The following is a 57,671-nucleotide window of genomic DNA, read 5'->3' on the forward strand; positions in this document are numbered from 1 at the left end:
AGGCTGTCAAAGCGATGATGATGGTATTACGACCCAAAATCCGAATATAGAAGGCGATTGGAATTTGGTCGAGGTGAGTGGTGGACTTCTCGGTACGGAGGACACTTTCGATACAGGTCTCATCCTATGGAACTTTGCCGATAGAAAATTGGAAGTCACCAATAGGAATACCGATCCCGAAGCCATAGATCTTTACGAAACAGGAATGTATAATTTTGGCTTCGATATGACTTCCATCCCGCTTACCCTTACCATTGGGGATGCCACGTACACCATTGATACATTTACCGATAATGAGCTTACATTAGATGATCGAGTCGCGGATGGCTATTTCATTCGATTAATTAGGTGATTCTGTAGTCCTATCCGGAAAGCATCCGAAAGGGTGCTTTTTTTATGCTTGGACTTCTCGATACTACTTTCTAACGAAAATCACTTGATCACCTTTACATATCACTTTCTCGTAACCATTATTCCCGTATTTTTACAAAAAATCAAACTACATGAAACCATCTCTCTATTTTATTTTTTGTCTGTTATTTACTTTTGCGTCTTGCGGTCAAAAGGAAGAAGTCGATTTCATCATTACCCAAGCCAAAATCTATACGGTAGATAATGACTTTAGTATGGCTGAGGCTATGGCAGTGAAGGACGGAAACATCGTTGAAGTAGGGAATAGCGAAGCTATTTTGAAGAAATATGCTGGGGAAGAAAGAAATTTGGAAGGAAAGACTGTACTCCCGGGTTTGATAGATGCTCATGCCCATTTGTATAATTTAGGGGTTACCCTTCAACAGGTAGATTTGGTCGGTACCGAGACCAAGAAAGAAACCTTAGAGAGGATTGTAGCCTTTCAAAAGGAAAAGAACAGTACCTATCTCTTAGGAAGAGGATGGGATCAAAACGATTGGGATGTAAAAGAATTCCCGTCCAAGGAAGATTTAGATTCACTATTTCCTGATATTCCCGTGGCACTAACCCGCGTAGATGGTCATGCGTATTGGGTAAATAGTAAGGTATTGGCAATGGCTGGGATCACTTCCGAAACGAAAATGGACGGAGGTGAAGTCGTATTCGGCGAAGATGGAGAACCTACAGGAATCTTGATCGATAGTCCTATGGCATTGGTTCGCAATACGATTCCGCCTGTGAATAAGGAATATAATGCCGCTGCTTTAATGGATGCCGAACAAATCTGTTTTGAATTGGGCCTTACGACCATAAATGATGCAGGCTTGAGCCGTGAGGTGATCGAATTGATCGATGAGCTTCAGCAAAAGGAGGAAATGAAAATGCGGGTATACGCTATGGTTTCCAACTACCCGGAGAATTTGGATCACTTTCTTTCTAAAGGAATCATAAAGAATAATCGTTTACATGTACGTTCGGTAAAGGTATATGCCGATGGAGCCTTGGGATCTAGAGGTGCTGCATTGAAGGAGCCTTACAGCGATAAGGAAAATCATTTTGGCGCCATGATAACCCCCATGGGCGACTTGGAAGCCTTAGCTAAAAGAATAGCCGATGCCGGTTACCAAATGAACACCCACGCCATTGGAGATTCTGCCAATGTATCGGTGCTGAAGGCATACAAAGAAGCGCTTAAGGATATGAAAGATGCTCGATGGAAAGTGGAGCATGCCCAAGTGGTGGATGTGGCCGATTTCGATTATTTTTCAAAAAATATCATTCCTAGCGTGCAACCTACCCACGCTACCAGCGATATGTACTGGGCCGAAGATCGTGTAGGTAGTGAGCGAATTAAGGGAGCCTATGCCTACAAAACCCTTTTGGAAAAGGCAGGCATTGTGGCCTTGGGTACCGATTTTCCGGTAGAAAAGGTAAACCCCATGCACACTTTTTACGCTGCTGTGGCCCGAAAGGATTTACAGCAATATCCAGAAGGAGGTTTTCGTATGGAAGAGGCACTATCCAGGGAAGAAACCCTAAAAGGAATGACGTTGTGGGCGGCCTATTCTAATTTTGAAGAGGATGAAAAAGGGAGTTTAGAACCAGGGAAATATGCAGATTTCATCATTATGGATCGAGATATCATGACCTGTCCTGAAGAGGATATTCCTACAGCAAAAGTATTGGCTACTTATATAAGCGGAGAAAGGGTGTTCGCAAGGAACTAATTAATTACCTCCTTTGGCCTGTAGATCGGCAATGCAAAGTGGGTCCAATTCTGGAACCTTAGCCTGTTGCATGAATCTTTGCAGTTCGCTTCTTCCAATGTTGGTGGCGTCGAAATACATAAGGCAATTATCCACGATGCAATGCTTTTCGGCTACAGGGTCTTCATGGTTGGCATGAATGTCATCACTCAGAATATTGGTAAGTCCCAGAATGTGGCCAAATTCATGATTCAGAACTGTACTTTCCAATATCGGTAATAAATCGGGATCGGAACCGGCTAATAATTGCAGTGTCGATTCATAAATAACCATGGAAGTGTTTCGGTAGGCCGTTCCTAGGGTAACTGTGGTTTCGGTATCGTTCTCAGACCGTCCACTGGAGAAAAACACAAAAACGGCTATATTATCCCCTTCGGTATAGATGGTGCGAACGTTATCTTCTATGTTTCGGATTTCTTGGATGGAAAAAGGAGCGCCAGGCTGATCCTGAATCGTCCTTTCCACAAAACTGACCCCTCCGGGTTTATTTACACGTGCCTCTACGAAGTTTCTAAAATTGGTCTTTGCCGTTTCGGAAGGTTCAGAAATGGCAGAGTAAGCCATTTCCACAGTCAATCTATTGTACGTACCACTTTGCATAATATCTTCGGCCGAAGTACCCAGTCCCTTCTTGTTTTCTGCAGTTGGGTCCACTGCTGCTTGTTCGTCGTCGTCTTTTTTACATCCCATAACGAAAACAAAAGTGAACAGGATAAGTATGGTACGAAAATAGATTCTGCTCATAGCACGATTTTTGTATTTTTAGCAAACTTAACTTTTAAAAATCAACCCTGAAAATGAGGTCTCTGTTTTTAACGCTTTTTTTGACTATTTGTTTTTCCCTGCAAGCCCAGGTAGATGATTACCAGCAGGATATTATCAATTACCTGAGTATAAATGGTACCTACGAACAGTACAGCGCTGCTTACGACGATATGTTCACTGTACTTAAGAAACAGTTTGAAACGGCCAATGTGCCAGAATCGAAGTGGAAGGAACTGAAGGAAGACAAAAACAAAAGTTTAGAAGAAGTGGTGCGGTTTCTTTCCTTCGCTTACCGAAAGCATTTTACCCAAGATGAAATTAAAAAGATGTACGAAGTGTACAATTCTAAGGCAGCACAAGAAATGTTGGCCAAGCAGGGTACACTTACCCGAAATGAAGACAAGGAGGTCGATGCTTTTTTTGAAAGTGATTTGGGGAAGAAGATCGTAGCGAAGCGTTCTGAATTATCGGAAGATATCGGCGAAATCTCTGGTCATTGGAGTCGTGATCTTTTTGCGGCTAAAATGAGTAATCTTGTTAAGAGTGGCTATATTCCGCAACGATAAGCCTCGCGAGATAATCATAATGCTCTCCTCGGGCTAGGATTTCGAATTGAAATCCACTTTCCGAAGCCAGTTTTTCGAAGAGGTGTTCGTCCAAATATAACCAATCGAAAGGTTGGGTTTGTTCTCCTTTATAAGACATCATAAACTCCAGTTCGCCATAATAACGATCGGCCGGAACCCAAATGCCGCCCTCTTCTGTTGTGTCATACATGTATTTCAGATCGCTGGAGTCCACCAAGATCTGTCCATTGGGTTTCAATAGGGTTTTTAAATGTTGAAGGTAGGTTGAAACTTTGGTAACCGTTTCAAAAATACCTGTACCATTCATAAGGAGAAGGATCGTATCGAACGTCTCATCGTTCAATTCCAATAATGGAGTATGCAAAACATTCTTCACACCACGTTCCTGGGTGACTTGAACTGCCCCTTCAGAAATATCGATAGCCATAACATCCATTCCTTTTTCCTCAAGGAATAGCGAATGACTTCCGGCTCCACAACCCACATCCAATACTTTTCCCGAAGCATTTTGCAAAGCCAACTGTTCCAACGGCGGCATTTCCTCATAGGAGCGAAACAAATGGGGAAGTGGCAATACGTCTTCTTCAGAAATATTGGTTTCCGTTACGGGATCTTCTGTATAGTTCCCTTTGTGATAGTCGAGCAAAGCTTTTCCGAAAATGTCTTTCATATCTTGGGGGACAAAGATCGTATTTTTACTTTTGAACCATGGACGAAATTCTGAAACAACTTCCACAACGTGCCAAGGATGCACATGCGGAGAACAAAAAGTTCTTTGCCAAGCTAAAGAAGCGGCCGCCCAAGCATTTGGATCGGTTGATGCAGGAATTGCATGATGAAGAGTTTCAACGAACCGATTGTTTAGAATGTGCCAATTGCTGTAAGACCACAGGGCCATTGTTTACCGATAAGGATGTGCAGCGTATTGCCAAACACTTTCGGATGAAGGAACAGCAGTTCGTGGAAACCTATCTTAGGGTGGATGAAGAAGGCGATTATGTGCTTCAACAAGTTCCTTGTGCGTTTTTGGGAGCCGACAATTATTGCAGTATTTATGAGGTTCGGCCCAAGGCATGCAGGGAGTATCCACACACCGATCGGAAGAAATTTCAGCAGATTTCCAATCTTACGTTAAAGAATGTGGCCATTTGTCCGGCTGCTTTCAACATTGTGGAGGAAATGAAGAAGCGTATACCTCATTAATCGTACAACAAGTACTTGGATCGGATTTCTTTGAAGGCTTCTAAATCCTTCAACCAAGTCTTCCGAATCTCACGAAAGGTATACCCTTGCTCGATTTGCTTTTGTAGTTCCTCAGTACCCGCATGCGCGGTAAAGTTCTTCGTGTTGAAAAACTTATCCTTATGGGCATGATTTCGATACGCATCCATAATCCAGGTAAGATCAACACGATCCATTCGCGGCGTATCCCGCAAATCCAAACCATTGCATTCAGCATCCTTGTGTTTGGGATATTTGGCCCCAAAATTCGGTTGGGGCGTGTAAGCATAGGGATATTTCTCTTTTGGAAGAAAGGGTGAACCGATCAACTGAAATTGCATTTCGGTACCACGACCTGCGTTGAGGTTGGTGCCTTCCAGTAATCCTAGACTTGGATACAGATTAATGGATGTGTCATTAGGCAAATTAGGTGAGGGTCGTACCGGAACTGAATAGAAGGTATCGTGGGTATAGTTTTCCATCGTAATGACCGTGAGATCGCATTTCAAACTGTCCGACAACCATCCTTCACCATTGATCATTTGAGCGTATTCCCCAATCGTCATCCCATGAACCAAGGGAATAGGATGCAATCCCAAAAAACTGGTATGCTCTTTTTTCATAGTGGGGCCATCTACATAATGGCCGTTGGGATTGGGACGATCCAATACGATAAATGGAATTCCTGCTTCCGCACAGGCCTCCATCATATAGTGCATGGTCGAAATGTAGGTATAGAAACGAACCCCCACGTCCTGAATATCGAATACCACTACATCCAACCCTTTCATTTGGGTAGGGGAAGGCTTTTTGTTTTTTCCGTAGAGGGAAATGATGGGGATTCCTGTTTTTTTATCGATACCATCTTGAACATATTCGCCAGCATCGGCCTTCCCACGAAATCCGTGTTCTGGAGCGAAGACTTTCTCTACAGAAATATCAAAACCATGTAAGTAATCTACCAAATGAATTGCATAATAGACTGTTTCCAAATTTCCTTCTTCAAGAGGATCGGTTTTGTCCATTATAATAGAAGTCTGATTGGCTACAACTCCGACTCGTTTACCTTCGAGTAATTTAAAGTACTGATCTTGTCTATTGGCTCCCGTAACGATTTCCTTTTTCTCTTTCTTAATTTCGACGGTATCATGTATTATAACGTCTTCCTGTTTTTTGTCGGTCGCATCCCTATTCCCACTCCCACAAGAAAAACAAATGAATACCGTTAAGGGAAGAACAATTAATAGTGTATTTTTGAAAAAAGATAATCGCATAGTAACTCCGTGAATTTCGAATATTTTGTCGCCCGTCGCATCGCTGCTTCGAAAGATTATAAAAGTAGTATTTCGGCCCCAATAATAAAAATAGCCATAACCGCTATTGCCTTGGGGTTGGCTATCATGATGGTGTCTGTGGCTACGGGGGTTGGGCTTCAGAAAAAGATTCGGGAAAAGGTCTCTGCTTTTAACGGGGATATCGTCATTTCCAACTACGATACCAACTATTCCAACGATTCACAAACGCCTATTTTCACCGATCAGGATTTCTATCCCGAGTTTAATTTAACCGAAGGGGTAGATCATATTCAGGCCATAGCCTTAAAAGGAGGTGTTATTAGAACGGAAACCGATTTCGAAGGCGTAGTGGTAAAAGGGGTGGGTTCCGATTTTAGATGGGACTTTTTTGAAGAGTATCTGAAAGAAGGTCGTTTACCCGATTTCTCAGGAAACCTGAACGACGAAATACTGTTGTCTAAATACCATGCCGATCGTTTGGGCTTTACAGTTGGTGACCGCGTGAATACGTTTTTCCTTCAGGAAGGGAAAAAACAACGTGCCAGAAGTCGCGGCTTTACCATTGTGGGAATCTACAGTAGTGGTTTTCAGCAATTCGATGAACAATTTCTCATGGCCGATATCCGCCATGTGCAACGCCTTAATAATTGGGAAGAGGATTTCGTAGGGGCTTTCGAGCTTTTTGTAAGCGATTTCGATAATATCCAAGAAGTGGGTAATAAGGTGTACGAAGAGATTCCCAGTACGTTAGACTCCCAGACCATTCGTGATAAGTACTACACCATTTTTGAATGGTTGGACCTTTTCGACTTCAATATTTTCCTAATTATCGGTATCATGATCGTCATTGCCGGCATTAATATGAGTACGGCATTACTGGTACTTATTTTGGAGCGAACACAAATGATTGGGATTCTAAAAGCCATTGGTACTACCGATTGGAGCGTTCGTAAAATCTTTCTGTACAATGCAGGGTATATCGTATCGGTAGGATTGTTTTGGGGCAATTTAATTGGAATTGGTCTATTGCTCATTCAAAAATATGGCAAGGTCATCTCGTTGGATCCTGAAACCTATTATGTGACCGAAGCTCCCATTCACTTCGATTTGGGGCATATCCTTTTATTAAATGTAGGCACCTTATTGCTTTGCCTGATCATGTTATTGGGGCCTTCCCGATTCATTACCAAAATCTCTCCGGTGAAGGCAATTCGATTCGAATAAATTAGCGTTCACTTCCGCCTGAAAAAAGAATTGTGTTTTGTACTTTTGCGCCGCAAACAAAACACTATGGAATACGCTAAAAATATTCTTGAAACTATTGGGAATACCCCCTTGGTGAAAATCAACAAATTGGCCGAAGAGCTACCTTGTATGGTATTGGCGAAATACGAGACCTTCAATCCAGGAAACTCGGTAAAGGATCGTATGGCGCTTAAGATGATCGAAGATGCCGAGGCAGATGGTCGATTACAACCGGGTGGTACCATCGTAGAAGGTACTAGTGGAAATACCGGGATGGGATTGGCACTGGCCGCGATTGTGAAAGGATATAAAATGGTGTGTGTTACTACCGATAAGCAGAGTAAGGAGAAAGTAGACATCCTTAAGGCGGTAGGTAGCGAAGTAGTGGTTTGCCCTACCGACGTGGAGCCAGAAGATCCAAGATCTTACTATTCTACTGCCGCCCGCCTGGCAAAGGAAACCCCGAATAGCTGGTATGTGAATCAGTATGACAATCCAAGTAATGCCAAAGCACATTATGAAAGTACTGGGCCCGAAATCTGGAAGCAGACCGAAGGGAAAGTAACCCATTTTATTGTAGGGGTAGGAACCGGTGGAACTATCAGTGGAGTTGGAAAATACCTTAAAGAACAGAACCCAGATGTAAAGGTTTGGGGAATTGATACGTATGGTAGTGTATTCAAAAAATACCATGAAACAGGAATCTTCGACGAAAAGGAAATCTATCCATACGTTACCGAAGGAATTGGCGAGGACATCCTTCCGAAGAATGTAAACTTCGACATCATCGATGGGTTTACCAAAGTAACCGATAAGGACGCAGCCGTTTACACCCAACGCTTGGCAAAGGAGGAGGGAATGTTCCTAGGGAACTCCGCCGGAGCTGCCATGAAAGGGGTGCTTCAGTTAAAAGAACATTTCAACGAAGACGACGTGGTAGTGGTGTTGTTCCATGATCACGGAAGTCGTTATGTAGGTAAAATGTTCAATGACGACTGGATGCGCAAGATGGGTTATATAGAATAATTCTTACATTTTTTCGCTTGCAACCTTCTAAGGTTTTTTCCTAAATTTAGGAATCAGAAATATACTCCCCACATAATTTTAATCTTTGCTTATGCATGAAGATTTTCTTCACTATGTGTGGAAATTTCAGAAGTATTCATCGCAAGAACTTACCACCTATGCTGGAGAGGTTTTGCAGATCCTTTCAGTAGGCACGCATAATTTCGACGCGGGACCCGATTTTTTGGTGGCCAAGTTAAAAATCGGCCCCCAGCTCTGGATTGGAAACGTAGAGATTCATCTTTCTTCTTCCCATTGGTATCAGCACGGACACGAACAAGATGCCCATTATGATAATGTCGTTTTACATGTGGTTTGGGATCACGATACCGAAGTATATCGCAATAATGGGGATGCTGTTCCGGTACTGGAACTAAAGGAGCGTGTATGTCCCAAATTGATGAACAACTACAGCCGATTGCTGAAAAATCCACAACGATGGATTCCGTGCGAACCCGATTTTGGTGCTGTGGAAGAGGTGCTCATGCGCAATTGGATGGACCGTCTCTTTTTTGAACGATTGGAGGTTCGGGCTGCCTTGATAGAAAAAGAATTGGCGCTCTCTGCCAATCATTGGGAGAAGGTATTCTTCCAGATGCTTTGCAAGAGTTTCGGTCTCAAGATAAACGGGGCTTCTTTTTACAGTTTGGCGCAGTCCATGGATTATGACATTGTCCGAAAATGCAGTGATGCCCCGGTTACTTTGGAAGCCTTGTTCATGGGGCAATTGCATCTATTGGAAGGAGAGGTGTATTGTGGGTATTACGAGCAGCTTCAGGATATGTATACTTATCTGAAGGTGAAGCACAATTTAGGGAATGAAGGTGTTGTAACCCCGAAGTTTTTCCGGTTGCGGCCGCCTAATTTTCCAACGATTCGCCTTTCACAAATGGCTTCTTTGCTTTCAAGACATCCCCATTTGTTCTCTCAACTTATGGAAACGCATTCCTTGGAAGAAATGAGGGCTTTGTTTGCGGTATCGGCTACGCATTATTGGGATGGTCATTATAATTTCGGAGTGCCCTCGGCCATTCGGAAAAAAAGCTTGTCGAACCGCTTTATTGATCTGCTTATTATTAATACCGTGATTCCTTTGAAGTATTGTTATGCTAAGTATTATGGTAAGGAAATTTCGGAAGAGCTTATCTCCTTGGCCTGTGCAATTCGAGCCGAAGAAAACTCCATTGTAAAGAAGTACAAAAGCCTTCGGAATATCGAGGACAATGCACTGCAAAGTCAAGCGCTTTTACAATTAAAAAGTAATTATTGCGATTTGCATAAGTGTTTGCAGTGCGAAGTGGGGAATACTTTACTGAAAAAGCAGTAATTTGCACCGTGCTTCAGTTCGTTTATAACATAAGGCATTTTTTCGAAAAGCATGGGTATTATGTGTGCTCCCGTTTGGCAGACCGATTGGGAATGCGGGCCAAGAGTGTACGCTTGTTTTTCATCTATGTATCCTTCGCCACTTTGGGAGCTGGATTTGCCATCTATTTGACCTTAGCGTTTTGGCTGAAGCTTAAAGACTTGGTATACACAAAGCGAACTTCAGTATTCGATCTATGAACAATTTCTTTCGATCTAGGATTTTGGGGGCGCTCTTGCTCCTATTATTTGTATTCTTGGCGGGGGTATTAGGTTTCGTTATTATTTACGATTTCACCTGGGTCGATGCTATTTACATGACCATTATTACTATCACCACCGTTGGGTTTGGTGAGGTACATCCCTTAAGTCCATCCGAAAAGATATTCACCTCCATTCTCATAGTTTCCAGTATATTTATTGTGGGGTATGCCATTAAGGAGGTTTCGGAATATATGCTAAGCAAAAACAACATTGGTAACCTAAGAAAGAAAAGAGTGCAGAGCAAGATCAACAGTTTACAAAACCATATCATCGTTTGTGGATATGGAAGAAACGGAAGGCAAGCAGCCCAGAAATTGCAAGCCTATAATAAACCCTATGTGGTTATTGAAAAGGACGAAGATGTTATAGAACGTTCCTTGGACGATAAGGTCCTTTTCGTACACGGCAATGCCGATGAAGATGAAACCTTATATAGAGCAGGTATTGATCGAGCAGCAACCCTTATCTGTGCTTTGCCTAGCGACGCAGATAATCTTTTTGTGGTGCTATCGGCTCGACAAATTAAGAGTGACTTGCGCATTATAAGTCGGGCACATGAAGAAACCAGTTATAAAAAGCTGAAATTGGCTGGGGCCGATAATGTAATTATGCCCGATAGAATTGGGGGCGATCACATGGCTTCCTTAGTAGTTGTTCCTGACCTAGTGGAGTTTTTGGATAACCTTACGGTTTCGGGAGAACAAGATAGTATCAATGTAGAGCAAATTGCCTTCGAAAATGTGTGCGCCGATGGCAGGGAAATGGCTATTTCTGAATTAGATTTAAGAAAGAAGACAGGTTGTTCCATTATAGGGTATAAAAGTCCGGAAGGGGAGTATATTGTAAACCCGGAACCCACCACTGTGGTGAAGAAGGACTCTAAGCTTATTGTGATTGGCAGACCCAATCAAATAGAAGGGCTGAAACAACTTTACAATGTTTAGAAATGCTTAAGAAATTAAGAAGCAAAAATTTGAATTCGCCATTTTTTTTAGCATCTTGCCTGACGTTTGAATTCTAAGTATAACCAAATAATCCAAATATGAAGAAATATCTTCTCTCGCTTCTCGCAATCCTTTCCCCTTTTATAACATTTGCACAAGAATCTCAAGAAGCTGGCCTCGATCAAAAAATCGACGAAGCTTTTCAGCCCGTGGCTGATTTTTTTACCAATGTTATTTTCTTTCCAATATACTCAAGTGATACTATAACCATTCCTTTTGTTTTGGTGCTTTTAGTAGGTAGTGCTGCCTTCTTTACGTTCTATTTCGGATTCCCGAACGTTAGGTATTTCGGCAAAGCGATTAATACCGTACGAGGAAAGTATGATGAGTTGGAAGGGCATGGTTTGGGAGATCCAGATGCCGCCGTAGATGGAGATATTAGAGATACCATTCGTGATGAAAGTAAGGAAGGGGAAGTAAGTCACTTCCAAGCCTTGGCCACAGCGGTATCGGGAACGGTAGGAAACGGAAACATTGCGGGGGTTGCCTTGGCGATTGCCTTGGGTGGACCTGGAGCAACCTTTTGGATGATTGTTTGTGGATTATTGGGAATGTCTACCAAGTTCGTAGAATGTACCCTAGGAGTGCAGTATCGTGATGTAGGTGAAGACGGAACCGTATATGGAGGTCCAATGTACTATATAAGTAAAGGACTTAAGGAAAGAGGTTTTAAAACCTTGGGTAAAATAGCCGCTGCCTTATTTGCTGTATTCTGTATCGGAGGTTCCTTTGGTGGAGGAAATGCCGCCCAAAGTAACCAGGCAACGATTGTAATTAAAGAATTATTTAATTGGGAAAGTACTGCAGCTGGAGCCATTGTAGGTTTGGTATTGGCCATTTTGGTGGGTATCATCATTATTGGTGGAATTAAGCGTATTGCTTCGGTAACGGAAAAGGTAGTTCCTTTCATGGCCGTAATGTACATAGCTGCTTGTTTGTATATCATCTTCAGCAATTTCTCATTTATTGATGACGCTATTGGTCTTATCGTAAGAGAAGCCTTTAACCCAACAGCTTTTGGAGTTGGTTCTGTTATTGGAGTGCTATTGGTTGGGTTTCAACGAGCTGCTTTCTCCAATGAAGCGGGTGCCGGTTCGGCCTCTATTGCGCACTCTGCGGTAAAAACAAAATATTCTGCTTCCGAAGGTCTTGTGGCCTTATTGGAGCCTTTTATTGATACGGTAGTGATCTGTACGATGACTGCTTTGGTAATTATTATTTTCAACTTTGGAGGTTACTTCGAATATGGTGGTGACGGATCAGGAAGTGTGTTTATAGATGGTCTGCCTTTTGAAGGAGCTGGGATTACATCGAAAGCGTTTGCCGAATACATACCATACTCCAATGTATTCTTAACTATTGCGGTAGTGCTTTTCGCAGTATCCACCATGATTTCATGGTCGTATTATGGATTGCAGTCTTGGAAATTTCTTTTCGGTAGAGGAAAAACAGCAGATATGGTATATAAGCTTTTATTCTGCACATTTGTGGTTATTGGTGCCGCAGCAAGTATGAACTCCATCTGGGCCTTTTCGGATGCAATGATCTTTGCCATGATCTTCCCGAACATGATCGGATTGTACTTCCTGTTCCCAGTAGTGAAGAAACAATTAAGGCGTTATCTGGATGCCATCAAGGTGGCCGCTCGATAATGCGCTAAAAACATATATTTTAAAGAAATTAAAAACTCCCCTGTTTTTAACAAGGGAGTTTTTTTATGTCCACATTTAAGCATCAACCGTTTTGGCACTTCAATAGGGGAGAGCGCCTAGGAATTTTATCGTTACTTTTTATCATCCTGCTATTGCTGGGGTTCATTTACTTCATTCCAATATCCAATAAGGATACCTTCGATGCTTCTTCTTCAGAAATCATGCAACGTCAAAGGGAACTGGACTCGTTGAGGTGTCTTGCCATAGAACAGCAAAAACCGAGGCGATATCCTTTCAATCCAAATTATTTGAGCGATTATAAAGCATATACATTGGGAATCACGCCAGAACAGTACGATCGATTGAAATCCTTTAGAGAGCAGGGCAAATGGGTGAATTCAACTGCCGATTTCCAAAAAGTAACTTTGGTGCCAGATTCCATTTTGAATGAAATAAGTCCCTATTTCAAATTTCCCGATTGGGTGCAACGTTCCCGTAGCAATAAGAAAAGGACTTTTGCTGAGAGAAAACCATTTTCTGGAACAAAGACCGATCTTAATTCTGCCACCCAAGAACAGCTTCAGGAAGTGTATGGAATTGGCGAAGTGTTCAGCAAACGTATTATTGCGAAGCGAAAGGAATTGAATGGTTTTGCTCATGGAATGCAATTGTATGATGTGTGGGGACTAAGACCGGAAGTGATAGAACGCATTCTGGAGCGATTTGAAGTGAAGAACCCTGTGCCCATTGAGAAAATGAATATCAATAGGGCTTCGGCTTCGGATCTATCTACCATTCCAGGTGTTTCGTTTGGCCTCGCCAAGAAAATATGGGAGTTTGTCTATGTGCGGGAAGGGATTTCAGATTTTGAAGAATTGGCAAAAATTGAAGAATTGACACCCCAGAAATTACAGTTAATTCAACTATATTTGCTCATAGAATAGTATATGAAAAAGACGGGCGAACGCTACAGATCTTTATCGAATGTTTTTCCTAACTTGTCCTTGAGATCGATATTTCCCCAATCCATTAAACCAAATTGCGAATGAGTAACATGTATTTTACCGAGGAACACGAATTCTTCAGAAAGAGCTTTAGGGATTTTTTACAGAAAGAAGTGGTCCCTCACATAGAGAAGTGGGAGAAGACCGGAACCATAGAGCGCTTTATCTGGGAGAAAATGGGAGAGATGGGGTACTTCGGTATTTCTTATCCCGAAAAGTACGGAGGGCTTGATCTCGACGTGTTTTACCTCGTAATTTATTTGGAAGAACTACAGCGTATTAATAGTGGTGGGTTTGCTGCTGCCATGTGGGTGCACCCCTATTTGGCGATGACGCATGTGAAAGCAGAGGGAAGTGAAGAGATTAAGGAAAAATACTTGCCGCCTAGCATTAGCGGGGAAAAAATAGGATGTCTTTGTATCTCCGAGCCCTTTGGGGGAAGTGATGTGTCCGGCATGCGGACCACTGCTGTAAAAGAAGGAGATCACTATATCATCAATGGATCCAAAACATTTATTACCAACGGAATCTACAGTGATTACTTGGTGGTTTCTGCCAAGACGCATCCCGAAGAAGGAGGGAAGGGAATTAGTATGTTTATCATGGATCGAGATACCCCAGGAATATCTGCTACCAAATTGGACAAATTGGGTTGGCGTGCCAGTGATACGGCAGAAATTGCCTTCGACAATGTGAAGATTCCGGCGAGCAATCTCTTGGGAGAAGAAAAGAAAGGGTTTAGTTACCTCATGCAACATTTGGCTCTGGAACGTTTGGTAATGGCTGTTAATGCTCATGCCCGTAGCGAATGGGCCATAGAATATACCCTCCAGTACATGAAGGACAGAATTGCCTTCGGAAAGTCATTGGACAAGTTCCAAGCCTTACGACACCGTGTGGCACAAATGGCCAGTGAAGTGGAAATGTGCAAAACCTTTAACTATGTTACCGCAAAGCGATTGGGTAACAAAGAATACGTAGTGAAGGAAGCCAGTATGGCCAAGTTGGTATCGACCAAGGTGGCCGATGAAGTGGCGTACGAATGCCTGCAGATGTTGGGAGGATACGGTTATATTGAAGAATACCCCCTTGCCAGAAACCTAAGGGATAGTAGATTGGGCCCCATTGGAGGAGGAACCAGCGAAATCCTAAAGGAGATCATTGCCAAAATGGTGATCGACGGCAAAAGCTATAAACCAGCTACCTAGCGTTTTTGTGAATAGTCCCATTGTGGTCTAATCCTTGTAGGGTGTACAGCTGTCATTAAATATTTCGACAAAAGATGAAGCATTCCTATTTTAAATACCTACTTGGCTTATCCCTAAGCCTGCTATGTACAACAGTCTTTTCCCAAACTGAGGTAAGGAGTAAGATTGTAGATTTCAACACCTTTATGCCTATTGAAAGTGCCAGTATCTATGTGGAGAATACCACCATTGGTACTGTGAGTAATTCCGATGGAAAGTTTGTGTTGTTAATTCCGAAGAAACATGCCAATGATACTATAGTGGTATCATCTATCGGTTACTCAAGTTTCAAAATTACTGTGGCCGAATTTGTAAATGACGAAGACATCTTTTTGGAAGAAGATATAGCTTCCTTGGATGAGGTAATCCTTGTGGCATCTACCCGCCCAAAAACCGGAAACGAAATTATGCAGCGCGTACTGGAAGAGTTAGAGGAGAACCTCCCGGAAGAGCCCTATTTGCAAAAAGGATTCTTGCGTCACAAAGAACGTAACAAAAGAGAGTACAAATGGCTTATCGAGAGTGCGATAACACTCTATGATTCCAGTTATGCATCTGGTGCAGAGGACAATCTAAGGATCAATGTAGATGAAACCCGAAAGAGTTACGATTTACGGGATGTAGATAGCCTATTTGCCTATGCTGCCTATCTTAAAAACAAGACCAACAACAAACGGTTACGAAAGAAGAATCTTAGGCGGGACACCATTAAAAAAGCATCGCTTGTCAATGCCATTAAATGGAATGATCGTCGCATTAATGGGCTAAGCAATCTGTTTAAGGGAAAATTGAACCTTATTCGTAATGCAGGGGATTCTAGGGCATTATTTGGTAGGGATATGTTGGAGAGGCATCAATTCGAGTTGGATACCATTTTGGTAGAGAATGAGAAAAAGCTTTATAAGATCAAGATTGCAAAAGGGAAGGAGTTTGTAGGATTGAATACAGTTGGCGTCTATAACGAAGGATTCGAGGCCGAGGGGTGGTTGTATGTAGATTGGGATAGTTATGCCATTAAGAAAATTGAATATATGTTGGTGGCGGCGTCCGATGTTCAGAAAAGAAGAAGTAGGTCCCTGTTCGATACCCTGGTGAACCATAAATTGACGATGAGCTTTATGGAATATCAGGAAAAGATGTATCCCAAGTACATCTATTACGAAACACCTAAGTTGGTGAATGTGGGAAATCGTTCTTCGGACAAGAAAGAAGAGGAAGATGAGGAAGCCAAGGATGAGCAGTTCTATTATACCGTTCAGGAAATTCTGTTTACGGAGATTATACAAGACTCAACCGCCGTGAGCGATGCATTGAAGAAAGAATGGTCGGACGATATTTTTTCATCCAGGCCATACAACAAAAACTTCTGGAAAAAATACAATGTATTGTTGGAGAGTGAAGAGGAAGAGAAGCTCATTCGCGATTTAAGTAAGCGGGCTTCGTTATTCAAACAATAATTTTTTCATTTTCCCTTGCATCAATAATAAAAACCTTATTATCTTTGCCGTCCGAAAAAGAGAGGAGGTGATGACACTATGTTAATTATACCAGTTAAAGACGGAGAAAATATCGATAGAGCATTAAAGCGTTTCAAGCGTAAGTTTGACCGTACAGGAACGATGCGACAGCTGCGTGCACGTCAGCAGTTTACTAAACCTTCAGTAAAGCGTAGAGCTGAGATTCAGAAAGCGCAATACATTCAAACTTTAAGAGACGCAGAAGAAATTTAACGATTTCCTTTCACGTAAATATGAAAATCCGCTTGGTAGTATTCCTACCAGCGGATTTTTTTATGGGCACGTTTTTCCATTCCCAAAATAGTTGTCGTACCTTTCCTTTTCAATCCATACTATGACATTTCAATCCTTTATAGATTACTTGTCCTTGGAGAAAAAATATTCTCCCCATACCATTAAGGCCTATGAGAAGGACTTGTCCGACTTTCTTGTTTTTGCGGAAGAAGGATATGGGTACAAGGGTATTTCGGAAGTGAATTACGCAGTCATCCGAAGCTGGATTGTTTCTTTGGTAGAGCAGGGCATTGCCAATCGGAGCATTAACCGGAAAATTTCCTCATTAAAATCCTACTACCGATTTTTACTGAAAACAGAACAGATTGAAGTAAATCCCCTGGCCAAGCATAAAGCGCTTAAGACTCCCAAAAAAGTGCAGGTTCCTTTTACCAAGGCGGAAATAGAAGAGGTCATAGAATTGCTGAAGTTGGAAGAGGGTTTTGAGGGGATCCGAAACCGTCTTATCGTGGAGTTGTTTTATGCAACGGGAATGCGAAGGGCAGAGTTGGTAAATTTAAAGATGGGGAGCTTTTCCTTTTCCGAAAATATCGTGAAGGTGCTCGGTAAACGCAACAAGGAAAGGCGTATACCGCTTTTACCGTCCATTGAGGAGACCTTGACACTGTATTTGGAAGCCCGTAAGGGGTTGCCAGAGATCAAGGATGCCGATTTCCTATTGCTGTCGAAAAAAGGCGTTAAATTGTATGAAACGCTTGTGTACCGAGTTATAAATTCTTATTTTAGTAAAGCATCTGAAAAGGTTAAGAAAAGTCCTCACATCTTACGACATTCTTTTGCAACGCATCTACTTAATGAAGGTGCAGATTTAAATGCAGTAAAGGAACTGCTTGGACATGCGAGTTTGGCTTCCACACAAGTGTACACCCATAATAATATGGCACAGCTAAAACAGGTGTATCGGGAGGCCCACCCGCGCAACACAAAATAACACTAACTTAAAAATTTTTGCGTATGAAGGTAAACGTGCAAACTCCCAACTTTGTAGCGGACGTTAAACTTATTGACTTCATAAATAAGAAACTCTCCAAACTAGAACTTTTTTACGATCGCATCATTTATGCCGATGTATTTTTGAAGGTGCAGAAGACCAGCGAAAAAGAAAACAAGAGCGTAGAAATATTATTGAGTATTCCCGGCGGGGATCTCATGGTAAAAAAAGAAGCCAAGACTTTCGAAGCGGGCACAGATGAGTGTGTTCAAACCTTGGAAAGACAGCTTAAGAAAAGAAAGCAAAAACAAAGGGCACATGCCTGATGATTTTTTTTGAAAAAAGTTTTGTAGAAAAAATAAATTCTATACATTTGCAGTCCGTTAGAAATAGCGGACTTTTTTATGCTGAAATTTAAGTGTAAGGAAGGGCTGAGAAGCCGATATAGCTCAGCTGGCTAGAGCAGCTGATTTGTAATCAGCAGGTCGTGGGTTCGAGTCCCTCTATCGGCTCTTAAATTTCTGAAAAATTAGTTCAGAATACGTTCTTAAAATAGTGTGCAAAACACCTTGGGGAGATACTCAAGCGGCCAACGAGGACAGACTGTAAATCTGTTGGTTTTTACCTTCGCAGGTTCGAATCCTGCTCTCCCCACTTTTTATTAATTTTGCTCGATCTTTTTGAAAGCAAAAAAATAATGATTATCTTTGCACGCATTTTCGAGGTACGCGACTCGAAATTTGAAATGATGAATACCTTTCCCTAAAGGTTTTTTGGGGATAAAATGCGGGAGTAGCTCAGTTGGTAGAGCGTCAGCCTTCCAAGCTGAATGTCGCCGGTTCGAACCCGGTCTCCCGCTCTCAAAAAACTTCAAGGCCCTAGTTATGCGGAATTGGAGTTTTTGTCGTTGCAGAAAGCGACTTATAACGCTTCAGCCCGCAACCAAAAAGCCGGTGTAGCTCAGGGGTAGAGCGTTTCCTTGGTAAGGAAGAGGTCACGGGTTCAAATCCCGTCATTGGCTCAAAGTAGTTTTTAATTGAACACTAATATATAACTAAGATTTAAATTAATACAAGATGGCAAAAGAAACATATGATCGGTCGAAACCTCACTTAAACGTGGGTACTATTGGACACGTAGATCACGGTAAAACAACTCTTACTGCTGCTATTACTAAAGTATTGGCAGATGCAGGTTTTTCAGAAGCTTCTGCTTTTGATCAAATTGACAACGCTCCGGAAGAAAAGGAACGTGGTATTACCATTAACTCTTCTCACGTTGAGTATGCTACTGCAAACCGTCACTACGCTCACGTTGACTGTCCAGGTCACGCCGATTACGTAAAGAACATGGTAACTGGTGCTGCTCAGATGGACGGTGCCATTCTTGTAGTTGCTGCTACAGATGGTCCTATGCCACAAACTCGTGAGCACATCCTTCTAGGACGTCAGGTAGGTATTCCTCGTATCGTTGTATTCATGAACAAAGTGGATATGGTTGATGATGATGAGCTTTTAGAGCTTGTTGAGATGGAAGTTCGTGACCTTCTAAGCTTCTACGAGTACGATGGTGACAATGGTCCAGTTATCGCTGGTTCTGCACTAGGTGCTCTTAATGGAGAAGAGAAGTGGGTGAAGACAGTTATCGAATTGATGGAAGCTGTTGATACTTGGATCGAAGAGCCACTTCGTGAAGTTGATAAAGACTTCTTGATGCCAATCGAAGACGTATTCTCTATTACAGGTCGTGGTACTGTTGCAACTGGACGTATCGAAACTGGTGTTGCTAACACTGGAGATCCTGTAGATATCATCGGAATGGGAGCTGAGAAATTGACTTCTACTATTACTGGAGTTGAGATGTTCCGTAAGATCCTTGATAGAGGAGAAGCTGGTGATAACGTAGGTATCCTATTGAGAGGTATCGAGAAAACTGATATCCGTCGTGGAATGGTTATCTGTAAGCAAGGTTCTGTAACTCCTCACGCTAAGTTTAAGGCAGAGGTGTATATCCTTAAGAAAGAAGAAGGTGGTCGTCACACGCCTTTCCATAACAACTACCGTCCTCAGTTCTACGTACGTACAACTGACGTAACAGGAAACATTAACCTTCCTGATGGTGTTGAAATGGTGATGCCTGGTGATAACCTTACTATTACTGTAGATCTTATCCAGCCAATCGCAATGAACGTTGGACTACGTTTCGCTATCCGTGAAGGTGGTAGAACTGTAGGTGCTGGACAGGTTACTGAAATTTTAGACTAATTACAGTATATATATAAAAGTCTTAAGGTGTCTTACAGAAGTGGGACGCCTTGACTTTTGTTTACGGGTTTACTTGCCTGCCAGCTGGCAGGGCTCAGGAACTGAGCTTCGAAAGAAAAGGTAAACTAGTAGAAAAAACAAGAGAATGAAGCTTTGGCCAAGTTCTCTTACATACGGGTTTAGCTCAGTTGGTAGAGCACTGGTCTCCAAAACCAGGTGTCGGGAGTTCGAGTCTCTCAACCCGTGCGAAAGGCAATGAGTTTAAAAGCTCAAGTTTAAATTTTAAATTCAATAAAATGATAAACTACATCAAAGAATCTTATAATGAGCTTAAGAATCACGTGACTTGGACCTCTTGGTCCGAAGCACAGCGCCTCACCGTTGTTGTAGCAGTATTCTCCGTTGTATTGGCATTGGCCATCTGGGGAGTAGATACTGTATTCAGTGGAGTTGTTGGAAAGTATTTTGAATGGATCAAATCCTAAGGGAGGTATTGGTAATGACGGAGACAAAAAATACAAAAAAGTGGTATGTAGTTCGTTCGGTTAGCGGGCAAGAGAATAAGATCAAATCTTATATCGAAAACGAAATCGTACGTCTAGAACTTCAGGATTACATCGAGCAGGTGTTAGTGCCTACCGAAAAAGTAATCCAGATTCGCAATGGAAAGAAAATCAACAAAGAACGTGTTTACTTTCCAGGGTACATTATGATTCAAGCGAGTTTAGCTGGAGAAGTACCACACATTATAAAATCCATTAACGGAGTGATTGGTTTCTTGGGTGAAACCAAAGGGGGGGATCCTGTTCCATTGCGTCAGGCAGAAGTGAACAGAATGTTAGGTAAGGTCGATGAACTAGCTGTTCAGGACGATAATATCAACATCCCTTATGTAATAGGAGAGACCGTTAAGGTAATCGATGGTCCTTTCAACGGATTCAACGGAACTGTTGAGAAGATCAATGAAGAAAAACGTAAGCTTGAAGTAATGGTGAAGATTTTCGGAAGAAAGACACCATTAGAGTTGAGCTACATGCAAGTTGAGAAAATTTAATTGTTACGCTATATAATAGATTTTTTCTTAAGCTTCCACACAAGAAAAAATCACATTTAAATTTTAAAAAATGGCAAAAGAAGTAGATAAAGTAGTCAAATTGCAAGTTCGCGGAGGTGCTGCTAACCCATCACCACCGGTTGGACCCGCTTTAGGTGCTGCAGGTGTTAACATCATGGAGTTCTGTAAGCAGTTCAACGGTCGTACCCAGGACAAGCAAGGGAAAGTATTGCCAGTAGCAATTACGGTTTATAAGGACAAGTCTTTCGAGTTTGTTATTAAAACCCCACCTGCTGCAGTACAAATCCTTGAAGCTGCCAAGATTAAAAAAGGTTCTGGAGAGCCTCATGCTAAGAAGGTAGCGAGCATTACTTGGGATCAAGTAAAAGCGATTGCAGAAGACAAAATGCCCGATTTGAATGCGTTTACGATCGAGTCTGCCATGAAAATGGTAGCCGGTACGGCAAGATCAATGGGTGTGAAAGTAAAAGGTGCTGCACCTTTTTAATCTAGAAAAGAATCTATAAAATGGCAAGATTAACAAAAAAGCAAAAAGAAGCTAAAGCTAAAGTAGACCCTAACAAGTCATACTCTATCGCTGAAGCCTCTGCTTTGGTAAAAGAAATAACCAACGTAAAATTCGATGCGTCTGTAGACCTTGCTGTACGTCTTAATGTAGACCCACGTAAAGCGAACCAAATGGTACGTGGTGTGGTAACCCTTCCTCACGGAACTGGTAAAGACGTAAAGGTATTGGCTTTGGTAACTCCAGATAAGGAGGCAGAAGCTAAAGAAGCAGGAGCGGATTATGTTGGATTGGACGAGTACCTCACTAAGATTAAGGGAGGTTGGACCGATGTTGACGTGATAGTAACCATGCCAAGTGTGATGGGTAAATTGGGTCCTTTAGGACGTGTTTTAGGTCCTCGTGGACTTATGCCAAACCCAAAGACTGGTACAGTAACTATGGACGTTGCTAAGGCTGTTTCCGATGTGAAAGCTGGTAAGATCGACTTTAAAGTAGACAAAACCGGTATTGTACACGCTGCAATTGGAAAAGCATCTTTCGATGCCGAGAAAATTGCTGGAAACGCAAAAGAACTAATAACTACCCTAGTAAAAATGAAGCCTCAGGCTGCAAAAGGTGTTTATATCAAAAGTATCTTCATGTCCAGTACGATGAGTCCTGGTATTGAGATCGATTCCAAAGACCTAAGCTAAGCGGAAAAACTATAGATTATGACAAGAGAAGAAAAATCACAAGTAATTGAACAGTTGACTGCACAGCTATCTGAGAACGCTAATATTTATTTGGCGGACATTTCAGGTTTGGATGCAGGAACCACTTCTAACCTTCGTCGTGCTTGCTTTAAAGCAGGAGTGAAGTTGAACGTGGTAAAGAACACCTTGTTGGCTAAAGCTATGGAAAGTTCGGATAAGGATTTCGGTGAATTGACCGAAGTACTTAAAGGAAACACTTCCTTAATGGTGGCCGAAACAGGGAACGCTCCAGCAAAAGTGATTAAGGAGTTCAGAAAAAAATCTGACAAGCCTTTACTTAAAGGAGCCTTTATAGAAGAAGCTATCTACGTAGGAGATGATCAATTGGATGCACTGGTTGATATCAAATCTAGAGAAGAGCTTATCGGAGAAATCGTTGGATTGCTCCAGTCGCCTGCTAAAAATGTTATCTCTGCTCTTAAGAGTGGCGGTGGAACCTTGGCAGGTATTGTTAAAACTCTTTCCGAGAAAGAGGGATAACCTAATTTATTGCACTGATTAAAACACAAATAAAAATTACATTAAAACGATAGAAAATGGCAGATTTAAAAGATTTCGCAGAACAATTGGTTAACTTAACTGTAAAAGAAGTTAATGAGTTAGCTACTATATTAAAAGACGAGTACGGTATCGAGCCTGCTGCTGCTGCGGTAGCTGTTGCTGCTGGTGGTGGTGCTGGTGGTGGAGACGCTGCTGATGAGCAAACTGAGTTCGACGTAATCCTTAAAGCAGCTGGTGGTTCTAAGCTTGCTGTTGTTAAGTTGGTTAAAGAACTTACTGGTGCTGGTCTTAAGGATGCTAAAGAATTAGTAGACAACGCTCCTTCTCCAATCAAAGAAGGAATCGCTAAAGACGAAGCTGAAGCTCTTAAAGCTCAGTTAGAAGAAGCTGGAGCAGAGGTTGAGCTTAAATAAGCTCCTCTAATCCAAACCTTAAGGTTTAGGTCTTCTGCAGAAACGCAGAATGACCTAAACCCTTTTGCGTATATAAAGGTTACCATTTTTTGAGTATACGCATCACTGTTTTTTTAATTAAAATTCCGTCCATAGATGTCAGCAACGCAAACTGAAAGATTGAATTTTTCCTCTGTACAAAACAAGCCCAATTATCCGGACTTTTTGGACATCCAAATTAAATCCTTCCAGGATTTCTTCCAGTTGGAAACCAAGTCAGAAGAAAGAGGACAAGAAGGTCTTTACAAGACTTTTTTAGAGAACTTCCCAATTACCGATACACGAAACCAGTTCGTACTGGAGTTTTTAGATTACTTCGTGGATCCACCAAGATATTCCATTCAGGAATGTATTGAGCGTGGATTAACCTACAGTGTTCCACTTAAAGCAAGATTGAAACTCTACTGTACCGACGAAGAGCATGAGGATTTTGAGACCATAGTACAGGATGTTTATTTGGGTACCATCCCTTATATGACACCTTCCGGTACTTTCTGTATCAACGGTGCTGAGCGTGTTGTTGTTTCTCAGTTACACCGTTCACCAGGTGTATTCTTTGGACAGTCGTTCCACGCCAACGGAACAAAGTTGTATTCTGCCCGTGTAATTCCTTTCAAAGGATCTTGGATAGAATTCGCTACCGATATCAATAGCGTGATGTACGCTTATATCGATAGAAAGAAAAAATTACCGGTTACTACGCTTTTCCGTGCCATCGGATTCGAAAGGGATAAAGATATCCTTGAAATTTTCGACTTGGCAGAAGAAGTGAAGGCTTCCAAAACCGGACTTAAAAAATACCTAGGCCGCAAGCTGGCCGCTCGTGTACTTAAAACTTGGCACGAGGATTTCGTGGATGAAGATACTGGAGAGGTAGTATCTATTGAGCGTAACGAGATTATCTTAGATCGTGATACGGTATTGGAAAAAGAACACATTGAGGAAATCTTGGATTCCGGTTCTAAAACCATCCTATTGCACAAGGAGGATAATCAACTAGCCGATTACGCCATCATTCACAATACATTGCAAAAGGATCCTACCAACTCCGAAAAGGAAGCGGTAGAGCATATCTATAGACAATTACGTAACGCCGAACCACCCGATGAGGAAACCGCTCGTGGAATCATCAACAAGTTGTTCTTCTCAGACCAGCGATACAATTTAGGTGAGGTAGGACGTTACCGAATGAATAAAAAACTTGGTTTGGATATCGAAATGGATAAGCAAGTACTTACCAAAGAGGATATCATTACCATCGTAAAATACTTGATCGAGCTTATCAACTCTAAAGCGGAGATCGATGATATTGACCACCTTTCCAACCGTCGTGTACGTACCGTAGGTGAGCAGTTGTCTTCTCAGTTTGGAGTAGGTTTGGCACGTATGGCAAGAACCATTCGTGAGCGTATGAACGTTCGTGACAACGAGGTATTTACCCCGATCGATTTGATCAACGCGAAGACCCTTTCTTCTGTGATCAACTCTTTCTTCGGTACGAACCAGTTGTCTCAGTTCATGGACCAGACCAATCCATTGGCCGAGATCACACACAAACGCCGTCTTTCCGCATTAGGACCTGGAGGTCTTTCCCGAGAAAGAGCAGGTTTCGAGGTTCGAGATGTTCACTACACCCACTACGGAAGATTGTGTCCTATCGAAACTCCTGAAGGACCAAACATTGGTTTGATCTCTTCCCTTTCGGTATACGCGAAGGTGAACAACCTTGGGTTTATCGAAACCCCTTACCGAAAGGTAGAAGATGGAAAGATCGATCTTAAGAATGAGCCAACCTATCTTTCTGCTGAAGAAGAAGAAGAGAAGTTGATCGCTCAGGCAAACATTCCATTAAAAGATGATGGAACTATAAATAGCGACCGTGTAATTGCACGTATGGAGGGTGACTTCCCAGTAGTAGATCCGAAACAGGTTCACTATACGGACGTAGCACCTAACCAGATTTCTTCTATCTCTGCTTCCTTGATTCCTTTCTTGGAGCACGATGATGCGAACCGTGCCTTGATGGGATCTAACATGATGCGTCAGGCAGTTCCATTGTTAATTGCCGATTCACCGATTGTAGGTACTGGACTTGAGCGTCAGGTAGCTTCCGATAGTCGTGTATTAATCAACGCAGAAGGAGACGGAGTTGTAGAATACGTAGATGCAAACGAAATCGTAATTAAATACGATCGTAGCGAAGAAGAGCGTATGGTAAGTTTCGATGGCGACTCTAAGGCTTATAACCTTATTAAGTTTAGAAAGACGAACCAGAGTACGTCCATCAACTTGAAACCTATTGTTAGTAAGGGTGATCGAGTTGCTAAGGGACAAGTACTTTGCCAAGGATATGCCACCGAAAAAGGAGAATTGGCACTTGGTCGTAACATGAAAGTAGCGTTCATGCCTTGGAAAGGGTATAACTTCGAGGATGCGATTGTAATTTCAGAAAAAGTAGTACGTGAAGATATCTTTACGTCCATCCATATAGACGAGTATTCATTGGAAGTTCGAGATACCAAATTGGGTAACGAAGAATTGACCAACGATATTCCTAACGTTTCCGAAGAGGCCACTAAAGACCTCGACGAAAATGGTATGATCCGTGTAGGAGCCGAGGTGAAGCCTGGGGATATCCTTATCGGAAAGATTACTCCAAAAGGAGAAAGCGATCCTACTCCAGAAGAAAAACTGCTTCGTGCCATCTTTGGTGATAAAGCAGGAGATGTAAAAGATGCTTCTTTGAAAGCGTCTCCATCACTTCGCGGGGTAGTAATCGACAAGAAACTATTTGCTAGAGCCATTAAGGATAAGCGAAAGAGAGCCAAGGATAAAGAAGATATCGCAGAACTTGAATTGAAATACGAAAGCAAGTTCCAAGGTCTTAAGGATATTTTGGTTGAAAAATTATTCGCTATCGTAGGAGGTAAAACAGCACAGGGTGTAACTAATGACCTAGGTGAAGTAGTCTTCCCTAAAGGTAAGAAGTATACCTTGAAAATGTTGAACGCAGTTGAAGATTACACGCACTTGGTGGGTGGAACTTGGACTACCGACGATGAGACCAACCTTATGGTTCGTGACCTAATGCACAACTACAAGATCAAGGAAAACGACCTTCAAGGAAACTTGCGTCGTGAGAAGTTTACTATCTCTGTAGGGGATGAACTTCCTTCCGGAATCTTGAAATTGGCGAAGGTATACATTGCTAAGAAACGTAAACTGAAAGTAGGGGATAAGATGGCAGGACGTCACGGTAACAAAGGTATCGTGGCCCGTATCGTTCGTGAGGAGGATATGCCATTCTTGGACGACGGAACACCAGTGGATATTGTATTGAATCCGCTTGGGGTACCATCCCGTATGAACATTGGACAGATCTACGAAACCGTATTGGGTTGGGCAGGTCAGAAATTAGGACGCAAGTTTGCTACCCCTATTTTCGATGGAGCTTCCTTAGATCAGATCAATGAATTGACCGACGAAGCTGGAATTCCACGATTCGGACACACCTATCTATTCGATGGTGGAACCGGAGAGCGTTTCGACCAGCCAGCAACTGTAGGGGTTATCTACATGTTGAAACTAGGTCACATGGTAGATGATAAGATGCACGCACGTTCCATTGGACCTTACTCCTTGATTACGCAACAGCCACTTGGAGGTAAGGCACAGTTTGGTGGACAGCGATTTGGAGAGATGGAGGTTTGGGCACTCGAGGCCTATGGAGCTTCCAGCACACTCCGTGAGATATTGACGGTGAAGTCTGATGATGTTATTGGTAGGGCCAAAACGTACGAGAGTATCGTGAAGGGTGAATCCATGCCAGAACCAGGTCTTCCAGAATCTTTCAACGTATTGATGCACGAATTGAAAGGTCTAGGGCTTGACATTAGATTAGAAGAATAATTCATTCCCCGAGAAATCGGGGAACTGACTATTCTCAATGAAACGGAACAAACGTTTCTACCAAACAAAATTTTAAAGTATTTTTTTCAGCATTATGGCAAGAAATAAAGAAAACACAGTACAGAAATTCAACAAGATTTCTATCGGTTTAGCTTCTCCAGAGTCTATTTTGGCAGAGTCCAGAGGAGAAGTACTTAAGCCGGAAACGATCAACTACCGTACGCATAAGCCGGAGCGTGATGGTCTTTTCTGTGAGCGCATCTTTGGTCCTGTAAAGGATTACGAGTGTGCCTGTGGTAAATATAAAAGAATTCGCTACAAGGGTATCGTTTGTGACCGTTGTGGTGTAGAGGTAACCGAAAAGAAGGTACGTCGTGATCGCGTAGGACACATTAACTTGGTAGTTCCTGTAGCTCACATCTGGTACTTCCGTTCGTTGCCAAATAAAATTGGATACTTACTTGGACTTCCATCCAAGAAGTTGGATATGATCATTTACTACGAAAGATATGTAGTAATTCAACCAGGTTTGGCGAAGAATGAAGAAGGAGAACCGTTACAAAAAATGGATTTCCTTACTGAGGAGGAATACTTGAATATCTTAGACAGCCTTCCACAGGAAAACCAGTACTTGGAAGACAACGATCCTAACAAGTTCATCGCTAAGATGGGAGCCGAGTGTTTGATCGAATTGCTACAGCGTATCGATTTGGATGCCCTGTCTTTCGAGTTGAGACACAAAGCAAACAACGAAACTTCCAAACAACGTAAGACGGAAGCATTAAAGCGTCTTCAAGTTGTAGAAGCACTTCGTGAAGCCAACAACAACCGTGAGAACAAGCCAGAGTGGATGATCATGAAGGTGGTACCTGTAATTCCACCGGAATTACGTCCATTGGTGCCATTGGATGGTGGTCGTTTCGCGACTTCGGATTTGAACGACCTTTACCGTCGTGTAATTATCCGTAACAACCGTCTGAAGCGTCTTATGGAAATCAAAGCACCAGAGGTAATCTTACGTAACGAGAAGCGTATGCTTCAGGAGTCTGTAGACTCTTTGTTCGATAACACGCGTAAGTCTTCTGCTGTGAAGACCGATAGCAACAGACCGTTGAAATCCCTATCCGATTCCCTTAAAGGTAAGCAAGGACGTTTCCGTCAGAACTTATTGGGGAAACGTGTGGATTACTCAGCACGTTCTGTAATTGTTGTTGGACCGGAATTGAAATTATTTGAATGTGGTCTTCCAAAGGACATGGCTGCCGAACTTTACAAACCTTTCGTAATTCGTAAGTTGATCGAAAGAGGAATTGTAAAAACGGTAAAGTCTGCTAAGAAGATTATCGATAAGAAAGAACCTGTGGTGTGGGATATCCTTGAAAACGTATTGAAAGGACACCCGGTACTATTGAACCGTGCCCCCACATTGCACCGATTGGGAATCCAAGCCTTCCAACCTAAGTTGATCGAGGGTAAGGCGATCCAGTTACACCCATTGGTATGTACGGCGTTTAACGCGGATTTCGATGGTGACCAGATGGCAGTGCACTTACCACTAGGTCCTGAGGCTATTTTGGAAGCCCAATTATTAATGTTGGCTTCTCACAATATCTTGAACCCTGCGAATGGTTCGCCAGTAGCGGTACCATCTCAGGATATGGTATTGGGTCTGTACTACATGACCAAATTGAGAAAGACAGACGACGAATACACCGTAAAAGGAGAAGGTCTTACTTTCTACTCTCCAGAAGAGGTAACCATTGCTTATAATGAAGGGAAAGTAGATCTGAATGCCGAAATTAAAGTAAGAACCAAAGACTTTAACGAGGAAGGTGAATTAGCGACTCAGTTGATTACGACTACTGTAGGTAGGGTAATCTTTAACGATAAAGTGCCAGAGCGCGCAGGTTACATTAATGAAGTATTGACCAAGAAATCCCTAAGGGATATTATCGGGGGAATCCTTCAAGTAACTTCTGTTCCTGAAACGGCTGCTTTCTTGGACGAAATCAAGCACTTAGGATATAAATTCGCATTCGAAGGTGGATTGTCCTTTAGTTTGGGAGATATCATTATCCCTGCCGAAAAGCAAGGAATGATCGATTCTGCCAACTCTCAGGTAGATGGTATTATTGCCAACTATAACATGGGATTAATCACCAACAACGAGCGATACAATCAGGTAATTGATATTTGGACGGCGACAAACGCACAGCTTACCGAGCTTTCCATGAAACGTATCCGTGAGGATCAGCAAGGATTTAACTCGGTGTATATGATGCTTGATTCTGGAGCGCGTGGTTCTAAGGAGCAGATTCGTCAGTTAACCGGGATGCGTGGTCTGATGGCCAAGCCGAAGAAATCGAACTTTGGTGGAGGTGAAATTATTGAAAACCCAATTCTTTCTAACTTTAAGGAAGGACTTTCCATTCTTGAGTACTTTATCTCTACGCACGGTGCACGTAAGGGTCTTGCAGATACCGCTTTGAAAACGGCAGATGCTGGATACCTAACCCGTCGTTTGGTAGATGTATCTCAGGATGTGATCATTAATATTGAGGATTGTGGTACACTGAGAGGAATCGAGGTGACTGCATTGAAGAAGAACGAAGAAGTAGTAGAAACCCTAGGTGATAGAATTAAAGGACGTACTTCGTTGAACGATGTAATAAATCCTTTGACCAAGGAAGTGATGGTAGAAGCTGGAGGTCATATTACCGATGAGATTGCGAAGGTAATCAATGCTTCTCCTGTTGAAACCGTAGAAGTACGATCTGCACTTACTTGTGAAGCCAGAAAAGGAATCTGTGCTGCTTGTTACGGAAGAAACCTTGCGACCAACAAAATGGTACAGCGCGGTGAAGCGGTGGGTGTAGTTGCAGCTCAGTCTATTGGAGAGCCTGGTACACAGCTTACACTTCGTACGTTCCACGTAGGGGGTATTGCCGGTAACATTTCTGAAGAGAACAAATTGGCCGTTAAATTCGACGGTAGAGCAGAGATCGAAGATCTTAAAACTGTAAAAGGAGAAGATGCAGAAGGAAATACAGTAGATATCGTAATCTCCCGTACTTCTGAAATCAAATTGATTGATGAGAAAACAGGAATTACCCTAAGTACGAATAACATTCCTTATGGTTCTTACATCTTTATCAAGGATGGACAGAAATTGAAGGAAGGCGATGTAGTGTGTCAGTGGGATCCATATAACGGTGTGATCATTTCCGAATTTGCCGGAAAGATTAAATACGAGAACATCGAGCAAGGGGTTACCTACCAAGTTGAGATCGACGAACAAACTGGATTCCAGGAGAAGGTAATTTCCGAATCTAGGGATAAGAAAAAGATTCCTACGCTTCAAATTTTAGGAGCTAAAGACGAATTGATCCGTTCGTACAACTTACCAGTGGGAGCACACCTTATGGTAGATGATAACGAGAAGATCAAGGTTGGTAAGATCTTGGTGAAGATACCACGTAAGTCTGCGAAAGCAGGGGATATTACAGGGGGGCTTCCACGAGTTACCGAGTTGTTCGAAGCACGTAACCCATCGAACCCCGCAGTAGTAAGTGAGATCGATGGTGTTGTATCCTTCGGAAAGATTAAGAGAGGTAACCGTGAGATCATCGTAGAGTCCAAGTTAGGAGAGATCAAGAAATACTTGGTGAAGCTTTCTAACCAGATCTTGGTACAGGAGAATGACTATGTAAGAGCAGGAATGCCTTTATCCGATGGAGCGATTACACCAGTTGACATCTTGAAAATTAAAGGGCCATCTGCCGTACAGCAGTACTTGGTAAACGAAGTACAGGAAGTATACCGTTTGCAAGGGGTGAAGATTAATGACAAGCACTTCGAGGTGGTAGTTCGCCAGATGATGCGTAAAGTACAAATTGTAGATCCGGGAGATACTACGTTCTTGGAGAACCAATTGGTACACAAATATGACTTTATCGAGGAGAATGACAAGATCTTCGGAATGAAGGTGGTTGAAGAAGCTGGAGACTCTGAGAACTTGAAAGAAGGACAGATCGTAACTGCCCGTGAACTTCGCGATGAGAATTCCATCTTAAGAAGAGAAGACAAGGCCTTGGTTGAAGGGCGTGATGCAGTACCAGCGACAGCTACTCCTGTATTGCAAGGTATTACCAGAGCGTCGCTACAGACCAAGTCGTTCATCTCTGCGGCATCCTTCCAGGAGACAACTAAAGTATTGAACGAAGCTGCAGTAAGCGGTAAGGTAGATACCTTAGAAGGTCTTAAGGAGAATGTAATCGTTGGACACAGAATTCCAGCTGGAACCGGAATGAGAAACTACGATACGATCATCGTAGGATCCAAGGAGGAACTGGAAGATATGACCCGCGAGAAGCAAGAAGTGAATTATAACTAATAGTAGAAAACCAGGCGCTCCGTAAGGGGCGCTTGTTATTTAAAACCCATACTAATGGCAGAAGAAAAGAAGCCCAAACAAGGGCAGATCAATATAGAGTTGGATGCCGATGTGGCACAAGGGATTTATAGTAACCTAGCGATCATTAACCATTCACAATCTGAATTTGTACTGGATTTTGTAACCATCATGCCAGGCGTTCCCAAGAGCAAGGTAAAGTCCAGAATTGTATTGACACCACAACACGCCAAGCGTTTTTTGAAAGCGTTAAACGATAACATACAACGTTTTGAAGGCGCCCATGGCGAAATAAAGGACTATCAGCAACCTCCCATACCGATCAATTTCGGCCCAACGGGAGAAGCATAAAAAAATCGAAGCCTCACTTTAAAGTGGGGCTTTTTTCTGCGCTATAATTATAAACCCCTATGGGTTTGGTAGGGTAATATTACGGTAAAAACGCATATTTTATTGATATTTAAACTTTTAACAGAAAAAAACGGCGTTTTGTCGATGAAATTTGTATGTTCATCGTGTTATTGTAAGTAAGTCCTACTTATTTTCAACCAGAACCTGGCGGCATTGCCTTTCCCCAAAGGAAGCCATTTAAATCCCCTTTTATTTCCCCATTTGCTCCAGAGAAGAATGAGACTTAGTGTCTCATGGCACACTAATGCTTTGTTTTAACTAAAACGTTGGCTTATGAAGTTGATATATTCTCTCATTATTATTTGTTCTTTGGTATATGGAACACAAGCTCAGAATGTCGGGATTAACACGACCAATCCACAACAGGCGTTGCATATGGCAGGTACATCCGCTACAATTAGGGTAGAAGGCCTGGATGCTACCAATAATAGTTATAATGGGGGCGACACGGAACCTGACGGAGATTTAACCAATAATACGTATCCACTTTATGTAGATGATGCGGGGGATTTTACCTTAGAGCTTAAGACTATTTATGGGTCTGAGGAAGTAGATGCCTTTGATGATACGTCACTTCCGACCAGTACGGCGACCTTATTGGCAACTAGTTCAACGGGTGAAGTTACCGTAGATGTGTTTACCTATTCCATTACTGTTCCTAGAGCCACTGTTTTGGAAGTAAAATACGGAATGAGCTATGATATCTTCCTAGACAACACCTATGCTATTATTACTGATAACTTGGCCAGAAGGATTCAAACACATGTTGTCGTAACTGGTGATACCCGAGAATATGCTACGGCATCGAAATCCTATAGCAGCGGAACATCGAATAGTGTGGCGGGTCCGTTTTACAATAGTGGAACCGCCTACATTTCTCTGCCCTCAGCAGGGGCATATGATATTACCATACAAGGAAGGGTGTCTTCCAACACCAAAGCTTCGGGAGGAGGAACAACTTCCAAAGCTACCTATGTTGAATTTGCAACGCATAACGATTTCTTGTTTATGCGATTGTACTAAATGGATGGACCATGAAGCGAACACTACTTTTTACAATTGGAATTTTAATAATAGGACCTATGTATGCACAGGTAGGAATTGGAACTACAGCTCCACAAGAAGATCTACATATTGCAGGATCAACTTCTACCATGCGTATTGAAAGCTTGGACTCTGCAAACAATCCTACCTATAATAACGGGGTAGACTTAGCTCCCGTCTTTGTGGATGGTAACGGAGACATTGTACTGGGTAATGGCACCGGAGCCAGTGGACAAGAACCCTTTAACTTTCTCATAGACGTTCCGGATTTTGTCGCCGATGACCCCTATGGTTTAGGGTATGGATCTGGTAGTGTAGTAAATAGCGATGACTTGGGACAAACACAGGTAGAAGGGCAAATAACCACAGTAACCTTTACCGTGCCCCAAGATGCCATGGTAGAAGTGAAGTATGGCATTACACTGCTTATAGCAGGTAACGATTTGTCGGCAGGTGTTCCCACCACTTATGTGGATTTCGATCAGGCAGTGTCCATGATGACGTTTTTTAAAATCGATTTAAACAACGATGGATTGGATGCCACGGAAGCTGGAAAGGAATACGGGCACAAGGGGCAATATTATGCTACTTCCAATCAAGGAATTATAGGGTATCCCTATATGAATGGCCAAGCTTACTTTACCATTTCGCAGGGTACGCATACTTTGTATTTCTACGGAAGAATAAACGATAATGCGGCTTCTTATACCAGTGTTGGGTTTGGTGGTGCGCAGGATTTTCTGAAAATAAGAGTGTACAATTAAATGCAAGGAATATGAAGAGTTTAGAATTGTTTACGATGCTTCTTTTGGGATCAACAATGGTAGCGCAGGTAGGTATAAATACGACCACTCCACAGAAGGATTTACATGTAGCAGGGGCTGCGTCCAATGTGAGAATCGAAGGGTTGGACGGTAAGAACAACATTAATAATTTAGGAACTGGATCTACCACTCGGGTATATGCCGACACCAATGGAGATCTTACTTTAGGATTGCCTACCGATAAAACCATAGAAATTTTGGTCGATTCGGAAAATTACTTGGATGATGCAGAAACATCTTCAACCAGAATTGTGCAAACAGGAAATGCCTTTGGGTATAACATAGCAGGTAATTTAGCTAATTTCCCTGCCGAAGCTTTCACGCTGACACAAAACGCTATTCTGGAAGTGAATTATTCACTTTCTTATTCCTTATATAAATCCAATGATCGTATTTCGGACCAGCATGCCCGTGTGATCCAAACGGCTGTATACTTTCGTCAGGTAACAGACCCGACGGATGAATATGATGGAGCCGCGATAATAAATGATGTGGATGGAAATCCCATTAATGGAGGGCCATGGTGTATTGATTTGAATTCTTCAGGGACCACCTGTCGGGAAACCGGAGGTTTAATAGCTCTAAATGGTCAGTTTTATGCGAATTCGGATCGAGATAATGGGGACTATCAAGAATACAAAAATACCGGTACTGATTATGTGAAGTTAGGTCCAGGAACCTACGTAGCCCTATTTGCGGCCCAGATAGCCGTTGGTAATACCTCAGGAACGGGATCTGTATTTATTTATTTAGGTTCAGGGAAGGATGACCTACAGATCATTGCACATTATTATAATTAATCTTCGTTATTAAGTTCCGAATTCCAGGTGCAGGGCTGAAGCGTTTAACTGTTTAATCGAAGTGTGATTCTACTTGCTACTTACTTTTTATTCAAAGCACAGTTTTACATTCTCAATTTTACATTTTGAATTTTTCCGTTTGCGAGTTTTAGGGTTCTGGGTTCAAGGTTGACAGTTTCAGTGCGCAGGGAACAATCAATGACAAAAATATTTACACATGTAAAAATTATTGCCAATACCTTGACTCAACATCTAAGCGATTCAACAATTAAACACCTAACACTAAGTACTTAAAATTTAAAACTTCTACTAAGCGTGCACGCTTTCGAACTCACTAATAAAGTGCAGCTTCACGTTCGGGTATTTGCTCTGTGTCATTTGTAAGGTGAAAGCAGAATCGGCAAAGAATACCAATTGGCCTTGCTTGTCTTTTGCCAAGAATTTTGATTTAACCCGTTTAAAATCAGTGAATTCTTCGCTTTTCGGGTCGGCGGGATCTACCCAACAAGCCTTATGAACATTCAGGTTTTCGTAACTACATTTCGCGCCGTATTCATGTTCCAATCGGTATTGGATGACTTCAAACTGAAGGGCGCCAACCGTTCCAATTACCTTTCTACCGTTCAATTCCAAACGGAATAACTGAGCTACCCCTTCATCCATTAACTGATCGATTCCCTTTTCCAATTGCTTGCTTTTCATGGGATCGGCATTATTGATGTATTTGAAATGCTCTGGCGAAAAACTGGGTATACCTTTATATTGCATTTGTTCCCCTTCGGTAAGGGTATCTCCAATTTTGAAGTTCCCCGTATCGTGTAACCCCACAATATCGCCAGGATAGGAGATATCTACTACCTGCTTCTTTTCAGCAAAGAAGGCATTGGGCGAGGAGAACTTCATTTTCTTTCCATTTCGAACATGAAGGTAAGGCGTATTCCTTTCGAAGGTTCCTGAAACGATCTTTATAAAGGCCAAGCGGTCTCTGTGTTTGGGATCCATATTGGCGTGTATCTTGAAAACAAATCCGGAAAAAGCCTTTTCATCGGGTTGTACCAAACGGGTATCACTTTCCTTGGGTCTGGGTTTTGGGGCAATGCTAATGAAGCAATCCAATAGCTCCCTCACTCCAAAATTATTCAATGCCGAACCAAAGAATACGGGTTGCAACGTACCGTTCAAATAGGCTTCGCGGTCAAAATCGGGATATACTTCATACACCAATTCCAATTCTTCACGAAGGGTTTCGGCGGCTTCATCCCCGATAAGATCATCGAGTTCCTGTGAAGCGATGTCCTCTACTTCAATGGTTTCCTCTATATTTTTTCTATTATCACCACTAAATAGGTTTACATTCTTTTCCCATATATTATAGATACCCTTAAAATCGTACCCCATTCCGATAGGGAAGGAGAGTGGGGTTACCTTTAAATGAAGTTTCTGTTCTATTTCATCCAACAATTCGAAAGCATCCTTTCCCTCTCGGTCCAGTTTGTTGATGAAAACAATCATAGGAATGTTTCGCATGCGACATACTTCCACCAATTTTTCGGTCTGTTCCTCCACCCCTTTGGCAACATCGATGACTACAATAACACTATCTACCGCCGTCAAGGTTCTGAAGGTGTCTTCGGCAAAGTCCTTGTGACCTGGAGTATCAAGGATATTAATCTTTATTCCCTCGTATTCAAAAGCAAGCACAGAAGTCGCTACAGAGATTCCCCTTTGCCTTTCAATTTCCATAAAATCACTAGTGGCCCCCTTCTTTATTTTATTGCTTTTTACGGCACCCGCTTCTTGAATGGCGCCCCCGAAAAGAAGGAGTTTTTCGGTAAGTGTGGTTTTTCCGGCATCTGGGTGAGATACAATTCCAAAAGTCTTTCTACGACCAATTTCTATTTCCAAGGACATTTCCTACAATTAAAATTTGGGCAAAGATACGGGTAGTTTTAGTGTTATAAAAGCTTGATTAGTAGTAAAAAACCCCGCATTAGTTCTGACAAAATAAAACGCTCTGACCGCCAATAAAATAAGGTATATACGTATAAGTACGTATGCCTTTTTCCTACAATAAATTGTGGAAAAACCGTACTTTTTATGCATTTCAACGAATATTTATAACAGTTTGGCTAATAGTTCCTTGTTGTAAATAATTTAACATTTTTTCCTACGTATATTTGGGTATCAAAAAGCAGTTGGGGCTTTTTAATTATCGACATCTAACTAATTAAATTTTAGAACCTATGTACCTCACATATGCTACTAGGCTATGCGCTATGCGTAACCTTCTCACCTTCGCACTTTTGTTTGTGTTTACAGCATCATCCTTTGCTCAGAATTGTGGAGCTACTCTTACTGTAGAAAAAGATAGGAATAGCAAAGCGGTATATGAGAACGGTGCGTTCTTCACGTTGGAGTTAACGAACACTTCATCCAGTACCAAGACTTTTACACTTTCTACTGCGCTTATGCAGGAGGGATGTGAACGAGGACAGAAATCGTTACAGTCTGCTGCTGTGGCAGATTTGTCCTTTGTGAATTCCCAATCCAAGAAAAGTCTTTCCAATATCACATTACGTGGTAAAGAAACCTATAAGTTCTATGTAAAGGCCATGGCTTCGGGCAAATCAGCTTCCAAACAATGGGGTTGTTACGAAGTGATCGCCGATCAAGACGGTTGTACCACGAGTACTGTAGTGAAAGTATATGTTCCAAATCCAACAGAACAATAATATCGATATAAGGCTTAAATCAATTGTAGGTAATCACCTAAAATTATTTTTATGAAAAGATTATTACGATTTACAGATACAAACAATGCGAAGCTTTTTTGGCTTTCAATTTGTGTATTGCTGTTTTCATTTGGTTCTGTTTTTGCACAGGACATTACAGTAAATAAGATTGCTGTAGAAAACGCAACCGAGTGTAATCAGTTTGACGTCACTCTTGAAATAATTGGAAATCCACCTCCTAAGCCGCAGGAGGTTGTTTTGGTGATAGACCGATCTGGAAGTATGGGCTTCGACGATGGGGACCCTTCTACCTTACTTCCATTAGAATATGCGCAGGATGCGGCTATCGAGTTTGTTAATAACCTGTTTTTACCAGCCAATAACCCTACCGGTTTAAATAAAATTGCCTTGGTAACCTTTGGGACCGATGTTACCACAGAGGTTAATTTGGTGGGGAGTTCAGGGCAAAGCGATATTATCGATGAAATAAATGATATTGTTGCCAGTGGATGGACAAATTCTGAAGGAGGATTAGTAGCAGCAGATAATGAGTTAATAAATAATGGTACGTTCGACTGTGCCACATCAAGAAGCATTATTTTCCTAACGGATGGTATTCCTACTTGGGAAATTGGAGCTTCAGATAATTGTGACGAAAGTGCAACAAGTAGCTGTACCTTAAATGCAATTCAGGCAGGGGTCAATGCCCAAACAACTACCGTAGGTGGTGAAGTATACGATCAGAAAGTATTTTCGGTGGGTCTTATTGGTGCTTTGAACCAAGGACAAACCGCCATTGCAACTTCATTCTTGAACGATGTTCAGAATGCAGGTGCTTTCCTAACTACAAACAATGCCGATCTATCTGGAATCTATTCACAGATTCTGGGTCAGTTGGTATTTGCTGCCAAGCAATTGCCTGGACAGGCTTTAGTAACCGATGATATTGAAACGGGATTCTCTGTTGTAGGAGGTACGTTGAATCCAAGTAAAGGGACCACCAGTCTTTCTGGAAACACCATTTCTTGGTTTGTAGATGAAATTTTCGACGAAACCATTACCCTAACCTATACGATTGAAGCGATCTCTACGGATGTTTGTGGAGTTCAAGTTCCCGGTACGACGGTAATTAATTATGAAAACTCAAGTTGTCAAACCACTTCCGAAGTGTTTGATAATCCAGATATCTGTGTGCCTTGTCCGGAGCTAACACCAACCGTAGCACGACAAGGTTGTACAAGTTTTGTAGACTATGCAGTCGCTGTAGATCAGATGGGATGTAATTCCCTTTCCGATTCTTATAGCTGGGAATTCTTCCTTAACGGAACTTCCGTAGGAACCGCTACCGGATCTAACGGAACTTTCGAATATACAGGAGGAGGTTCATTTACAGGGCAGTTCGTTGCAGAAGTTAGTTATACCGGTTCTTATGGAAGCGGTTGTGTGCTTCCTGCGGTAACCCAAACTACCAATGTACCATTAACTTGTTTCATTGCCGATTGGGATTATAGCTGTTCCGATAATAGAACAGTGGATGAATATCCGAACAATGCCAATTGCAACTCTAATACGACGATCAACATTCCGGATTCCAGTAATGTGTTCCAATATGTAGTAGAGATTGTATATGACGATGCCAATCCAGGAGCCACTATCGATTTCACCGATGGTGCTGGAGTAGTGCATACGTTACAAAGAACCTTGGTGAATGGAAGTACGAATGAGTGGTTCTACCGAGGATTGATTATTGGAAGTACAGATTCTGTAACCTACGTAGACAACTCGCTGCAGTGCGACTTACAGTCTATTGTAGTATATGCCTTCAGAAATTTCAACAGTAATACATCCAGTGCAGGAACCTTTACCAACCTAAGTGGTGTAAATAACATTCAGACGGTTTCAGTTACCATTCCATCGTTCCCAACCTCAAGAGACGTGAGCGTTGAGGTGCCAATTTCAGAATTGACACCAGATGGGCGTTACCTATTATTACGTGCTGAAGCAGGAGGTATTTCTGATGAGGTGATCATTTACGGACCCGATGCTTCCTTGCCAGGAGGCACTTGTTGTATGGCCATTCCAATGTTGACGTTGGATAATGTACCGGGCACCGTGACTCAGGTAGACATTACTATCGATACTAGAAACGGACAAAATGGACAGACCGTAAATGGACAGTCTTGGGTATTGACCAGTGCCGTAAATGCCGATGTAGATTGTTACGCAGAATTAGATGTGACCGCTACTCCTACAGATGCGCTTTGTTTTGGTGATGACAGTGGTTCTATTGAAGCTGTTGCTACGGGAGGTATCGCACCTTATACCTATTCATTAAATAGTGGAACACCGCAAAGTAGTGGAACTTTTACGGGTCTAGTGGCTGGTGTATATACTATCGAAGTTGAAGACTCTATTGGAAATACAGATTCCATTAGTGTGACCGTAGATGAGCCAGAACCAATTAGTGTAATCATTACAAAAGACAATGCATCTGCTTCTGGAGGTTGTGCCAATGGTGAAGCTACCGCTACACCTAGCGGAGGAACAGCGCCTTATACCTATCTGTGGAGTGCTAGTGCAGGAAACCAAACAACGCAAACCGCGACCAACCTTCCTACGGGAACCCACACTGTTACCATTACCGATGCTAATGGGTGTATCCTTGAGCAAGGAGTCGTTATCGATTGTTTCAACGATTGTGATGCCGTAATCTCTGTAGACGATGTAGTAAATGTACTTTGTTCTGGAGAAGCAACAGGTAGTGCTACGGTAAGTGCCAGCTCTGCTGCCAATCCAACCGCATTGTTTACGTTCACTTGGAATACAACACCACCGCAAGTTGACAGTGGTGCTACTTCTAGTACTGTAACTGGACTAGCTGCAGGTGTTTATACGGTAAGTGTAACCATTGACGGAACTGTGTGTTTGCCTGTTGAGCAAAGCGTTACCATTACCGAACCTTCTACGCCACTTTCAGTAACTGCTACAGCTACCGACGAAAATGGACCGACCACGGGAGATGGAACAGCAACCGCTAACCCATCTGGAGGAACGCCGCCTTATACCTATTCTTGGAGCCCAGGAGGGGAAACGACACAAACAATCACTGGATTAAGTGCAGGAGATTATACCGTAACGGTAACCGATGCCAATGGTTGTGTCGCTACCGCTACCGCAACCGTAAACCCAGGTACTTGTCAAGGATTGAGTGTTACCGCAACTTCCACTCCAGTAAGTTGTAATGGAGGAAATGATGGTACTGCATCCGCTTCTGTTAGCGGAGGAGTAGGAGCCTTTAGTTACCTATGGAGCCCAGGAGGGCAAACAACTCAGGATATTTCTGGATTAACTGCTGGATCATACACCGTAACGGTAACCGATGCTACTACGCAGTGTACTGCGGACTTTACAGTAACAGTAAATGAGCCTTCTGTATTGAGTTCTGGAATTGCCGTGAACAATGTTCCTTGTTTTGGGGATGCAACGGGATCCTTAGACCTTACCGTAACAGGAGGAACTTTTCCATATACTTTCCTATGGAGTAATGGTGAAACCACCGAAGATATTAACAACTTGGTTGCCGGAAGCTATTCCGTAACTATTACCGATGCCAATGGATGTCAGACAACCAACAGCGCTACGGTTTCTCAACCAGCTGCTCCATTATCTGCATCCTCTACTTTCGTAGATGTATTGTGTAATGGCGATAGCACTGGATCTATAGATGTAACCGTTAGTGGAGGAACCCCTCCATACTCTTACTCTTGGAATACTGGAGCAACGACTCAAGATTTAACCGACATTCCTGCGGGAACCTATACAGTTGTGATCACAGATGCGAACAACTGTACGCTTACTGAAGGACCTATCAATATTTCTGAACCTTCTACTCCTATTAGTATCGTAATTACAAAGGAGAATGCTACTACTGCGCAAGCTTGTAACGATGGTGAAGCCACAGCCAATACGAGCGGTGGGACGCCACCATATACCTATCAGTGGAGTGCTAGTGCAGGAAGTCAGACAACAGAAACGGCTACCAACCTTCCACAAGGGACACACTCTGTAGTGGTAACCGATGCTAACGGTTGTACCTTAGAACAAAGTGTAGTAATCGATTGTACCAATACCTGCGATGCTGTAATTACTATAGATGATGTAGTGGACGTACTTTGTACGGGAGATGCAACAGGTAGTGCTACTGTAAGTGCCAGTTCTGTGGCCAATCCGGGAGCTACCTTCACCTTCACTTGGAATACGACGCCTCCACAAGTGGATACGGGCGTAACCTCAAGTACGATCAGTAGCTTATTAGCAGGAACCTATACCGTAAGTGTAACCATAGACGGTACGGTATGTCTTCCAGTAGAAGAAACCATTATCATCACTGAACCTCAGAACCCACTTTCCGTGTCGGCTTCTGCAACGGACGAAAGCGGTCCAACCACTGGTGATGGTACTGCCACCGCAAGTCCATCGGGAGGAACACCGCCATACACCTATGTATGGAGCCCAGGAGGAGAAACGACTCAAACCATTACAGGATTGAGCGCTGGAGATTATACCGTAACTGTGACCGATGCCAACGGATGTACCGCTATGGCAACCACCACAGTGAATCCAGGTACCTGTAGAAACCTATTGGCTTTTGCTTCGGCTACGCCAGTAACCTGTAATGGAGATAGTGACGGTACTGCTACCGTATCTGTTACAGGTGGATCGGGTAACTTCACGTATTTGTGGAGCCCTGGTGGACAAACCACGCAGAGTATTTCTGGACTTCCAGGAGGCGTGTACACAGTAACTGTGTTTGATACAGTAACGCAATGTGACGTTACTGCCAATGCTACCGTAAATGAGCCTTCAGCATTGAGCTCCGGAATTGCGGTAAATAACGTATTATGTTTTGGTGAGGCTACGGGATCCCTAGACCTTACCGTTACAGGTGGAACTGCACCTTATACCTTCTTATGGAGCAATGGAGCGACCACAGAAGATATCGATAACCTCACTGCTGGGACGTATTCAGTGACCATTACCGATGCCAACGGTTGTGTATTAACGGACAGTGCTACTGTTCAGCAACCGCCATCAGGTCTTACAATAAGCATTACAGCACAAACCGATATTTTATGTGGTGCTCCGAGTTCTGTTACTGCCACTGCAGCAGGGGGAACTGCACCGTATACCTATAACTTAGATGGTGGAACGCCACAAGCTTCGGGTACCTTTACCGACCTAGCGGCTGGAAACTATACCATCAATGTATTAGATGCCAACGGCTGTACAGCTTCTGTTGCAGTGACCATTCTGGAAAATTGTACCGAAGCGATTGACGACATCAATGATACCTTTGTAAATGTACCAGTAGCTGGAAACGTATTGACCAACGATATCGACATCGAAGGCGATACACAAACCGTGACTACAACGACTGTTACTTCTAACCAAGGAGTAAGTGTAACAATTGATGCAAGCACAGGGGCTTATACCTATACGCCACCAACCGACTATGTAGGGGAGGACTTCTTCTCGTACAGTATTGAGGATGATGGAAATCCACAGGCTACCGATACGGCTACGGTTTATATTGAAGTGCTACCATTGAGTGGTCCAGAGAATGAAGCACCTATTGCTAACGAGGACACGAATACTACGCTAGTAGACACACCGATTTCCGGAAATGTATTGGTGAACGACTACGATCCAGACGGAGATCCAATCACCGTAACTGGAAATACCGATCCTGCTAATGGAACCGTTGTTGTTAATCCTGATGGAAGCTATACCTATACGCCGAATCCAGGTTTTGAAGGGGTAGATACCTTCGAATACACCATTTGCGATGACGGAACTCCAGCACTATGCGATACTGCCTTGGTAATTATCACCGTGATTCCAAACCACGGAAACATTACCGTTGCTAACGACGATGCCTACAACACCACTCCAGGTATGGCGGTTTCTGGTAATGTACTGGATAACGATTCCGATCCTGAAGGAGATAACCAAACTGTAGATGCTGCCATTTCACCACTAAGTGGACCTACCAACGGAACACTTACGTTGAACGCAGACGGAACCTTCACCTATACACCAAATGCAGGATTTGGAGGAACCGATCAGTTTGTATATGAAATTTTTGACGATGGTAGCCCAGTAGCAAGAGATAGAGCTACAGTTTATGTAACTGTAGGTGGAATCTTGAACACTACCGATGCCATTGATGACATTAACGATACCTTCGTGAATGTACCAGTTCCTGGAAACGTATTGACCAATGATATTGATTTCGAAGGAGACACCCAGACAGTTACTACGACTACTGTAACTACCACTTTGGGAATAACAGTAACTATAGATGCCAACACAGGAGCTTATATCTATACGCCGCTACCAGATTACATTGGGGAAGATTCCTTCCAATACACGATTGTAGACGATGGAAATCCACAGGCTACCGACACAGCGACGGTATACATTGAGGTTTCTCCACTAGGTGATCCAGACAATGATCCACCAGTGGCTAATGCAGATACCAATACTACCGAAGTTGATACTCCAGTAAGTGGAAATGTACTAGTAAATGACTACGATCCCGATGGAGACCCAATTACCGTAACCGGTAACACCGATCCTTCTAACGGAAGTGTGGTAGTGAACCCTGATGGAAGTTATACTTACACTCCGAGTCCAGGTTTCATAGGAGTGGATATCTTCACATACACTATTTGTGATGATGGCACACCTGCCTTGTGCGATACTGCCGTAGTAACCATTACGGTAATTGCAGATCATCAAAACATCACCGTGGCGAACGACGATTCTTACTTCAGTTTCGTAAATGAGCCCATCAACGGAAATGTGTTGGATAACGATTCAGACCCAGAAGGAGATAATCAGTCAGTAGATACTGCCTTAACTCCAATAGTTGGACCATCTAATGGTACGCTATCCATAAATGCAGACGGAACCTTTACCTATACACCGAATACCGACTATGTAGGTCCTGATTTCTTTGTGTACTCCATTTTCGATGATGGAACACCAGTCGCTACCGATGTGGCAACGGTATACCTTCTTGTTGGATTGGATGGTAACACTACCTTAGCTGTAGATGACATTAACGATACTTACGTAAACCTTCCAGTGAGCGGAAATGTATTGACGAATGATTATGATGAGCAAGGTCACACACAAACCGTCACTACGACTACTGTGACAACTGCTCAAGGAGTAACCGTAACGATCGACGCTAACACAGGGGCTTATACGTATACTCCTCCAACGGATTATGTTGGCGAGGATACCTTCGTATATAGCATTACCGATGACGGAAACCCATTGGCGACCGATTCAGCTACCGTTTATATCGAAGTATTGCCAATCGGTACTCCAGATAATGAGCCACCAGTGGCAAATGCCGATACCAATACTACTGAAGTGGATACGCCTGTAAGTGGAAATGTATTGGTAAACGACTTCGATCCAGATGGTGATCCAATTACCGTAACCGGTAATACCGATCCATCCAACGGAACTGTGGTAGTAAACCCTGACGGAAGCTACACCTACACTCCAAACCTAGGATTCGAAGGTGAAGATACCTTTACCTATACGATCTGTGATGATGGAACGCCTGCACTTTGTGATACAGCAACTGTAACCATTCAGGTAATCCCGAACAATGGAAACATTACTGTAGCGAATGACGATGCCTACAATACCTTCATCGATACGCCAGTAAGTGGGAACGTATTGGACAACGACAATGATCCAGAAGGAGATACCCAGACGGTAACTTCAGCTACGGTAACAACGCAACAAGGAGTAACTGTAGCTATTGCCGCCGATGGTAGCTTTACGTACACACCAATTGCGGGATACACAGGAACGGATCAGTTCGTATATACTATTGAAGATAACGGAACACTAACGGCAACAGCTCAAGCAACCGTTTACCTAACGATTGGTGATCCTGGCAATGACATCCTAGCAGTAGACGACATTAATAATACATATGTAAACCTTCCAGTAAGTGGAGACGTTGGAACCAATGATGAGAATGCAGACGGTCCTGCGGGAACTGAAACGTTCACTCTAGTAACTGATGTTACCAACGGTATCCTAGTATTAAATTCTGATGGAACCTATACATATACTCCAGGTCCTGACTTCGTAGGAGAAGATACCTTCACCTACCAGATCTGTGACGCTGGAAACCCAATAGCATGTGATACGGCTACGGTATACATCGAAGTATTGCCGATCGGTACTCCGGACAACGAGCCGCCAGTGGCAAACGCAGATACCAATACTACTGAAGTAGATACGCCTGTAAGTGGAAATGTACTCGTAAATGACTACGATCCCGATGGAGACCCAATTACCGTAACCGGTAACACTGATCCATCCAACGGAACGGTAGTAGTGAATCCTGACGGAAGCTACACCTATACACCAAACCCAGGATTCGAAGGGGAGGATACCTTCATGTATACGATCTGTGATAATGGAACGCCTGCGCTTTGCGATACGGCTACCGTAACCATTCAGGTAATCCCGAACAACGGAAACATTACTGTAGCGAATGATGATGCTTACAACACCTTCATCGATACGCCGGTGAGTGGAAACGTATTGGATAACGATAACGATCCTGAAGGAGACACTCAGAGTGTGACTTCAACAACCGTGACTACCTTGCAAGGGGTAACTGTGAATATCGCTGCCGATGGTAGCTTCACCTATACACCAGCAAGCGGATTTACGGGAACGGATCAGTTTGTATACACTATTGAAGATAACGGTACACCAACGGCAACGGATCAAGCTACTGTGTACTTGACCATTGGTGGTCAAGGAAACGACATCCTTGCGGTAGACGATATTAATGATACGTATGTAAACCTTCCAGTAGATGGAAGCGTGGCGACCAATGATGAGAATGCAGACGGTCCTGTAGGAACTGAAGTGTTTACTCTAGTAACCGATGTAACCAACGGTACCTTGGTGTTCAATGCCGACGGAACATACACCTATACACCGGCTACAGACTTTGTAGGAGAAGATACCTTCACTTACCAGATCTGTGATGCTGGAACTCCTGTTGCTTGTGATACGGCTACGGTATACATCGAAGTATTGCCAATCGGTACTCCAGACAATGAGCCGCCAGTGGCCAATGCAGATACCAATACTACGGAAGTAGATACACCAGTTTCAGGAAATGTATTAGTAAATGACTTCGATCCAGATGGAGACCCAATTACCGTAACCGGTAATACCGATCCATCCAATGGAACGGTAGTTGTGAATCCTGACGGGACTTACACTTACACACCAAACCCAGGATTTGAAGGTGAGGATACTTTCACCTATACAATCTGTGATGATGGTACACCTGCACTTTGTGATACAGCAACTGTAACTATTCAGGTAATCCCGAATGGTGGAAACATTACAGTAGCTAACGATGATGCCTACAATACCTTCATCGACACTCCTGTGAGTGGAAATGTATTGGACAACGATAACGATCCAGAAGGTGATACGCAGACAGTAACTTCAGCAACTGTAACTACGCAGCAAGGAATAACGGTAAACATCGCTGCCAATGGTAGCTTTACGTATACGCCAGCGGCTGGATATACAGGAACGGATCAGTTTGTGTACACTATTGAAGATAGTGGTGCGCCAACGGCCACCGACCAAGCTACGGTTTACTTGACCATTGGAGACCCAGGAAACTATATCCTTGCGGTAGACGATATCAACGATACCTATGTAAATCTTCCAGTAAGTGGAAACGTTGGAACCAATGATGAGAATGCGGATGGTCCTGCGGGAACTGAGACATTCACTCTAGTGACCGATGTTACCAACGGAACCTTGGTGTTCAACACAGACGGAACGTATACCTATACGCCAGGTACGGACTTCGTGGGAGAAGATACTTTCACCTACCAGATCTGTGATGCTGGAAACCCAATAGCATGTGATACGGCTATAGTATACATTGAAGTATTGCCAATTGGTACTCCGGATAACGAGCCGCCAGTGGCCAATGCAGATACGAATACAACGGAAGTAGATACGCCAGTAAGTGGAAACGTATTGGTAAATGACTTCGATCCTGATGGAGATCCAATTACCGTAACTGGCAATACAGATCCATCCAACGGAACAGTGGTAGTGAACCCAGACGGAAGCTACACTTATACTCCGAACCCAGGATTTGAAGGAGAAGATACCTTCACATACACAATCTGTGATGATGGTACACCAGCCCTATGTGATACGGCTACCGTAACCATTCAGGTAATTCCGAATAACGGAAACATCACTGTAGCGAACGATGATGCATACAATACCTTTGTTGATACTCCAGTAGATGGAAACGTATTGGATAACGATAACGATCCCGAAGGAGATACTCAAACAGTAACTTCAACTACAGTGACCACGCAACAAGGTGTTACGGTATCAATTGATACTGATGGTAGCTTCACGTATACACCAGCTGCTGGATACACAGGAACGGATCAGTTTGTATATACAATTGCAGACAATGGAAGTCCTGTAGCCACGGATCAAGCGACCGTATACCTTACGATTGGTGACCCAGGAAATACAATCTTGGCCAAAGATGATATCAACGATACATTCGTAAACCTTCCAGTAAGCGGAGATGTTGGTACGAATGATGATAATAGCGACGGACCAGCGAATACCGAAATCTTCACATTGATTACCGATGTGACTAACGGAACCTTGGTGTTCAACGCTGACGGAACGTACACATATACACCTGCTACGGACTTCGTAGGAGAGGATACCTTCACCTACCAAATCTGTGATGGTGGAAACCCTGTAGCATGCGATACGGCAGTGGTAACCATCGAAGTGGTGGCCGATCCTATCATCGATAACGATCCACCGATTGCTAATAACGATACTGCAGTAACCGAAGTGGATACTCCAGTAGACGGAAATGTATTGGTGAACGATTACGATATGGATGGTGATCCAATTACCATCACAGGGAATACCGATCCTTCTAATGGAACCGTGGTATTGAATCCTGACGGAAGCTATACCTATACTCCAAACCCAGGATTCGAAGGTGAGGATACCTTTATGTACACCATCTGTGACAACGGTACACCGGCACTTTGCGATACTGCTACCGTAACCATATTGGTAATTCCGAACAACGGAAACATCACTGTGGCTAATGACGATGCCTATTCTGGTGAAGTGGATACGCCAATTACAGGAAATGTGTTGGATAACGATTCCGATCCTGAAGGGGATAACCAAACATTGGATACAGGGGTAACTCCTGTAAGCGGACCAGCTAATGGTACTGTAGTATTCAACGCCGATGGTAGCTTCACCTATACTCCTAATGCTGGATTTATAGGAACAGATCAAATGGTATACAGCGTAAATGACGATGGAACACCACAAGCTTCAGATCAAGCGACTGTATATATCTTGATCAGACAAACACCTGCGCCAGCCATTGCTATCGTGAAGACCGGTACCTATGTGGATACCGATCAAGATCAGTGTGCCGATGCCGGTGAAACGATCGACTACATTTTTGCAGTAAGCAACCAAGGAAACGTGCCGTTAGGAAACATTACAGTGACCGATCCATTATTGGAGGCGCCGAACCCAGTAGTACCTATCGTATTTGAATCTGGTGATACCAATAACGATGGTATGCTAGATGTGGACGAAACTTGGTTCTACATAGCAACATATGTGGTAACTCAAGATGATATCGATGCTGGAAATGTGACCAACCAAGCTACTGCTGAAGGTACCGATGCCGACGGAACTACGGTAAGTGATCTTTCCGATGATGAAGTAGTAACTGAAGACGATCCAACCGTACTTACGTTGTGTCAGAGTTCGGTAATCGCTATCGTGAAAGATTCTATCCTAAATGATGAAAACGTAGATAACTGTACCGATCCAGGTGAAACAATCGACTATACTTTCACTGTAACCAATGAAGGAAATACAAGTCTGTCTAACATCACGGTAACCGACCCATTATTGGAGGCTCCAAACCCAGTAGTACCTATCGTATTCGATTCTGGTGATACCGATGGAGATGGTGAGTTAGATGTAACTGAAACTTGGGTCTATACTGCCAGCTATGCAGTAACTCAAGATGATATAGATGCCGGACAGGTAACTAACCAAGCAACTGCTACAGGAACAACACCTAGTGGAGCTACTGTAAGTGACCTATCCGATGATGAATTAGTAACCGAAGACGATCCTACTGTGACCGAGCTTTGTCAGCAGCCTGTAATTGCGATTGTAAAAACAGGAGTATTTGTAGATGGCAACGGAGATCAGTGTTCCGACCCAGGTGAAATGATCGATTACACCTTCACCGTGACCAACGAAGGAAATGTAAGTCTTTCAAATATTACGGTAACCGATCCATTGTTAGAGGCTCCAAACCCAGTAGTACCTATCGTATTCGCATCAGGTGATACCGACGGTGACGGAGAATTGGATGTAACCGAAACATGGACGTACACTGCGAGTTACGCAATTACACAAATTGACATCGATGCTGGACAAGTAGAAAACCAAGCTACGGCTACTGGTACAGCTCCTGATACTTCAACAGTAAGTGATCTTTCTGATGATGAATTAGTGACTGAAGATGATCCGACTGTAACTGACCTTTGTCAGAATCCAGTAATTGCGATTGTGAAGACCGGAGTATTTGTAGATACAGATCAAGATAATTGTGCAGACCCAGGCGAAACCATAGACTACACCTTCACTGTAACTAATGAAGGAAATGTAAGTCTTGGATTCATCACCGTGACCGATCCATTGTTGGAAGCGCCAAATCCAATTGTACCTATCGTATATGTGTCAGGTGATACCGATGGAGACGATGAATTGGATGTAGATGAAACTTGGATCTATACTGCTAGTTATGCAGTGACACAAGACGATATAGATGCCGGACAAGTAACCAACCAAGCAAGTGTGCTAGGTACTTCTCCAGCGAATGTAGGTGTTACCGACCTTTCTGATGATGAGGTAGTAACCGAAGACGATCCAACAGTGGTTACCTTATGCCAGGCCCCAGCCATTGCTATCGTGAAAACGGCTAGCTATGACGACGGAGGCGACTGTAGCCAACCAGGTGAAATGATCGACTATACCTTCGAAGTAAGCAACCAAGGAAATGTAAGCTTAACTAATATTTCTGTAGATGACCCACTATTGGGAGGACCTGTTGCAGGACCAGATAGTGGTGATACCGATGGTGACGGAGAATTGGATGTAGATGAGGTTTGGGTATACACTGGAAGTTACACGATTACTCAGGTAGACATAGACAATGGTGAGGTATTGAACCAGGCCACTGCTGAAGGCACCGCTCCTGATGGAACTGTAGTAAGCGACTTATCCGGTGCTACTGTAGATACCGATGAGACAACAACGACTACATTATGTCAGTCTCCAGATATTGCTATTGTTAAGACAGCTAGTTATGACGATGGAGGTGACTGTAGTCAGCCAGGTGAAGTGATTAACTACACTTTCGAGGTGAGCAACCAAGGAAATGTAAGTTTAGCGAACATTGTAGTAGATGATCCATTATTGGGTGGACCTGTAGCAGGACCGGACAGTGGTGATACAGATGGTGACGGAGAATTGGATGTGACTGAAGTTTGGGTATACACCGGAAGTTATACGATTACCCAGGTAGACATTGACAATGGTGAGGTATTGAACCAAGCTACTGCCGAAGGAACTGCTCCTGACGGATCTATCGTAAGCGACCTATCTGGTGCTACCGTAGATACCGATGAGACTACGACAACCACATTGTGTCAGTCTCCAGCCATTGCTATCGTGAAAACGGCTAGCTATGACGACGGAGGTGACTGTAGCCAGCCTGGTGAAATGATCAATTACACCTTCGAGGTGAGCAACCAAGGAAATGTAAGTCTAGCTAATATCTCTGTAGACGATCCATTATTAGGTGGACCTGTTGCTGGACCAGACAGTGGTGATACCGATGGTGACGGAGAATTGGATGTGACTGAAGTTTGGGTATACACAGGAAGCTATACCATTACTCAGGCGGACATCGACAATGGTGAGGTATTGAACCAAGCTACTGCCGAAGGTACCGCTCCTAATGGAACCGTGGTAAGCGACCTATCCGGTGCTACCGTAGATACCGATGAAACTACGACTACCACATTGTGTCAATCCCCAGCCATCGCAATAGTGAAGACCTCAAGTTATGATGACGGAGGCGACTGTAGCCAGCCGGGTGAGACGATCGACTATACTTTCGAGGTAAGCAACCAAGGAAATGTAAGTTTAGCGAACATTGTAGTAGATGATCCATTATTGGGTGGACCTGTTGCTGGACCGGATAGTGGTGACACCGATGGTGACGGAGAATTGGATGTAGACGAAGTATGGGTGTACACAGGAAGTTATACCATTACTCAGGGTGATATCGACAACGGAGAGGTATTGAACCAAGCTACGGCTGAAGGTACCGCTCCAGATGGAACCGTAGTAAGTGACCTTTCCGGTGCTACTGTAGATACGGATGAGACCACAACCACTGAGCTTTGCCAGGATGCTTCGATTGCCATAGTGAAGACCTCAAGTTATGATGACGGAGGTGATTGTAGCCAGCCAGGTGAAACCATCGACTATACTTTCGAGGTAAGCAACCAAGGAAATGTAAGCTTAGCGAACATCGTAGTAGACGACCCATTATTGGGTGGACCCATTGCTGGACCAGACAGTGGTGATACCGATGGAGATGGAGAATTGGATGTAGATGAAGTATGGGTATATACTGGAAGTTATACTATCACTCAAGTTGATATCGACAATGGAGAGGTAGTGAACCAAGCTACTGCCGAAGGTACTGCTCCAGATGGAACCGTAGTAAGCGACCTTTCTGGATCTACAGTGGATACAGACGATACAACCACTACCGATCTTTGTCAGGAAGCTGCCATTGCAATTGTGAAAACGTCCAGTTATGACGATGGCGGTGACTGTAGCGAACCTGGAGAGGTGATCGACTATACTTTCGAGGTGAGTAACCTTGGAAATGTAAGCTTAGCGAACATTGTAGTAGACGATCCATTATTGGGTGGACCTGTAGCAGGACCAGATAGTGGTGATACCGATGGTGACGGAGAACTGGATACAGATGAAGTATGGGTATACACAGGAAGCTATACGATCACGCAAGGTGATATCGACAATGGTGAGGTGTTGAACCAAGCTACAGCCGAAGGAACCGCTCCTGATGGCACTGTGGTAAGCGACCTTTCTGGTGCTACAGTGGATACAGACGATACAACCACTACCGATCTTTGTCAGGATGCAAGCATTGCCTTGATCAAGACTGGAGTAGTGACTGATAGTGACGGTGACAAGTGTGCTGATACCAAGGAAACCATCGAGTACAGCTTTGAAGTGATCAACACTGGTAATGTTACTGTGACCAATATAGATGTAGACGATCCATTGGTGAATGTACTAGGAGGACCTATTACATTAGAGCCAGGAGAATCTGACAGTACAACATTCACAGCCACTTATGTAATAACGCAAGCGGATATAGATGCAGGGCAAGTAGAGAACCAAGCAACAGCTACGGGTGTTACCGTAACTGGTGAAACCGTTACCGACTTGAGTGATGACGACAGCCCTGTTGAGGATGATCCAACGATCACCGAACTATGTCAGGATGCGGTAATCGCATTGATCAAGGTAGGTACGCCAACCGATGAGGATGGTGACGGATGTATCGATCTTGGAGAGACGATTGTGTACGACTTCGTAGTGACCAACCTTGGTAATGTAGAATTGACCAATGTTATCGTTACCGATCCGTTAGTAGATGTTGTAGGGGGACCTGTAACTATTGCTGCTGGTGAGTCTGATACTGAAACCTTCACTGCAATTTACACCGTAACACAAGAAGATGTAGACAATGGCGAAGTAGTGAATCAGGCAACTGCTGAAGGAACCGCTCCGGACGGAACGATAGTGTCCGACTTGAGTGACGATGATAGCGTATTCGAAAATGATCCAACCATTAGTTCATTGTGTCAGAATCCAAAAATGTCTCTAGAGAAGACAGGAGTATTTAACGATGACAATGGAGATCAGATTCCGCAAGTAGGAGAGACCATTACTTATACCTTCAGTGTAACCAATACAGGAGATGTTACACTTTACAACATCACCATTACCGATCCGCTTCCAGGAGTAGTGATCGAAGGTGGACCGATTGAAGTATTGGAGGTAGGTGAAACCGATAGTACGACCTTTACCGGTACGTACCAGATTACACAAGAAGACATCGAAGCAGGTGAGGTAATTAACCAAGCCCTTGCTACAGGTCAAGACGGTGATGGTAATGAAGTGGATGATGATAGTGATGACCCAACCGATATTACCAATACCGATAACGACGGTGATGGTGATCCGGACGATCCAACAGTAACCGATATACCAAACGTTGGAGGAGCTATATTCGAAATATTCAACGGTATTACACCAAACGGAGATGGATTGAATGACTTCTTCGAAATCCGAGGAATTACAGACTTCCCGAACAACAACGTGAAGATATTCAACAGATGGGGTGTATTGATATTCGAGACCGATGGATATAATGAAACAACCAACGTATTTACGGGTAGATCCAATGCGAGAGCGACCATTAGTGAAGACGAAGAGCTTCCAACAGGAACTTACTTCTACGTGTTAACGTTCTCAGGAGAAAATCCAGGGCAAAACACCTATAACGGATATTTATACATAAACAGATAGACAGTAAAACCCTAAATGGCTAGACCTTTTATGGATACAAAATTGATAAACATGAAAAATAATTACCTAGCAATCTTAGTTCTGATTTTACTCGGCACCTTTTCGAGTAAGGCGCAGCAGGATCCACAGTATACACAATACATGTATAATACTCAGGTAGTGAACCCCGCCTATGTGGGATCCAAGGAAACGCTTAATTTCGGTTTATTGGGCCGTACACAGTGGGTGAACTTCGAGGGAGCTCCTAAAACGGGAACCTTCACCGCGGGGACCCCAATTGGTGCCCTTCAAAATATGGGGTTGGGGCTGTCCATCGTGCATGACGAGTTGGGACCTGCCATAGAATCCAATATAAATATCGACTATGCCTATGTGATCAACGCATCCGAAAACGCAAAAGTTTCTTTCGGAGTGAAGGCAGGGATCGATTTATTGGATGTGGATTTCACCAAGCTGAATATTGCTGATGCCGGAGATGTTTTCGAAAATCCCGTGGATAGAAGGCTACAACCTCAAATTGGGGCAGGAGCTTACTATTTTACAGATAAGTTCTATGCCGGACTTTCGGTGCCGAACTTCTTGACCACGAGTCACTTCGATGAGTCTCAGATAGATGCCATTGTAGATGATCCTTCAAGTTTTGCAGGAGAAACTACCGCTGCAGAAAGATTGCATTATTTCTTGATTGCGGGATACGTATTCGACATTAGTGATAACCTTAAGTTTAAGCCTGCTACTCTTATTAAAGCAGTGAGCGGCTCCCCATTGCAGTGGGATGCGTCTGGTACGTTCCTAATTAACGAGAAATTTACCTTGGGAGCATCCTACAGATGGAGTGCTGCATTGAGTGCCATTGCAGGTTTCCAGGTAAGTGACGAGATATTTATTGGGGTAGGATATGATTATCAAACCACCGATATCGAAACCTACAGTGACGGTTCGTACGAAGTGTTCCTTAAGTTCGATATCTTTAATAAACCAGAGCGTGTATTGTCTCCAAGATTCTTTTAAAATATAAAGTATGTACAAAAGTTCCTTATGTAAAAAAATACTTATGTCCCTGCTAGTAATTTCGGTTACTAGCATTTCCTTTGCCCAAAAAAATAGAATCGAAAAAGCGAACAAAGAGTTCGATAAATATTCTTACATCGATGCCCGTGAGATATACCTAAAGGTAGTTGAAGACGGATACGCATCGGCTCAGGTGTTTCAGAAATTAGGAGACACCTATTATTTCAACAGTGAATACGGACAGGCTGCCGAGTGGTACCAGCGATCCATTAATGAATTTACTTCAGAAACGGATGCTATTTACTACTACCGAGCGGCTCAAGCCCTTAAATCATTGGGGAAATACGACGAGTCCGATAAATTGATGGCAGCCTATGAAAAGGTGGGAGGAGATAATATCATTATACGGAACTTTAACGAAGATCCCAATTACCTGAAGAGTATTGCCTTTCAGGCCAAAGGATATGAAGTAGAAAAAGTTAGTATTAATACCGATAGCTCAGACTTTGGCCCTTCCTTTTACTTAGATAAATTGGTTTTTGCCAAGTCGGCAAAAGCAAACAAGGGAGAGAAGGTATTCGAGTGGAATCAATTGCCCTTTCTAGACTTGTATGTGGCCGACATGGATGCCGAAGGACGACTTTCTAATGTAACTCCTTTAGATGGCGAAATAAACACCAAGTATCACGAATCATCTTCTGTCTTCACCAAAGACGGCCGCACTGTGTATTTTACACGAAACAACTTTACCGATGGTAAAAAAGGACGTGATAAGAACAAAACCATTCGACTGAAGCTTTATAAAGCTATTAAGAGTGGGGACAACTATTGGACCAATATCGAAGAGTTGCCTTTCAATAGCGACGACTATTCGGTAGCACACCCGGCTTTAAGTGTCGATGAGAAACGACTATACTTCGCTTCAGATAGACCAGGTTCCCTAGGGATGTCCGACCTGTGGTATGTAGACATTAATGAAGATGGAACCTATGGAGATCCCATCAACCTAGGACCTACGGTAAATACAGAAGCCCGAGAGAGCTTCCCATTTATAAGTGAGAATAGCAACCTTTACTTTTCGAGTGATGGACGTTCTGGATTGGGAGGATTGGATATTTATGTAACCCAATTGGATAACGGAGGTACTTCTGGTAAAGTGACCAACTTAGGAGAGCCCGCCAATAGTAATCAGGATGATTTCGGATTCATCATTAATGAAAGTGCACGTTTAGGTTACCTTTCCTCCAATAGGGATGGAGATCGTGGAAGCCTTTCCGATGATATCTATCGCGTTCAGGAGAAATGTGAAATTACCATCGTAGGAGCCATTACCAATAAAGTAACAGGCGATGCCGTACCAGGTGCTATTGTTACTTTACTGGACTCAAACAATACAGCGCTGGAAACAGTAACGGCCAAAGAGAATGGAAGCTATGAATTCAAAACTTTGGTAGAGTGCGATACGACGTACCTAATCCGAGCCAACAGCGACGGTTGTGAGTATAACGAAGAAATTGTGGAGACTCCTAATGTAACCGGTAAGATTGAAGTGCCTGTTAAGTTAGAGTGCGATCCTTGTCCTCCAGACGATTTAGGATGTCGTTTGAGCCTTCAGCCAATTTATTTCGATTTCGACCGTTATAACATCCGTCCGGATGCTGCGATAGAGTTGGCAAAGATTTTGGCAGCAATGCGGGAATACCCACAATTGATAATTCACATAGAATCACATACAGACTCAAGAGGAAACGATGCTTATAATGAAGCCTTGTCCGAAAAGCGAGCCCAATCCACTTTAAATTGGTTGGTGGACAACGGAATTGATAAGAATCGTTTAACAGCAAAGGGGTATGGCGAGTACCAATTACAGAACGAATGCTCTAATGGGGTTGAGTGTACTGAGGAGGCACATCAGCTTAACAGGAGATCAATGTTCTTAATCCAGAATTGATGTAAACTTACCAAGATTATGACCCCTAAGCGCCCGACGAAAGTTGGGCGCTTTTTGTTTTCCTTAACATCGCATTTCGTATTTTTGGGTCAAAATTGCTGGATATTCATGGAAGAACAAGTTATTCTTGTCAATGAAAAAGACGAAAAAATAGGGTTGATGCCCAAACAGGAAGCTCACGAAAAAGGGGTTTTGCATCGCGCATTTTCTGTATTTGTATTTAATGATGATAATGAGCTCATGCTTCAGCAAAGAGCACTGGACAAATACCATTCACCTGGATTGTGGACCAATACCTGTTGTAGCCATCAGCGTGACGGAGAATCTTCCCTAGAAGCAGGGATACGAAGATTGGAAGAGGAAATGGGATTCACTACAGAGCTTAAGGAAACCACCTCTTTTATCTATAAAGCTCCTTTCGATAATGGTCTCACAGAACACGAGCTGGATCATATTTTGGTAGGGCACTACAATGGGGAGCCTTCCATTAATAAGGAAGAAGTAGCGGCTTGGAAATGGAT

At 43.0% G+C, this 57,671-nt stretch carries 38 protein-coding genes and 5 tRNA genes (2 of these 43 cut by a window edge); 39 read left to right on the plus strand and 4 right to left on the minus strand.

Annotated features, from left to right (window positions below; all coding sequences use genetic code 11):
- Positions 1–352, plus strand: partial view of a hypothetical protein gene (locus POV27_RS10445; protein WP_272862714.1) — the 3' portion only. The gene continues 50 nt to the left of window position 1, outside the view; only the last 352 of its 402 coding nucleotides appear in the window; its start codon lies off the left edge, out of view; its stop codon occupies positions 350–352.
- Positions 353–503: 151 nt separating this feature from the next.
- Complete coding sequence (locus POV27_RS10450) at positions 504–2,138, plus strand: amidohydrolase (RefSeq protein WP_272862715.1); 1,635 nt, start codon at positions 504–506, stop codon at positions 2,136–2,138.
- Here POV27_RS10450 and POV27_RS10455 read toward each other — a convergent pair whose 3' ends face one another.
- Complete coding sequence (locus POV27_RS10455) at positions 2,139–2,921, minus strand: membrane metalloprotease (RefSeq protein ID WP_272862716.1); 783 nt, start codon at positions 2,919–2,921, stop codon at positions 2,139–2,141.
- Between the two features lie 80 nt (positions 2,922–3,001).
- Between POV27_RS10455 and POV27_RS10460 the strand changes: the two genes are divergently transcribed.
- Entirely contained in the window at positions 3,002–3,508 is a 507-nt protein-coding gene (locus POV27_RS10460) for a DUF2059 domain-containing protein (protein ID WP_272862717.1), read from the plus strand.
- Here the strand turns inward: POV27_RS10460 and POV27_RS10465 are convergent.
- On the minus strand, positions 3,480–4,199 hold the full coding sequence (locus POV27_RS10465; protein ID WP_272862718.1) for a class I SAM-dependent methyltransferase: 720 nt from the start codon (positions 4,197–4,199) through the stop codon (positions 3,480–3,482). The two genes, POV27_RS10460 and POV27_RS10465, sit on opposite strands and share 29 nt — an antisense overlap.
- 38 nt (positions 4,200–4,237) lie before the next feature.
- Between POV27_RS10465 and POV27_RS10470 the strand changes: the two genes are divergently transcribed.
- On the plus strand, positions 4,238–4,732 hold the full coding sequence (locus POV27_RS10470) for a YkgJ family cysteine cluster protein (protein WP_272862719.1): 495 nt from the start codon (positions 4,238–4,240) through the stop codon (positions 4,730–4,732).
- Here POV27_RS10470 and POV27_RS10475 read toward each other — a convergent pair.
- Positions 4,729–6,024, minus strand: a complete 1,296-nt coding sequence (locus POV27_RS10475; RefSeq protein ID WP_272862720.1) for an exo-beta-N-acetylmuramidase NamZ family protein — start codon at positions 6,022–6,024, stop codon at positions 4,729–4,731. The genes POV27_RS10470 and POV27_RS10475 overlap by 4 nt on opposite strands.
- Before the next feature lie 9 nt (positions 6,025–6,033).
- Here POV27_RS10475 and POV27_RS10480 point away from each other — a divergent pair, with 9 nt between their 5' ends.
- The 30 genes from POV27_RS10480 to POV27_RS10625 all read left to right on the plus strand — a co-directional run bounded on the left by POV27_RS10480 (position 6,034) and on the right by POV27_RS10625 (position 34,584).
- Positions 6,034–7,269: an ABC transporter permease gene (locus POV27_RS10480; RefSeq protein WP_272862721.1), complete on the plus strand. Its 1,236-nt coding sequence runs from the start codon at positions 6,034–6,036 to the stop codon at positions 7,267–7,269.
- A gap of 66 nt (positions 7,270–7,335) precedes the next feature.
- Positions 7,336–8,316, plus strand: coding sequence for a PLP-dependent cysteine synthase family protein (locus POV27_RS10485; RefSeq protein WP_272862722.1), 981 nt, complete (start codon positions 7,336–7,338; stop codon positions 8,314–8,316).
- Between the two features lie 91 nt (positions 8,317–8,407).
- Entirely contained in the window at positions 8,408–9,682 is a 1,275-nt protein-coding gene (locus tag POV27_RS10490; RefSeq protein ID WP_272862723.1) for a DUF2851 family protein, read from the plus strand.
- Positions 9,683–9,690: 8 nt separating this feature from the next.
- The gene (locus tag POV27_RS10495) at positions 9,691–9,921 is read left to right on the plus strand and encodes a PspC domain-containing protein (RefSeq protein ID WP_272862724.1); all 231 of its coding nucleotides are present in this window, start codon (positions 9,691–9,693) and stop codon (positions 9,919–9,921) included.
- Entirely contained in the window at positions 9,918–10,928 is a 1,011-nt protein-coding gene (locus tag POV27_RS10500; RefSeq protein ID WP_272862725.1) for a potassium channel family protein, read from the plus strand. The genes POV27_RS10495 and POV27_RS10500 overlap by 4 nt, the downstream gene beginning before the upstream one ends.
- Positions 10,929–11,026: 98 nt before the next feature.
- Positions 11,027–12,640, plus strand: coding sequence for an alanine/glycine:cation symporter family protein (locus POV27_RS10505; RefSeq protein ID WP_272862726.1), 1,614 nt, complete (start codon positions 11,027–11,029; stop codon positions 12,638–12,640).
- 65 nt (positions 12,641–12,705) lie between these two features.
- A complete protein-coding gene (locus tag POV27_RS10510; protein ID WP_272862727.1) occupies positions 12,706–13,584 on the plus strand; it encodes a ComEA family DNA-binding protein in 879 nt (292 codons plus the stop codon).
- 101 nt (positions 13,585–13,685) lie between these two features.
- Positions 13,686–14,852, plus strand: coding sequence for an acyl-CoA dehydrogenase family protein (locus POV27_RS10515; protein WP_272862728.1), 1,167 nt, complete (start codon positions 13,686–13,688; stop codon positions 14,850–14,852).
- 74 nt (positions 14,853–14,926) lie between these two features.
- Positions 14,927–16,348: a carboxypeptidase-like regulatory domain-containing protein gene (locus tag POV27_RS10520; protein WP_272862729.1), complete on the plus strand. Its 1,422-nt coding sequence runs from the start codon at positions 14,927–14,929 to the stop codon at positions 16,346–16,348.
- 78 nt (positions 16,349–16,426) lie between these two features.
- Positions 16,427–16,621: a 30S ribosomal protein S21 gene (gene rpsU / locus POV27_RS10525; protein ID WP_272862730.1), complete on the plus strand. Its 195-nt coding sequence runs from the start codon at positions 16,427–16,429 to the stop codon at positions 16,619–16,621.
- Between the two features lie 121 nt (positions 16,622–16,742).
- Positions 16,743–17,633, plus strand: a complete 891-nt coding sequence (locus POV27_RS10530) for a tyrosine-type recombinase/integrase (RefSeq protein WP_272862731.1) — start codon at positions 16,743–16,745, stop codon at positions 17,631–17,633.
- A 23-nt stretch (positions 17,634–17,656) separates the two neighbouring features.
- On the plus strand, positions 17,657–17,959 hold the full coding sequence (hpf, locus tag POV27_RS10535) for a ribosome hibernation-promoting factor, HPF/YfiA family (RefSeq protein WP_272862732.1): 303 nt from the start codon (positions 17,657–17,659) through the stop codon (positions 17,957–17,959).
- Between the two features lie 112 nt (positions 17,960–18,071).
- Positions 18,072–18,145: transfer RNA gene (locus POV27_RS10540), tRNA-Thr, on the plus strand.
- A 59-nt stretch (positions 18,146–18,204) separates the two neighbouring features.
- Positions 18,205–18,287 (plus strand) — tRNA-Tyr (locus tag POV27_RS10545).
- A 132-nt stretch (positions 18,288–18,419) separates the two neighbouring features.
- Positions 18,420–18,492, plus strand: a tRNA-Gly gene (locus POV27_RS10550).
- Between the two features lie 90 nt (positions 18,493–18,582).
- Positions 18,583–18,654: transfer RNA gene (locus tag POV27_RS10555), tRNA-Thr, on the plus strand.
- 55 nt (positions 18,655–18,709) lie between these two features.
- On the plus strand, positions 18,710–19,897 hold the full coding sequence (gene tuf / locus POV27_RS10560) for an elongation factor Tu (protein ID WP_272862733.1): 1,188 nt from the start codon (positions 18,710–18,712) through the stop codon (positions 19,895–19,897).
- Between the two features lie 173 nt (positions 19,898–20,070).
- Positions 20,071–20,143: transfer RNA gene (locus tag POV27_RS10565), tRNA-Trp, on the plus strand.
- 50 nt (positions 20,144–20,193) lie between these two features.
- Entirely contained in the window at positions 20,194–20,382 is a 189-nt protein-coding gene (gene secE / locus POV27_RS10570; RefSeq protein WP_272862734.1) for a preprotein translocase subunit SecE, read from the plus strand.
- A gap of 14 nt (positions 20,383–20,396) precedes the next feature.
- Positions 20,397–20,951 carry a transcription termination/antitermination protein NusG gene (nusG, locus tag POV27_RS10575; RefSeq protein ID WP_272862769.1) on the plus strand — a complete coding sequence of 185 codons (555 nt, stop codon included), beginning with the start codon at positions 20,397–20,399 and terminating at the stop codon, positions 20,949–20,951.
- A gap of 70 nt (positions 20,952–21,021) precedes the next feature.
- Complete coding sequence (rplK, locus tag POV27_RS10580) at positions 21,022–21,459, plus strand: 50S ribosomal protein L11 (RefSeq protein WP_272862735.1); 438 nt, start codon at positions 21,022–21,024, stop codon at positions 21,457–21,459.
- A 20-nt stretch (positions 21,460–21,479) separates the two neighbouring features.
- On the plus strand, positions 21,480–22,172 hold the full coding sequence (rplA, locus tag POV27_RS10585; RefSeq protein WP_272862736.1) for a 50S ribosomal protein L1: 693 nt from the start codon (positions 21,480–21,482) through the stop codon (positions 22,170–22,172).
- An 18-nt stretch (positions 22,173–22,190) separates the two neighbouring features.
- Positions 22,191–22,712, plus strand: a complete 522-nt coding sequence (gene rplJ / locus POV27_RS10590) for a 50S ribosomal protein L10 (RefSeq protein ID WP_272862737.1) — start codon at positions 22,191–22,193, stop codon at positions 22,710–22,712.
- 56 nt (positions 22,713–22,768) lie between these two features.
- Complete coding sequence (gene rplL / locus POV27_RS10595; RefSeq protein WP_272862738.1) at positions 22,769–23,146, plus strand: 50S ribosomal protein L7/L12; 378 nt, start codon at positions 22,769–22,771, stop codon at positions 23,144–23,146.
- Positions 23,147–23,281: 135 nt separating this feature from the next.
- Positions 23,282–27,094 carry a DNA-directed RNA polymerase subunit beta gene (rpoB, locus tag POV27_RS10600; protein ID WP_272862739.1) on the plus strand — a complete coding sequence of 1,271 codons (3,813 nt, stop codon included), beginning with the start codon at positions 23,282–23,284 and terminating at the stop codon, positions 27,092–27,094.
- Between the two features lie 94 nt (positions 27,095–27,188).
- A complete protein-coding gene (gene rpoC / locus POV27_RS10605; RefSeq protein WP_272862740.1) occupies positions 27,189–31,487 on the plus strand; it encodes a DNA-directed RNA polymerase subunit beta' in 4,299 nt (1,432 codons plus the stop codon).
- A 54-nt stretch (positions 31,488–31,541) separates the two neighbouring features.
- Positions 31,542–31,856 (plus strand): DUF3467 domain-containing protein, encoded by a 315-nt coding sequence (locus POV27_RS10610; protein ID WP_272862741.1) that lies wholly within the window; start codon positions 31,542–31,544, stop codon positions 31,854–31,856.
- A gap of 333 nt (positions 31,857–32,189) precedes the next feature.
- On the plus strand, positions 32,190–32,939 hold the full coding sequence (locus POV27_RS10615; protein ID WP_272862742.1) for a hypothetical protein: 750 nt from the start codon (positions 32,190–32,192) through the stop codon (positions 32,937–32,939).
- 11 nt (positions 32,940–32,950) lie between these two features.
- Entirely contained in the window at positions 32,951–33,724 is a 774-nt protein-coding gene (locus POV27_RS10620; RefSeq protein WP_272862743.1) for a hypothetical protein, read from the plus strand.
- Positions 33,725–33,735: 11 nt separating this feature from the next.
- Positions 33,736–34,584, plus strand: coding sequence for a hypothetical protein (locus tag POV27_RS10625; protein ID WP_272862744.1), 849 nt, complete (start codon positions 33,736–33,738; stop codon positions 34,582–34,584).
- 309 nt (positions 34,585–34,893) lie between these two features.
- Here the strand turns inward: POV27_RS10625 and POV27_RS10630 are convergent, their stop codons facing one another.
- Entirely contained in the window at positions 34,894–36,495 is a 1,602-nt protein-coding gene (locus POV27_RS10630; protein ID WP_272862745.1) for a peptide chain release factor 3, read from the minus strand.
- A 365-nt stretch (positions 36,496–36,860) separates the two neighbouring features.
- Here POV27_RS10630 and POV27_RS10635 point away from each other — a divergent pair, with 365 nt between their 5' ends.
- The 5 genes from POV27_RS10635 to idi form a co-directional block, all read left to right on the plus strand.
- Complete coding sequence (locus POV27_RS10635; RefSeq protein ID WP_272862746.1) at positions 36,861–37,316, plus strand: hypothetical protein; 456 nt, start codon at positions 36,861–36,863, stop codon at positions 37,314–37,316.
- A 51-nt stretch (positions 37,317–37,367) separates the two neighbouring features.
- Positions 37,368–54,188 (plus strand): Ig-like domain-containing protein, encoded by a 16,821-nt coding sequence (locus tag POV27_RS10640; protein ID WP_272862747.1) that lies wholly within the window; start codon positions 37,368–37,370, stop codon positions 54,186–54,188.
- Between the two features lie 51 nt (positions 54,189–54,239).
- The gene (locus POV27_RS10645; RefSeq protein WP_272862748.1) at positions 54,240–55,199 is read left to right on the plus strand and encodes a PorP/SprF family type IX secretion system membrane protein; all 960 of its coding nucleotides are present in this window, start codon (positions 54,240–54,242) and stop codon (positions 55,197–55,199) included.
- A gap of 43 nt (positions 55,200–55,242) precedes the next feature.
- Positions 55,243–57,150 carry an OmpA family protein gene (locus POV27_RS10650; protein WP_272862749.1) on the plus strand — a complete coding sequence of 636 codons (1,908 nt, stop codon included), beginning with the start codon at positions 55,243–55,245 and terminating at the stop codon, positions 57,148–57,150.
- 108 nt (positions 57,151–57,258) lie between these two features.
- Positions 57,259–57,671: the 5' portion of an isopentenyl-diphosphate Delta-isomerase gene (gene idi / locus POV27_RS10655; RefSeq protein ID WP_272862750.1), read on the plus strand. It continues 103 nt past the right edge of the window; only the first 413 of its 516 coding nucleotides appear in the window; the start codon lies at positions 57,259–57,261; the stop codon falls past the right edge of the window.

The organism is Aureisphaera galaxeae (genome assembly GCF_028561275.1).
GTDB lineage: Bacteria > Bacteroidota > Bacteroidia > Flavobacteriales > Flavobacteriaceae > Aureisphaera > Aureisphaera galaxeae.

Excerpts from the sequence above, each read along its gene's own strand:
- POV27_RS10475 (WP_272862720.1), bottom strand. The coding sequence starts at position 6,024 with ATGCGATTATCTTTTTTCAAAAATACACTATTAATTGTTCTTCCCTTA.
- POV27_RS10455 (WP_272862716.1), bottom strand. The coding sequence starts at position 2,921 with ATGAGCAGAATCTATTTTCGTACCATACTTATCCTGTTCACTTTTGTT.
- POV27_RS10630 (WP_272862745.1), bottom strand. The coding sequence starts at position 36,495 with ATGTCCTTGGAAATAGAAATTGGTCGTAGAAAGACTTTTGGAATTGTA.
- POV27_RS10485 (WP_272862722.1), top strand. The coding sequence starts at position 7,336 with ATGGAATACGCTAAAAATATTCTTGAAACTATTGGGAATACCCCCTTG.
- POV27_RS10450 (WP_272862715.1), top strand. The coding sequence starts at position 504 with ATGAAACCATCTCTCTATTTTATTTTTTGTCTGTTATTTACTTTTGCG.
- POV27_RS10470 (WP_272862719.1), top strand. The coding sequence starts at position 4,238 with ATGGACGAAATTCTGAAACAACTTCCACAACGTGCCAAGGATGCACAT.
- rpoB (WP_272862739.1), top strand. The coding sequence starts at position 23,282 with ATGTCAGCAACGCAAACTGAAAGATTGAATTTTTCCTCTGTACAAAAC.
- POV27_RS10610 (WP_272862741.1), top strand. The coding sequence starts at position 31,542 with ATGGCAGAAGAAAAGAAGCCCAAACAAGGGCAGATCAATATAGAGTTG.
- POV27_RS10530 (WP_272862731.1), top strand. The coding sequence starts at position 16,743 with ATGACATTTCAATCCTTTATAGATTACTTGTCCTTGGAGAAAAAATAT.
- secE (WP_272862734.1), top strand. The coding sequence starts at position 20,194 with ATGATAAACTACATCAAAGAATCTTATAATGAGCTTAAGAATCACGTG.
- POV27_RS10620 (WP_272862743.1), top strand. The coding sequence starts at position 32,951 with ATGAAGCGAACACTACTTTTTACAATTGGAATTTTAATAATAGGACCT.
- POV27_RS10505 (WP_272862726.1), top strand. The coding sequence starts at position 11,027 with ATGAAGAAATATCTTCTCTCGCTTCTCGCAATCCTTTCCCCTTTTATA.
- rpoC (WP_272862740.1), top strand. The coding sequence starts at position 27,189 with ATGGCAAGAAATAAAGAAAACACAGTACAGAAATTCAACAAGATTTCT.
- POV27_RS10490 (WP_272862723.1), top strand. The coding sequence starts at position 8,408 with ATGCATGAAGATTTTCTTCACTATGTGTGGAAATTTCAGAAGTATTCA.
- rpsU (WP_272862730.1), top strand. The coding sequence starts at position 16,427 with ATGTTAATTATACCAGTTAAAGACGGAGAAAATATCGATAGAGCATTA.
- rplA (WP_272862736.1), top strand. The coding sequence starts at position 21,480 with ATGGCAAGATTAACAAAAAAGCAAAAAGAAGCTAAAGCTAAAGTAGAC.
- nusG (WP_272862769.1), top strand. The coding sequence starts at position 20,397 with ATGACGGAGACAAAAAATACAAAAAAGTGGTATGTAGTTCGTTCGGTT.
- POV27_RS10515 (WP_272862728.1), top strand. The coding sequence starts at position 13,686 with ATGAGTAACATGTATTTTACCGAGGAACACGAATTCTTCAGAAAGAGC.
- POV27_RS10465 (WP_272862718.1), bottom strand. The coding sequence starts at position 4,199 with ATGAAAGACATTTTCGGAAAAGCTTTGCTCGACTATCACAAAGGGAAC.
- hpf (WP_272862732.1), top strand. The coding sequence starts at position 17,657 with ATGAAGGTAAACGTGCAAACTCCCAACTTTGTAGCGGACGTTAAACTT.
- rplL (WP_272862738.1), top strand. The coding sequence starts at position 22,769 with ATGGCAGATTTAAAAGATTTCGCAGAACAATTGGTTAACTTAACTGTA.
- tuf (WP_272862733.1), top strand. The coding sequence starts at position 18,710 with ATGGCAAAAGAAACATATGATCGGTCGAAACCTCACTTAAACGTGGGT.
- POV27_RS10510 (WP_272862727.1), top strand. The coding sequence starts at position 12,706 with ATGTCCACATTTAAGCATCAACCGTTTTGGCACTTCAATAGGGGAGAG.
- POV27_RS10640 (WP_272862747.1), top strand. The coding sequence starts at position 37,368 with ATGAAAAGATTATTACGATTTACAGATACAAACAATGCGAAGCTTTTT.
- POV27_RS10500 (WP_272862725.1), top strand. The coding sequence starts at position 9,918 with ATGAACAATTTCTTTCGATCTAGGATTTTGGGGGCGCTCTTGCTCCTA.
- POV27_RS10645 (WP_272862748.1), top strand. The coding sequence starts at position 54,240 with ATGAAAAATAATTACCTAGCAATCTTAGTTCTGATTTTACTCGGCACC.
- POV27_RS10650 (WP_272862749.1), top strand. The coding sequence starts at position 55,243 with ATGTCCCTGCTAGTAATTTCGGTTACTAGCATTTCCTTTGCCCAAAAA.
- POV27_RS10635 (WP_272862746.1), top strand. The coding sequence starts at position 36,861 with ATGCGTAACCTTCTCACCTTCGCACTTTTGTTTGTGTTTACAGCATCA.
- POV27_RS10520 (WP_272862729.1), top strand. The coding sequence starts at position 14,927 with ATGAAGCATTCCTATTTTAAATACCTACTTGGCTTATCCCTAAGCCTG.
- rplJ (WP_272862737.1), top strand. The coding sequence starts at position 22,191 with ATGACAAGAGAAGAAAAATCACAAGTAATTGAACAGTTGACTGCACAG.
- rplK (WP_272862735.1), top strand. The coding sequence starts at position 21,022 with ATGGCAAAAGAAGTAGATAAAGTAGTCAAATTGCAAGTTCGCGGAGGT.
- POV27_RS10625 (WP_272862744.1), top strand. The coding sequence starts at position 33,736 with ATGAAGAGTTTAGAATTGTTTACGATGCTTCTTTTGGGATCAACAATG.
- POV27_RS10615 (WP_272862742.1), top strand. The coding sequence starts at position 32,190 with ATGAAGTTGATATATTCTCTCATTATTATTTGTTCTTTGGTATATGGA.